Consider the following 52,586-nt stretch of genomic DNA (forward strand, 5'->3'; position numbering starts at 1 on the left):
TGCTCATCGCCCAGGTCGATGAACCGAAGAGTGCCTTCGCGAGGTCGCTTCTCTTCATTAGACATCCTGTGCCCCTGTTCGGCTGCGTGGTGTGGGCCGCAAAATCCCTCTGAACGCGTCAGCGATTCGTCACCGCATTGTCGGCCAGCTTTTTAGGTGGCTTAACGCGTGCTCCGGCAAAAAGCCGGCGGGCTATAACGGCCCGCCGGGTAGCCCGGGATGGCGAATCTTGACGCTATGACTCGGCCCTTGACCGAACGGGCGCTCACGCGTCTTTCGAACCCAAGGGGACTACAGCGCGCTCTCCCCGGTTTCCTGCGTTATCGACGCGACGGACCGGAGCTGGACGCGGCTGCGACGGTGAGGTGCGGCCAAGCGTAATGTTCTTCGACGCGCGTACCTCGCGATTCGCAAAGGTCCAGATCTCGCCCGTCTCGGTGATGAAGACCGTCCAGTACAGGTCCGACTCGGGACCGTAGTCGATCAGGAAGTGGGCAAAGCCCTCACCCTTGGGGGTATTGAGCGGCAGTGGTGGATTAAGTTGCAGCATAGGGGTCATCCACCTTTCTGCGTGTGGTTGTCCTCCCCGGTGCCATCGACCGGATCGCCCGATGCGTCTGTATCCCGGCGCCGTGTTGGATTGCGCGGGTTTTCGGGGACGTCGTTTTGTCCAGGGTGCTTTTCCGGGGCATTCTTTTCATTAGCCATATTGCTTGTCTCCACAATTGGTGGCGCGGCCCATTGGTGCCGCGATTGGCGGACGAGGACGCGTGACGCCCGATCTAAAGGAATCAGCCATGGATATCCGGGTCGCTATCGCCGGGGTCGGAATCCGGCGGCTGCGGATCATCGATCGGGCGGTCGCGCTTGTTCGGGTCTCTCTGGGGAGCGTCACCAGGAGGTGCATCCGGCGACGGTGGTTGTTTACTGGGCGACGTGGGATCGCCGATGGGCTTCTGATTCTCGCGGGGATCGGTTGTCATAGTCGTTCTCAGGTGGTGAGGCGCAAGCCTTCCCAATCAGCCGTGACGAAAAGCACCCGATAGCGTTGACCATATGTGACGTCTTCACAGACGTGACGACCGTTCCCCATCTCCATTCGTGAGAGCGATCGGTCAAGATGACCACACGAAGCGATCGAAGAGCCGGCGCCCGCGGCAGGCACTCCTCAGGGGCTGGGACGACGTCCGGCAGCAAGCGTAGCAATCAGGTTGCTGGCGGTAACGCAGCAGTGGCGCGTCTACCTCTAGCCAATTTCGGCAAGATTAGGCCCCCGCTACAGATGTCACCCTTTTATCGTTGACCGGCCGGCAGCTGATTGGGCACCCTGCGGAAGCTTCTTGGGATCAGGGGATCATCTGAGGGAACTAGCTATGTTTAAGAAGTTACTTACGTGCGTTGCGCTCTTGGTGGGATGCACGTCGATGGGTGCGTACGCCACCGATACTTTCAAGGTCGATCTCTCTGTGGCGCGCAATGGGATCGTGGTGGGCAAGCCAAGTATTCAGATTGCCGCTGATCGCAATGCCGATCTCACCGTGACACCGCCGGGCTCGTCCGCAGAAAATGCCATTCGCGTTGTGGTCTCGGTGGCTGCAGCGGACCCTGGCACTGTTGGTGTCCATCTGATGGTCTTTGATCGTGCCAACGGCGAGTGGACGCTGCGTGCCGAGCCCACGATGAAGGCGAAGCTCGGTAGCGACGTGCAGTTGAACGTCGGCACCAAAGGCCTGGCCCGCGTTGCATCCCCTATTGATGTGACCGTGAAGGTGGCAGCCGCGCCGCCGGTGGCCGTTGTCAGTTCTGAATGGGGCGGATCGCCGGCACTGGATTTGACGGCATCCCCGCTCTCCTGCAACTGCTGTACCGCAGGTAATGTGCAGTGCTGCAACGTGGTCAGCTGTTGCGAGCAGGTTTCAGGTAACTGCTGCACCCCGCCCTGCCACAGAGCTGAAGCCGATCGCAACCTGTCCAGGGTTGAAGCCGACCGCCCGCGGCGCGTTGCACGCCCGATGAGCTATAGCGAGATGCAGGTCACGTTGCTCGACGACACTCTGGCCGCCAGTTCGCAGCGGGTGGGCAATGGAGCCGCATTCCTCGGGTTGTCTGCCCAGGTGTTTGACTCTACGGTCTGAAAATCGACGGTTCAGCGGGGAACCACGACCTCGCTGGACCTGTGGCCCGGCGGCGTTGCCCCTGACTGGCAACCCGCCGAGCCACCCGCTAAGACTGAAGACGTAATCCTGTCGCGATCGTTGAGAACATGTGGTTAGAGAATGACCACATGAACTCGTTCCGATCCTCCCAGCGCGCATGGCGCAATGGCACCGCCGGCAATACCAGCTCGGGCGGCACTGGTTATCTGTTCTGTGAGCGCCACCGCGAGCGCTACCGCAACGACCGCCGGTGTCCCGTCTGCGACCCCACGGTCCGCCCTGTCCGGCCCATGAGGCGCCGCTGATGGGTTTCTACGGCCGTAGTGCATGGCAGCGCCAGCGCGATAGGCGGCGCGAGGTAGCGAACGCCTGGAAAGAGTGCCCCGTCCGAGGCGTGGCAGCTACAACCGATGCAAACGGCACTCTGGCCTGTATGTTCCCGGCCTCTGCCTGAAATGCGCCGCCACGCAATATGAGGCGGCGAAGCGCGACAAGCCCGTTTCAGGCTGATCGATGCATGATTCCCTAGGCTGGTCGCGGGCCGCGGCTGCGGTGGAACCTACATGCAAAAACGGCGTATCGTCGGAGAATGACCTCGCCTGAACACGCCGATGACCGAGTAGCGGACCTTATGTCCGATGCCGCGGATTTGGGCGACGCTATGCTATGTGGCGACATCGACGAGGCGCGCTTCTTGACCCATCGGATGTCCGTGAAGGCCATGCGCGCAGGCCTGATTGAGGTTGCCATTACTGCGGAACGGCTGGCGACCGCTCTGGGCCCCGTAGGCACTACGCCCGCGACAGGATATGGGACCCAACTCCTGGCTCTCGCCGATGCGATGCGAAGGACGGGCGGCGTGCCGCCACCTCGCGGGCGGTAATTGGCACCGCTCCATCCCGTTTCAAACCGGACCCTAAACTGGCCGGCAAGCCACGCAGCGACGACAGGCCCGTTCGCAAAACCGACACCGCTTCGCCGTCGTCGTGGAGGGGCGGGTCTTTTGCTCCCTGCATCCGAATTCCTCCCTCGCACGTATCCTCCTGCATGCCGACACAAGCCGCCCGTCTAGCCAAGCTGCGCGCCGTCATCACCGTGCTGGAGCGTGAAGGTATGTCTTCGCGAAAAGCCCAGGCCCGTTACCTAGGTAACGTGGTGACGCCGAGGCGGCTTCAGGCCATGTTGGACGGGGGGCGCATCGATGCTCTGTTCGCCGCGCACGTCGAGCACGTGTTGCTTAAGCCGCGCGGCTGGATGAGTGGGGGTACGGAGGCTCGGTCCCGTGAACACGACATTGAGGATCTCTCAACAGCGACTTGATCGCCTGCAAGTACTTTGCCACCGGATGAGCGTGTGGGAGGTAAAATGGGGGGAGAGGCGCGGTCTCTCGTCGTGCTGGCGACAGACCTAAAACATGAGGCCATTGAGATGAACCGCGCAGCGACCGCTGACGATTTCAACGGCGCGCGATTCTGGGCCTCAAGCATCGCAGCGAAGGCCAGGCACGCCCGGCTCGCGGAGATACGCACGGCGGCACTCCGGGTCCTCTTGTATCTCGGGCCTATAGATACGCCACCTACGCACGGATTCGGGAAGGCGATGCTACATCTCGCGGACCTATTGGTCGGCATCGCCTACAGCGCGCAAGCCGATGAGTAGCCAGCACGATGGCAAGGGGCAAGGGACCGCATACAGATCGCGGCCGCGCACCTGCCAGTCAACCTCCTTGACGGAATCCTGCACGGTTAACCCCGGCATCAAGAGATGCTTTGAGGTGCTCGTCGAACAGTCGCCAAACACCGTCCTCGCCTTCCACATTCACGAGCACCTTTAAGCCGGACCGCGCCAACTGAAGGGCACGCGCATTCGCGAACGAGAGAGCCAAGAACCGCGTCTCGAATTCCGTAACAGAGCCTTGCTCAATCACGTACCAAGGACCGCCCTCCCCGGCATGAGCGAATGGAAGATCCAGGATGACCATAGGAAAGTGATCGGTGGACTGACGGCCACCAATTTTGCCGTAAATGCATGAAAAGCACGACAATTCTTCGTCACGGAGACATCAGTGGAACAGATTTGCACCTGACTACCCTTCCTTGCACTTGAGTGACGCCCGCGTATTCAGTCAGGTCTGTCAGGCCGTGTCGCAAGCGCTTCAGCCCACGAGGCTCCACCGGCGCTAACCTTCCCCCATGGACCTTATCGACGAAGATGCCGTCCTCCGCTTCGCCCAGCTCTGTGCTGACGCGACAGCGGTGAACGACGCCGCCCTAGCCAGCGACTTCGACGAGGCCCGTTCCGCGCTCGTTGGATATTCGACCTCGCGCTGGAAATGGGGTGGAACGCTGTCGCACAGACGGCTAGCGAAATCGAACAACTCCTTGGGCCGCCTGGAACGGAACCGCTCCCTTGATACGGGACCGAAATGCTGCTCCTGGCTAAGCTCCTAGCCCACGTCTACCTGGCTGGTCAGCCGTCCCGCATCAATCGCTCTAGGATGCGAAGCCTCGGTTCTGCATTGGCGTAGGCTCTGACCGCGTGAAGAAGAGACCGCTCGAAGACCATACGTTGCTCTCTCGAGAGCGAATCCTCGCCGCCGTCGAGGATCTGCCTGGCGACCTGCTCCGCTGGCGAGCCATCAACCAGGTATCCGTCGCTGATTAGCCCACGGATGAGGGCTTTCAGGTCCCATGCCCCTCCCCTAGCCACGCGCGCTCCCCGACGGCCTGCTGAACGCGAATGGCACAGGTCGAGCACGGAAGCTCCGGGAGATCCAGGCTTCAATCACTTCCAAAGCCGCAGAGCCAGTGACCTCTCGCGTCTCTAGCTCCATGGATCGTGACGTCCTGAACGAGTAGTAGCAGTTGCCCGCTTCGTCGACCAGCTCCACGGCATTGATACCTAGGGCCGGGTTCCTACGCAGCCGGAGAAACGTTGCAAATCCAAAGACCGTGGTCGGGTATTGTTCAACAGATCGGCGCTTATCCATGGACTGACATGTCAGCGTTCGAGGTCGAGGCGTGGCTTACCTATACACCGAAGAAATGCAAAGCCCCTGCCAGCGGACAGGGGCTAGGGTGACGCAGCCGGGGGTACGGGGATAACCGCGCCACTGGCGTTAAGTTAGCTATGAAAGTGTTGTTTTTTTGTGAGCGAATCGATGATTTCGTCATGGGCGCTCGCCTTCAGCCCAATCATCCAAAGCGGAAGCGCGGCCACCATCCATCCATCCAGCGGGCCTGTGCATGGCCCACTCCATTTCACGTGCAACTTCGTCAGTGATCGGTTCACCTGTAACCAGTGCCTTGAGATCGTTTCCGCTTATTCCACCCAAGACCTTACCCAGTGCTCTCCAGGAGCGCACGCCCTCCGCATCCAGTTCATTGATGAGAACTTGCAGGCACGCCCGGCGGCATGCCTGTACGGTCGGATCATAGACATGAGGGCGAGCTTGGCTTTCCAAGGCGCAAAACCGAAATACCGCAAACTCGCCGATTTTACATATCCTCTTTGCGGAGAGTTAGTGGCGTGCGAAGGACGGGCACCGATACAGGTTGGGGTGGACCATTCGATCATGGCCCATGGTAGCGGTCACGAGGTCGACAGGGGGAACGATGGTGGGAGCCGGGACCGCGCTACGGCGACGCCATGCCTCGTCTGGCGAAGCTCATGACACCGCCGATCGAGCCCAGGCCTCCTGCGTAGCAGGAGCTTGCGCTGCCCCGTAGCCGACCTGAGGCGGTGATGGCCAGCTGGGGTTGGCGGTGAGCACAACGCCGTTTACCGCGACGCGGAAGGTCTTCCATGCCTTCAACATGGATGCATCGGCGTCGATTGCCTCGCCGATATCGACGGCATCCTGCAGCGGCGGGATGGCTCGAGTGGCTGCGTACCGCATGGCATTTCGGGGGGCGGTGTTCTCCGCCAGGATCTGATCAGCGGACGTTGGCGGCGTTACCGGCGGTGGGGGTGCGGTAAAGACCCCTGCGGCAAAGGACCAGCCAATGCCCGCATTGACGTCAGCCGGAATTTCCACGACTTCCGTACCGTCAGGCGCCTCCCAGGCCGTCACGCCATCCCAGGCAACCACGTTGACGATCACGCCATCTTGCACCACCGCATACGTCTTCACGTCACTCATGGGAACGTCCTCACGCAAATTCAAAGATGACTAGGATGCCGGCCGTACCGTTGCCGCCCGATTGGCCGACGTTGCTGCTGGTCTGGGCCGCACCACCGCCACCGGAGCCGAAGCCAGAGCCCGTCAAACCAGCCGATGGGGCTGCGGCGGCCATGGCTCCGCGACCGAATGGAGTGTCCCCACCGGCGCCACCACGCAAGGACTAGCCCCAAGACGATGTCCGGGATGCCCGAGACGCTCAGCTGCGACTTTAAGAGCGTTCCACCCGTGACGGTGGGGTCGGTCACGCCAACGGTATTCGGGAAGACACCCGCCGTGGACGCGCTTGCCGTGCCGTTCGATCCGCCGAGGCCGCCGGGGATAGGAAGAATCGATCCCAGCGTCGTCGCGCAACCCGGATGCGGACTTGTGACGCTATAGCCGCCGCTCCAGCCAACGCGCGGTCACCCGAGCGGTTACAGCTAAAATCACGATGACTAGCCAGCCAGCCATCACTCGGTCGACCGCTTATAGATATGCGGGTGGGCTTCGATCTCCTTCTGGACCATGCAAGCTTCTGGTCCGACAGCTTCGACCGCGGTCAGAATTGCCTCGACCAATACACCCAGCACGATCGACCAGAGCGCCAGGCCCTGTTCGTCGCTCAAGTCGATGTGCTTCAACGTGCTGCCTTCCGGCCACTCTTCATCGCTCACAATCGTCTCCCCATGGGCGCGCGTCACGTTGAACCAAAGGCCTGGCATTTATCACAACCCGGTCGGCTAAGACCCGGCAGTCCGTGGTCCCGCGTACTCTGAGTCAAAAAGCCCGGCGAAACACGAAGGTTCTGCCGGGACGCCGGGAGCGACGAAATTGTGCATAGCAAATTAGCGGCTCGGCCTATCGATCGAATTTTCGTCGTTAGTAGTGTTTCGGGGGCATCAAGCCCTGAATCATCAACCTCCCGGTCCGGCGTTCCGTGCCCTTCCCTGTTCGGGCCGGGGGATGGTGGATCTCCCGACGGGTCGTCTACCGACCTCGCATTACTCGTAGGTGCATTTCTCGGTGGCTCCCTTTCGAAAAGGTAAGTTACTCGGCTCATCGTGGCACTTCACGCTAGGAGCCTCAATCGTGTGCCGTCATAAGTGACGGTGGAGGATGACTGCTGCATGTGAAGCGTGACGCCTTCACAGCGTATCCAGCACTTGGGATCAATGTGCGCGCGGATCTGGCGCATGTTTCGTGGAACACGACTCCACTTAGCTCGGAATGTCCGCCCTTAACTCCGACCTGCGTGGCGCGTATTCAGCGGACGTCTCAGCCGATTGAACAGTGGCGACTAACCCCTCGCTACAACGCAGGCCATCACACTGGGTGTCCGGGACGTGATGGCCGGACATCGAGCGCAGCACGGGACCTTTCTAAGTGAGGGGGGAACATGGCGTACAGCAGCCAGTTGAGCTGCTCACCCCTGTTGCTGATCGCGGGCGACGTCTCTCGAGGAAGTACCCAATGTTCACGCACAACAAAAGACTTCAGTACACCGTTCGTGTGTCTGAGTCGAACCCCGGGCTTGCCAATCTCATGCTGGAGCAGTTTGGTGGTCCCCAAGGCGAGCTGGCTGCTGCCATGCGGTATTTTACCCAAGCGATTGGCGAGGAAGATGCTGGACGGAAGGATATGCTGCTCGACATCGCGACGGAGGAGCTGAGCCATCTAGAAATCGTAGGCTCGATCATCGGGATGCTCAATCGAGGCGGAAAGGGCCTACTGGCCGAAGGGGTCGAAGAGCAGGAAGAGATGTTCCGAGCGCTTCAGGGCGCGGGCAACGACAGCCATGTGACGCAGATTCTCTTTGGGGGAGGCCCTGCCTTGGTCAACAGTGCCGGCGTTCCGTTTAGCGGGGCTTACGTTGATTCAATCGGCGAACCCACCGCCGACCTTCGATCGAATATAGCTGCGGAGGCGCGAGCGAAGATCGTATATGAGCGTTTGATCAACGTGACAGACGATGTGGGGGTTCGGGACGCATTGACCTTCCTCATGACACGTGAGATCGCGCATCAGAAATCATTCGAGAAGGCGCTCTACTCAATGGATTCGAGCTTTCCGCCCGGAAAGCTACCCGGCGATCCGAGATTCACCAACGTTTATGTCAACGCATCACGTGGGGAAGGCGACGCAGGCGGCCCATGGAACCGTGGTGAGCAATGGCAGGTGGTCGTCCCCAGTGATGAGACGCTGCCTTTCGACGACGGCGACGGCACAGCCTCGGTTGAGCTAGGTTCTTCCGAAGAAATCGCAATCATTGCATTCGCCACGCGTGGAGCATCAGAGCCTGGGCGCGACCCCATTACGGGAACGGATCTGGGAACCGTGACGCAGGAACAGAAGGAAAAATGAGCCCGGCGGCTCATTTGTACTACCGGAGGCGGCATCCTTTGAGGTGCCGACCTCTTATCTTGGCTGCGCTCTTTCTGACGATGCTTCTGATTTGCGCTGCTCGGCACGTTATATAGCTGGCCATTTATTGGCAATGACCGACTGTTGCTCACGGCACCGCGCGATGGCGCTGACTCAGGCCAGCGAATAGCCAAGCCTCTATCAGGGCTACGACATCAGCATCAGGCCGCTCTCGGCTAGACGACTCAATCGAAGCTGGTAGGTAAAAAGAACGGAAGCAAATTCCGGCTTCGTTCACCACTTCGATAAGGTGCACACCACGCCGCCCGTTCCGGCGGAAACGTAGAAACGTCGGCACTGAAAATGCCGTCGTAGGGTGCAGCTTCAGCGATCGAGGCTCTGTCATCTGCAATGCGGACCGAATAGGAGTGTGGCCTGAAGGAATCCCTGTCGAGTCATCGCCACCGTCGGGACCGCTAAACCCAAGCCGATCGTAGCATTCGCACGACAACACGTCGCGCCTCAAGACAGCTGCACTGTCAATCCGAGTCTCTCATGGGAACATCGGCCATGGCGCCTCCCTCGTTTGCGTAGACGTCATGGGCCGCTTGGTCCTCGGCCTCCTGATTAGGCCTGACGACCGAAGCTTCCTGGCTAAGCGGCAGTACGGTGGTCCCAGCAGCCTTAAGGCCGCGCGACCCGTATAGAAGTGTCATGTGGCCGCCGCCAAGCATCGAAGTGTCCTTTATTCGATTCTAGATTGTCCCGTCTACAGTTACCGTGCCGCGAATCCTCGGTTAGTTTGACGAACGAGCATCCCCTCACCGGCTGGGAACGACAAACTACTGCCACCGTCACGCCTACAGGACCAGGATCAATGCTCACCCGAAGGAGATCGACATGAGCAACGACAACCGCAATCAGAAACCGAACCAGCCAAACCAGCCAAACCGCGACACTGGCAAGAAAACTGGCGAAATACCAGGCCAGAACGACCGTAAGGAAGGCAAGGACGAAAGTCACTCGCAGAAGTCCCAGAAGTAATTAGGCCTCCGAGAACGGTGGTCGAGCACCGTACTCTGGTTCCCGCCATGGCCCTGAACTTTACGTGTCAGCCGAGCAATCCCACGGATATCCTGCCTTGCCTAGTCTTGAAACCGCACTGATGAACCATGCGGGTCTCGTCATGGACGCGTTCGCCCTGGACGCTGCGACGCTGAATGGCGATTTCGATGAGGCGCGATTCCTCGCAATGGCTGTTGCCAGCAATGCCGACGTTATAGGCCTTAGAGGCGTCGCTCAGGCTGCGGCGCATTTGGCCGTTGCCTTGGGCCCGCCAGGTCTTCCTCCCGGCGCAGGCGTCGGTCCGTATATGGTGATGTTGGCAGACGCCCTGGACGAGGCCGACCCGCGACACGGCAACCATTTCTAGAATGGTCCCGAACACGTAGCGGCCTCGAGAGGCCGCTACCGAAACTACCGCCATTTAAACGTTAGGCCGCCTTCTCCACCCTTTTCTGCCTTCCCACTTGCTCCGCGAGCATCGTCAGTTTCTTGTCGGCGGCCTTTTCTTCGGCAAGCGTTTCAAGAAGAAGAGGTACAGCCTTGGTATATCCAAGCTGCTTAGCCATGGCCGCTAAGGTGCCATACGATGCTATCTCGTAATGTTCCACCTTGTTGCCACCGCCGATCAATGCGACGTCGCGCAGGGGGCCTTTTTCTATCTCCTCGATGACTTCTTTTCCTTCCTCAACAAGACCTTCCATTGCCGCGCACTTCATGCGTTTTAACTTAATGCCGAGTAATTCAACGATCTGATCAATCCGGTCAACCTGGCCCATCGTTTCGTCAAGGTGCAAATCGAATGCCTCCGCGAGCTCGGGCGAGGATGAGGCCCGCGCCAGCTTTGGTAGTGCTTTTGTCAACTGCTTTTCCGCGCTGTAGATGTCGGAAAGTTCGTGGACGAATAGTTCTTCGATCGTTTTTACAGTCATGTGCGTCTCCAAGTGAAGACTCAGCATGCGCTTCGAGATTGGGCAAGACGCTAACGTGAGGTGACGCCTTCAATCATCCATGTGACGATCCGGCCTAACCGAACTCCCCAACGAACTCAACGCTGCGCTGGCGATTCGCCTGAGGGACGCTCAACTTCTGGACTCTCCACCGGCGTGGGGTCATCCGTTTCTGGCTTAACCGGCTTGCCTGGAAGATTGTCGGGCCTTGTCGGATCACCGATAGGACCGGGATTGGTAGTGCGGGCGTTTGTGCGATCGCTAATCATGAGGCCTCCTAGGGAGACCTGAAGACTTCCCTTATTCAGGTGACGGTGTAGGGACTTCGCTGCATGCATGTCCTCACGCGGATGGCGAGAGTTTGTCGTGCCTATTCGTCACCCTCACCAGGTTGAAGGCCTAGACCGAAAGTAGTACGCACAAACTTGCGAGACGTCACGTACGATCAGGCCCATGAACCGTTTGCGCACAGCGGTGATACTCAACTTCGCGAAGATGAGCCGCGAAGCAATCGCCATGAATGAAGCCCTTCTCGGCCGTGATTTCGATGAAGCCCGTTTCCGGGCTCATCTGATTCGAGTCATGGCTGCGGAAAGCGAGTGCACCGAGGTTTGGCGAGCTGCCAGGGACGTCTCAGAGCTGCTCGGCGGCGTCGGCTCCCTACCTGAGCCCGGCTACGGGCAAGCGATCCTCAGACTGGCAGACAGGCTACGTATGCCGTCGTGACTTTAGGGGGGTATCGGATAGCCGACCACCGAATCGCCTGCTCGCGCGATATAGCGCGTATGCTCTTGACTATGACGCGCATCGACAGCTCAGCGACAGCGAGATTCGCGGCAATGAACTCCGATGCCGCTGCCATTACCGGTGCAACCATCGCTCACGACTTCGATGAAGCCAGGTTTCGCGCCCATCTGGTCACAAAAGCCGCAAAAGCACTTGGGTTATGGGCAATCGCCGGAGCGGCTTTTGAGATCGAGATCACTCTCGGGCCGTTGGGATCTGCACCGTCGTCGGATATCGGGCACGCGATGCTACGGCTAGCTGACCTGATCAACCCTGGTCGGAAACAGAGTTAGGGTCGACCGAGATTTGAGCCCCTTCGTCCCTGACATCGTGCAAGGAATAACCCGCTAGCCTCCAGCCGGGCTGCCCGCTGACGGTGCTGTTCCGGAGGACTTTCGCCTCGTGGTGCCTGATCCACCTGTCCAAGAAGCGTTTGCCCTGCGCGACGGATGCCACGCGGTGGTTTCGCCCCTCTCCGGTCGCCCCGCTGGGATATAGGCATAACTGCAGGCCCATAGCCGTACGGCCAAGGCTGGCGAAACGCTTATTGCTCCCGACAAGGGTGGCATGGATCGCGTGGGCCGGGTTGGTGGCGGTTGTCCAGGTGACGGTAGGCATGGGCCGGCGACGATACGCGGGCCCATCTTATGCGGCGGGACACGGCCAGCGCTATGCTATGTCATGATCCGTATCGACGAAGAAGCGATCCTCCAGTTGGCACAACTAACCGCTGACGCGATCGCAATGAATGATGCCGCCCTCGCGGATGATCTGGATGAGGCTCGCTTCCGGGCCCGGCTGATCCTCTCAGCAGCGCAAGGAATTGGCCTTCTCGACGTGGCAGAGGCCGCAGAAGCCATAGTGGTCCTTCTGCGACCACCCGGCAATGAGCCCATCCCAGGCTATGGGCACGCCATGCTGAGGCTGGCCAAGGCCCTGAGTCCACCATCCAGGCGGACTTGCACTACCGCTTAGACGGTCGCCCGTAAATGCTCGGGTGCGCTTCGATCTCCGCTTGCACCGCCCTGGCCTCGGTGCCTACCGCCTCGACGGCTGTAAGGATTGCGGGAACGGATATTCCAAGGACAATCGACCACAGTTGAAGGCCCTGTTCGTCGGCCAGATCAATGTGTCGCGAGGTCCCTACTGGATCGGCGCGTTTATCGTCGGTCATGTGGGTGCTCGCCAGGTCGTCGCGGCCACAAATTGCCGTTAGACATGTGGTGATTCCGTCGCGACCTCGTGGTCCTGGGCTTTAACCAAATGAAAGTCCAGAGCTAGTGTTCGATGCTGCCCGATGCCCATATGATTGGGACAGGCCTCAAGCATGAGACATCCATGATTCCGTCATTCCCCCGATGGGTATGGGCGTGGGCAGCACTTCTCCCTGCCGTCGCCGGAAGTACTAATGCCGTTGCCCTCCTGACCCTGCGGCACAGCGGCGTTACCCACCTTACCGGCATCTCGACCGAGGCAGGCATCGGGATCGGTGCGGGAGACACGGGGCTCCTCCTTCATGCGACGGCAATCATCGGGCTTTTCACGTTCGGATGCGCTCTAAGCTCAGCCTTGGCACGAGGGCCACGATGGATCCCATCAGCGAGTATCGCCGCCCTGATTTTGACCGTGGCCATCCTTCTCGCTATCGCAAGCAGGGTCATCGAACTTGCGCCTGCATCGGGGCTGATGGTCTGTGCACTTGCTCTCGGTGTACAAAATGGCACCACCTCCCTTACAACAGGCGCCGTCCTTCGAACCTCTCACCTAACGGGCATGTTTACCGACATTGGAATAGCGCTAGGTCAGCGGACCTGGGCTGGCCCGGTAGATTCGCGACGGGTCGCGGTGTGCGCACTGGTCATCTCCAGTTTTGTTCTGGGGGCCGTGGCAGGAGCCGTTATGTATGAACGATGGGAAGGCAATGCCCTGCTTGGCAGTGCGGCATTGGCTGCGGTGGTTGCAGTGTTATCTGCCAGCCTGTGCCTGCGAAAACGACTGTCGGAGTCTTAAATGACAACAAACAAGCGCCACTCTTCGCCAGGTTATATTCCTGACTCGCTACAGATTAACCGGCGGGCCAACCTTCGCTCGATCATGGAGGAACTGGAAAGCGATGGTGTCGAGTCGGCGTTGCTCATCGATCAGGTTCTTGGCATGGCGACCGGCACCGTGGCCAATGTACGGAAGGGAGCCGAGATCACAGACGCCATGGCGCGAGAGATCGAGTGGGCCATGAACAGGCCTGCGGGATGGCTCGATAGAGGCCCGAAAGAGACCGATATCTGAGGTGTTAGCGGATCGCACCGCCTTCTGCGGGATGCTCCGATGCAAGCTGGAGTGGACCATCCGAGCAAGTCCCCATGGTTGCGGTCACGAGGTCGGCAGGGGGAACGATCGAGGGAGCCGGGGCCACGCTACGGCGTGGCCATGCTTCGCCTGGCAAAGCTCATGACCCCGCCGCCGGCGGCTTAGGCAGTCTGCTCGACGGGCGCCTGGCTGTCGATGATCTGGCCAGGCGTGTGCACCACCCAGCTGAAAGCTCCAGGTTGCGGCGCGATCGCCTTCACTTCGTCCAGGGTAGGGATGGTAGCCGGCAACTCGCCGTTGAAACCCATCTGCCAGGCTGACGCCCACTTCCACAGGGCGTCCCGCCACGCGATCATCGCGGCGGCATCGCCGGCGAACTGCGCCACCCCAGAATCCTTGTAGGACACACACGACAGCACCGAATCGTAGGCGTTCTGCTTCGCCGTGTCCTCCATCCACTGCTGCAAGCCGGCGGTGAACATGGCGACATAGTCAGCGAATGAAGGGCCAGGCACGGGCTCTGGTACGTTGCCAGCCGCCAGCCACTGCTGATATGCCTCCCATTCGATGGAGCTGTTGATGCTCACCGTGGAGCCGGCCTCGGCGTTGAACACGACATTGGGATCGCTGGTAAGGACGTACATCGTCAGAACTCCGCGCGCAGGATAAAGGCATTGGCCGTATTCAGCTGCGCGAGCGCGCCGGCCGAAGGGGTTCCACCACTGATCGTTCCATTGAGGTCGATGGCAACACACGTCTCGTTTCCGCCGGACAGGCCTACCGCTGGCGTGTTCATGCTGTAGATCGCCACTTGAGTTGCCTCGACATTGAGGTTCGCCGTGATAAACGAGATGTCCGGCGTGCGACGCATCGGTGGGTTGAGGGGCTGGAAAAATCGTACGCTGGACGAACTGCCAAATCGCCCAGTGATGAGTTGTGACGTGGGGCGGCTGTAGCGCTGCACCAAAAGCTGTTCTACCTGGAGCGCCCGGTACTCAAAGTCGGTCGCCGGCGTCGTGTTGGTCGCCACCGCCTCGGCCTGCACACCGCATATGTCGAGATAGGCCGCCGTCGTCCACGTGCCAACGGGAGTTACGCCGCCAGTCGTGTCCTGGTTGTAAAGGTAGAACGACAGGTTCACGTTGCTGTTGGTGCCAACCGTCTTTCCGGCCACGCTGGGCATCGTCAAGTAGACGGTATAGCGGGCCCATACGGTCGTTATGGCCGCAGTCCCGTTAACCACGACGGCCGCGGAACCACCGGTGCCGAACGCCTGGGCTGCAGCTACCACGATGGTGCGGTTCGAGTCCGCCTTGGCCCAGAACGAAACAGCCATAACCTGGCCGCCGAAGGTCCTCACATCCTCGATGTACTGCAACATGCGGATGATCGAGCCGGTGCCGCCCTGCGAGCCAAGGGTGGACGCTTTCAATCTGCAGAAGTATGGCGTCTCAACGGGCACGTCGGTCTGCCCAAGCGCGAATGCCTGCGCCGTTCCGGTGATCGTGCTGTTGCCGGATCCGCCACTGCCGGGATAGGCCTGGAACAGCCAGCGATCACCCCATCCCACCGCATTGACGGAGGTCTGCGATCCCGTCAGGCCAGCCTGCCAGAAGCGGAAATCGCCATTAATGACGCGGTTACGGAAGGCCTTCATCCGCGAACTGAATGCGGTGGCATCGGCAATGCCGGCTTCGACATCGTCAACGCGGGCGTCTAGCTCCACACAGTTCTGGCTCAGCTTCATGAGGGCAGACGTGCCGTTGTCGCCACCTTGGGCGACGGGCCGGAAATCGACAGGCTGGACGGACATGGTGTTCCTCAGTAGTTGGAGACATCGATGACCAGGATCACCGCTGTCCCTTCGTTAATGGTTGATACGCCCTGTGGACCATCCACAATCATCCCCTGCCCCGTTACCACCCCCGCGTTCGCGCGTGTCGCATAGAGCATCGTGTTACCCGCCTGCGCCGATATGCTGAAACCCACCTGCATGTGGATACAGGCATAGGTTCTCGCCGCGTCGTAGTTCCTCGTGGTGGTTGGCCGGGCCGAAGCCGAATACATGTCGTTAATGCGCATGTATTTCTGCATGATGTCGAACGTCTTCTGACCCGCGGCGTTGAACACCTGTAGTCCCAGGTGAGGGTCCGTATCGAACGGCACGTCGAAGATGAAATACGGCACCTGCGTGCCCACGCCACCACCGGACACCAGCATGATTCCCCACCGATTTCCCGCGGTGTCGAACCAGATCTGCCCCACGGCGAAACCCGTGCCCGCGACCGCGATCAGTGGCATCGTCAGACCGGTGCGGTAGAACACCACGAAGGACGTTCCGCCGGCGTTCGACAGGTTCGTCGTCGCCGCGGATCCTTTCTCGCGCACGGTCAGGTTGCGATATTTGTCATCGGCTTGGACAGTCACGCCGTCGGCGAGAAAGAGCTGGAATCCGACCGTCATCAGTAGCGCCCGTACAGCATGGTGGCGTCGACGGCGCCACCGGGAAAGCCGCCGCGTGGGGACCACGAGATGGTGTCGCCCGAGATTGTCATCACCGGCGAGTACCTGTTCCCATTGGCCGTGTACAGCGCGTACCAGATGGCGCCCGTGCCCGAGTCTGGGACGTTGACCGAGCCCGTACTGCCCGCGCCGACTACCAGCGATCCGAAGAGGCGAGAAAGGCGCGTGGTGACGTCGATTATCAGGTTTCCGCTCTCGTCGAAGACCTGGGCACCGACACCCATTACCAGGCGCCCCAGCGAAAGCGGAGCGTTCCGTTCCCGTCGTAGAGGCGCGCGCCCGCACCATCACGCTCCGTGCGAAAGCCAGACCCGGAACCGCGCTGTATCAGCGCCCCGTTCGGATCGATTTCCCAGAGCGGGTTGCCGTTGGAGTCCGTGGCCGCCGACCGCAGGTAGGCGATCTTCGCCGTGGTGATCGAGGCGTTAGCAATGAAGGCGCTGTCGACGAATACCTGGCCACCTGTAATGACGAACGGAAACCTTGCCGCTGCGCCCCCGTTCGATGCGTCGAATACGGCAAAGGTCGCTGCGTTCACCAGCACCTGCGAGGTTACCGTGCCGCCGCTGTAGTCTACGCCAACGGCGATGCCGGCAAGGTAACGTTGACCGTTCGCTGCGATCTCGGTCTTAATCGTGTAGCTGGCCGAGACCTTGCCGTCGAGCGATGCCTGGGCATTCGAGATCAGCTGGATCGAGGCCTGATACGACGAAACCGTGCCCGTGACCGACGACACTTGGGCCGACAAGGTATCCGTACGACTCGCCTGTGCGCGATCGCCATACACCTGAGCCAGGGTGTAGGAGTAATAACCTGCGGTCGGCAGCGTCTCCCAGTCAGCCGCGTCATCGCCATCGCCTGTGTATTCGCCTGCACCCTTCGGATTCACCTGGGCGTAGATCGCATCGGTACGTGACGCCGTTGCCTGAACGGCATCGCCTAGGTCCTGAACCTGCAGGTTCGTGTCGTAGATCGATCCCACGAGGCCATAGGCGGTTTGCACGCGCGCGCCGATGTCGCGCCACATGGTTGCATCTGTGCCTGGCTCAGGGCCGTTCAGCGGGATTGCCTGCACCGCCCTGTAGAGGCGCTCGCCATGAGCCACGATGGTCGCGATCGCATAGGCCTTCGCGGCCTCCCATTCGGGCGCCTGGATGAACGCCTGTAGGTCGTCGATGGCATCGAACTTCGAAAGGAGATCCTGCGCCAGCTGGGTGCTACTGATCTTGCCCGTCAGGTAATCGAGGATCTGGGCCGCGTCGCTGCTGCTCTCGCCGTGGATGGGGCCGATCTCTGGCCCGTAGTTCCCCGTATCCGTGCCGCGCACGCGGGCCCAGAAGTAAAACTCGTCGCCAGCCCGCAGATTCAGGAGCGAGTAGCTGTTCGCCGGCAATGCCACCGTGGCGAGCGGCGCGGCCTGCGCCCGGGTCGGCGTCGTGCCGAAGAAGATCTCCACGGCGTCGGCGCCGATGAGGTTCAGGCGGTCGGGCATCTGCCAGGTGAGCAGGATGGCCATGACCATGGGCGTGGCCACAAAGTTGGTCAGCTCGCCCAGAACCGGCGGCGCGCCGGATACGTCCACCGGGTTCTGGTTCCACGGGCCCGGAAGGCCGAGGCGGCCCACGGCGCGCGCGCGAACGATCCACGTGCCCGCGGGAATCCGCGCCTGAATCGAGTTGGTAGTAGCGATGGCCTCGGACTTCGGAAGGCCGGAGGCGCGCAGGGCGCTCTCGATACGGCGGACAGCCGATGCGTTGGCCTTCGCACTGCCCTTTTCGACTTGGTCGGACGCGAGAAGGGATTCGGCGAAGCCCTGTTCGACGGCGTCGCTCCCGCCGATCCATGTCTCGGCATCCATGAGCTTTGCCATGTCGTCCCTGCTCTCGCCCGTGTGCGCGGCGTAGATGTCCGCCATGGCGCGATCGAACGGTTCGAGGGTGTCGGCGTACTCGCGCAGGTCGTTGCGGTTACCACTGGCAACGACCCAGGCGTTGTGAATCATGAAGAAGCCAGCCCGGGCGATCTGCACGGTGTCGCCGGCCATGGCGATGATCGAAGCGGCCGACGCCGCGAGGCCGAGCACGCTGACGTTGACCTCACCATCGAATGCGCGGCGGCAATCTGCCTCGGTGGCCAAGCCCATCTGCACCAGGCACATCACACAGAACGGATGGGTGCGCAGGTGAGCCGCCTCACGATCCAGCAGCGCAACGCCCTGCACTACGCCACCACGAAGGTTCACGGCGACCGCGAGGTGCGCGCGCAGCGCATCCGCCGGGCGAAGCACTCGCGCTCATCCACGCCGGTGCTCCAGTGCTGGCTGGAAGACCGCGGCGGCTGGTTCCTATGCCTTCTGCTCGGCCTCGCTGTGCTTGCCCGGGCCGCAGGGGTGACCTCGTGAGCCGCCTGGAACAGCGCCTTCAAGGCGCACTCGCCTGGTGGATGGCCGCGCCCATGGACGAGAAAGCTGCCGTTGCGCTGCTCGTCCTGCCGTGGGTTATAGCCCTGGTCATCGTCTCCGCCGCACCTGCGCATCCCCTCCCCTCCCCCGTGCGCTGAGCGGCATCACCCGAGCCCGGCGGTTTGACCGGGCACCTATTCAACAGCGCCGGCATCGCCGGCAAGGAATTTGCAATGCCACGTGGCGTTACCTACGGCTCATTCACCGCTCGCTACGGCGAGAAAGTCTCCGTCGACGGCTCCAGCTCAATCGTTCCGACCTGCTGGCTGCGGATCAACTCGGCCAAGGACAAGAACGACGGACTTGGCGGCGAGCGCATCGAGACAGAAGCGCTCCTCACACCGGAGCAGGCACGCGTGCTGATCGCTTCTCTCGAAACCTTCGTGGCATCGGTCGTCGACGACGACGAATAACCCATGCCGCGCACGCCCGACCTCTTCTCCGGCTGGTTCGACAACCAGGCCAACCTCGCGAAGAACATTCAGGACATCGCATGACCAGCACGACCGTCTCTCCCGAAGACTTCGAGAAAGCCCTGAAGCGTGCCTGCCTGCGTTCCATCGCCTTGCACGTAGGTTCCGACCCGTTGCGTGCCGGCGACCGAACGGCGGTCCAGTACGGCGCCCTGCTGAAGGACATAGCCGACGAGGCCGACCTGTCCGGATCGCAGACCAGGCGCCAGCTACGGAAGATGGCCGAGGCTGGCAAGGTCATCCGCGACGACCGCCGCGGCGGCTCCACTGCGTGGTGGCTGGTCGGGCTTGCTGCCGAGCTTAAGGGTTCAGATCCGGTGTGCGCTCCGCGTCAGGGTGTGACGGCTGTTTCCACCTCCGCGCCGGCCGTGCACGCCACGCCATTGCCCGCGACTACCCGTCAGGCCCAGACACCGCAGCGCGACAACTGGTGGGAAGTCCTGGGCGTCAACAAGGACGACTCGTTCCGCGAGTGCACCGCCGCGTACGAAGAGATCCACGCACGGCTGCTCGGCGATGAGGGTCCCGAAGCGCCAGCCCTTATTGCCCGCCTCAAAGTCGCCTACGACGGTGCGGCCAAGGCCCACGAAGTGCAGGTTTCCGAATGAGCATCCCCGCTTATCCCCTCGCATGGCCCGAAGGCTGGAAGCGCACGCCTGATCACGGCCGCGACCGTGCGCGCTTCGGCCGCAAGACGCAATCGGGCACGAACACCTGGAAGACCCACACGCAGCTGACTATCAGCCAGGCGGGGGAGCGCGTGCGCGCCGAGCTCGGGCGAATGGGCGTCTCCGACGATGACATGGTGATCAGCACGAACCTCGTGCTGCGCATGGACGGCCTGCCGCGCTCCGGTCAGGCCGAGCCGCGCGACCCGGGCGTGGCTGTGTACTGGAAGCGCCGTAACGAGCGCAATGCCCCGCCGAAGTGCATGGCCATCGACCAGTACGACCGCGTCGCCGACAACCTCGCCGCGATCGCGGCAACCCTGGAAGCCATGCGCGCGATCGAGCGCCACGGCGGGGCCGCCATACTCGACCGGGCATTCAAGGGATTCGTAGCGATTGAGTCGCCCGATGCGGACTGGGCCCGTGTCTTCAACATCAAGCCCGAGTCGTCCGAGACGGAGGTCCGCGACCGGTACCGCTACCTGCGTTCGCTGCACCACCCGGACAACGGCGGCGACGCCGAGAAATTCGACCAGGTCCAGAAAGCCTGGGTCGGTTACTGCCGCGCGAATGGCGCCCAGGAGACCGAATGAATTTGCCCATTATGTGCAACCCATTCGGCCATCCGCAGTTCGCCAGAGTCTTGCAGACCGTGGATAAGCGCGATCTGTTCCCGCTCATGCCTGCCCAGCTGGTAGCAAATAGGCTCGAGCCGGTACTGCATGACGACCTTGCCAGCCATGACAACCGTGTAGCCATGCGAGTCGTAGCAAAGGGTTCGAGTCTCGCCCGTCTCAGCGTCAGGGCAAATTGGAATCTCAAGCATGTTGCCTCCCGGTGCAGGCCATCACGAACGCCCCCATTCGGCAGGTCTCGACCATACACATTACGCGTTATGGGGGCGTGACCATGGACCCGCAGATCCAGCCCAAGCCTAGCAACGCGCACAAGCCCCGCATCCGCATCGTCGAGTGCCGCGAGACGGTCTACGAGATCCGCCAGCCGGACTACGACGTGGTGCGCAACAAAGCTGGCGAGATCACCGCGGTGCCCTCGGGCCGCTTCCTCCGAAGCATGACCTGCAAGGAACTGTCGACTGCAATGGAATGCGCACCGCGCGGCGCCGCGGGTCGCCCGCAGCACGCTATCGAGACGGCTGGTCGTCCCTATTACGGCAAGCCCATTCTGGACGCGCCATGACGCCCGACACCGAACGTCCCGACGCCTGCGCGATCGCGGGCAAGGTCCACCTCTTTATCGGCGGCGCGCACAAGGTCATGTCGCCAGGCGCCGCCGAAACCTTCATTCCCAAGATCACCGACGCCATCGAACTGGCGAAGAAGCAGGAGGCCGACAAGCCATGAACGACCAGACGTACCGCGATTTCAAGGAATACCTGAGGACCAGGAAGCTTCGCAAGAGCATCGCGCTTTCGAAGCGTCGCAAAGCGCGCGGCGTACAGCATGTGGATGGCCGCGCAGGCCGCGCAAGGTCGGGAGATAAGGGATGAGCAATCTGGCCCTCAACGACATTGCCTACCGCGTCGCCAAGCACGGCCGGATTTCCCGTGACGAGCCGTGCCAGGAGGAACTGGACGCCATCAAGGCGCGTATCGCCCAACTCACCTCGCGAGAGGCGAACGGGGATGAGAAGCCGGTGGCTTTCAGAATCATTGACCGCTATGGCCGTCCTTATCCGTGGGTCGATGCTTCGTTGGGTGACCCAGAGACCGTCGTTGGTGAGAGCGAGCGCGTCGAATACGCTTATGCCCACCCCGCCGCGCATGAAGCCGCCAAGCCGAACGGCGAAATGGTCGAAGTCACGAAGGAAGACGGCAACAACTATTGCCTGATTCTGAGCGCTCTAGGCATGGAGGAAGAAGGCGACCCGGTTGCGGAGGTTCGTCGTCTTGTAGACCTTGAAGCTGCCAAGCCAGTGGAGGGCATGGCCCTTGTCCCGGTCGAGCCGACGCCAGAGATCGTGGCTGCCGCTGCCATCGCAGCCTGGCCAGTGGCTTCGAAAGCCGACGTGGAGATGGCCAAGAAGGCCGCCATTATCGTGCTTCGCTCCATGACGGCCGCCCAGCCCGGTATCACGCTTGATCAGGTTGCTGCGACGATCGCCACTATGGCACCTGCGTACCGAGCGATGATCGCTGTCGCTCGCAAAGGGCTGTCCGCATGAAGCCTGACACCCTAGTCGGCAACGTGTCAGTCCGAGGCATACGGTCTGAGCACGTTCATAGCTGCGCCAATCCGCCCAGAATGGGCGACGAGTTCTTTCTGAATGAAGCCGGCGAAGTCTACGTACGCGCGATCGGTCATACCCGGCTTCGTAATCTCGGCGTTGATCAGCTCACCAACACGCATGATTTCCGTGTATGCACGAACCACAACGCTCGAGATGTCCTGACCGAGGTCCGGCAGCATGAGGTAGAAGCGCTCGAACGTCGGGAGCGTTGGCGCCCTAAGGCGATGCACCCAACCTTTGTAATCAGCCTCGGATTTCAGCTCCGCGTTCTTGAAGGTTTGGCTTTGCTGGTTAACGACTGTTTGCCAGGTCGCAAGGTCCGTGCACAACGCAGTCGCCAGCGCAGTGCGCACGTCCGCTTGCCGCTTGCGGTCCTTGCCCCATTGGTAGAGACCCAGCCCAAGGGCAACGACTGCCGCTGCGGCGGTAGCCAGAGCCGACAGGATGCTCCATCCAGACTCGACTTGCACCGTTTGGGCGCAGCTCGCCTGCACCAACGCCAGGTAACCCACCATGCGTGAACTCCCCATCCTTTTCAGTGCGCCGATGGTGCCCGCAACGATTTATCGCCGCAATCGGCGGTGGCCCTCACGCACGTCTGCCGCCCTTCGCCAGCGCTCCAGCCTGAAGGATAGCTGCTTGGACCGCGCTGGGAATGCTCGCCTCATCGGAAGCCGTGCCTGCAAGCTCGCCGGTGGAATGGGTTGTACCGACGAATTGCGCCAGCCACTGAAGCTCATGCCCGGTCGGTTCGAAGCTGACGGTGACGAGGATTCGACGGCCTCGCTCATCAACCAGGGTCAGGTCGCTCTGCATTTGCGCTATCCCCATCTACTGCCAGAACTGGCGTTGGCCCAGAATCGCCGCCTCCAGGGCTTTCCGCACCTCGAGATCGGCCGCGTCGTCATCCCCAGCTGTCAGTTGTCCGCTGGGTCCACCTACGAGGCGATCTGCTCGATATACCGTCCCTTCCCAGATCACAATCCCAAGGGCTCCCCGCCCCCAGGTTGCACGGTAACGGAACTCTCCGAGTGTGCCTGTAATGAATTTGAGCACTACGACGACCCAGTTTCGCGAATGACGACCATAGTGACCGCACAAACTTGGCCCATCAACCCGGCCCTATCCGGCTCAGTCGCGATACGTGCCGCTGAGCACTGCAGCTGTGCGCTCAGCGTCGTGCCGAGCCCTGGCCAAGGCATCGTCCGGATTGGTGAACACTGCGGTCGCACCGGACACCAGCGCCCCCTGAGCCTCAGGCATCTCCGCTTCGAGCGCTTTTTCCCGGGTGGCATAGACGGCCCACGAAGCCTTCCACCCAGCGGGATCGCGCTTAACGGAGAAAACGGCCCAGTGCGAGCCAACAACCAAGGGTTCTGCCATGCGTGAGCTTCCGATTCTATTCTCGGCTCCGATGGTGCGCGCCCTTCTCGAAGGCCGCAAGGAGGTCTAACGGCGTGAGCACCAATCACCACATCATCGATGCGGCGGAGCTTCGCCGGCAGTCCGGGCTGACGCAGCCGGCCGCGGTGAAGCGGTGGGCCAGTGCCCAAGGCATCCGGGTGTTCGACGGTGCCGATGGCCCTTGGACAACCATCGAGGCAGTCAATAAGGCCTTGGGGGTATCCTCGGCTTCCAACGACCACGCCTACTCACCGGACATCGTGTAAATGCCCCGAGGACGCCCAAGGAGGCCGGACGCCTCCATCCCTAATCACATCGAACAGGCGAAGCTGCCGAAAGGCTGCTACTGGGATAAGCGCGATCGCGTCTGGTACACCATCCTGCCGGGCGTCAAGGCCTCTCGGCGGAAGATTGCCGACGCCTCGGCGCTGATGTCGGACCTGCACCGCGTGATGGAACAACTCGCGGGCGTCGACCGTAACTCGCTCGACTTCGTCATGGCCCAGTTTGAGGTAAGCGAGAAATTTAAGAGCCTCGCGCCGGCAACACAGGCGGGCTACAAAAAGTATCGCAAGGTGGCCAGCAGCTTCCCGACCGCTGCCGGACCGCTCGGCTCGCTGGCAGTGCGCGGCCTCACTGCGCCGCTGATGCAGAAGGTGATCGACAAGATCGCGGCCCAGGGCACACCGACGAAGGCGAACGCCCTGCTCCGCTACCTCCGCCGCATGTTCCGCTGGGCAAAGAACCGCGGCTTCTGCGAAACCAATCCGTGTGCCGGGCTCGAGCAGGCGAAAGAGCGCCAGCAGCGCCGTCTACCCGATGACTGTGCGATGGTGGGCATCGTCTCGTTCGCGAAGGTGCGCGGTGAATACACTGCGCACCGCGAGGGCGCGCTTGCACCATACCTCTGGCAGATGGTCGAGATCATGTACTTATGCCGGCTGCGCGGCATCGAGGCGCTGACGCTCGCGGACGATGCTGAACTGGCCGAGGGACTGATGACAAACCGAGTGAAAGGTTCGCGCGACAACATCGTCGCCTGGACGCCTCGCCTCCGCGCCGCGTGGGATGTAGCGAAGGCCAGGCGCGACGAGATCTACGCGCGTCACCGCCTACCGGTGCCGTTGCACGCGAAGGACCGGCGCGTGTTTGTTAACCAGACCGGCGGTCCACTTGCGAAAAGCACGTTCGACAGCGCCTTCCAACGCCTGATGAAGCTGGCGATCACCGAGGGCGTAATCACTGAGGCGCAGCGATTTGGGCCGCACGACCTGAAGCGCAAGGGCATCACGGACACGAAGGGAACTCGCGGCGAGAAGCAACGGGCAAGCGGTCATAGATCCGAACGCATGCTCGACGTTTATGACTTCGAATTGCCGGTGGTTGCCCCGTCAGAAAAGGACTGATGGCGGCGCTACAGTGGTTTTACTGAGTTGAAGGGCACGACTTCTTCGGATGCCCTCACCTATTCGGAAGCCGATTGTGTGGGCACTCATAGGAGCCCGCCATGTCCACTGCCAATAAGCCGAACATCCTTGTCATCATGGGTGACGACATCGGCTGGATGAACCCCAGCTGTTACCACCGCGGCATGATGGGCTACTGGACGCCCAATATTGACAGAATTGCCGCCGAGGGAGCCCTGTTCACGGACTGGTATGGGCAGCAGAGCTGCACTGCGGGACGCGCGGCGTTCATAACGGGGCAATGCCCCATTCGCCCGGGGCTTACAAAAGTGGGCCTGCCTGGCGCTGATATTGGCATCCAGCCGGAAGACCCGACGATCGCCGAGGTCCTGGCGCCTCTGGGTTATGTATCAGGCCAGTTCGGCAAGAATCACTTGGGCGATAAGAACAAGTACCTACCCACCGTACATGGGTTTTCAGAGTTTTACGGCAACCTCTATCACCTCAATGCCGAGGAAGAGCCCGAAGATCCGCAGTATCCGAAGGATCCTCGCTTCAAGAATTTGTTCGGGCCGAGGGGCGTTTTGAAGGCCAGGGCCACAGATAAAGACGACACGACCGATGAGCCACGCTGGGGAGTTGTCGGAAAGCAGAGCATCGAAGATACAGGGCCTCTGACCAAGAAAAGAATGGAAACAGTCGACGAGGAGTTTGCCGGCGCCGCGCTCGATTTTATCGATCGCCAGGCGAAAGCCGGCACCCCGTTTTTCTGCTACATGAATACGACGCGCATGCACGTCTGGACCCATCTGAAACCAGAATCCCAAGGCGTTACAGGGCTGGGACTCTACCCGGATGGCATGGTTGAACTTGACGGCTTCGTCGGCCAATTTCTCGACAAGCTCGACGAGCTCGGCATCTCGGACAACACCATTGTCGTCTTCACGACCGACAACGGTGCCGAAGTACTCAGCTATCCCGACGGCGGTCAGACCCCTTTCCGGGGCGAGAAAGCCACGAACTGGGAAGGCGCGTTCCGCGTGCCCATGGTCATTCGCTGGCCAGGCGTCATCGAGCCTGGCTCCATTATCAACGACATCTGTGCCCATGAAGATCTGCTCCCCACTTTCGCTGCAGCTGCGGGGGACACGACGATTAAGGAGCGGCTGCTCAAGGGCACCTCGCTCGCGGGCAAGCAGTTCAAAGTTCACCTCGACGGGTACAACCTAACCGACGCTCTCCGCTCGCACGAGAAGAGCGGCACAAAACCGCTCAGCTTCGCCGAGACATGGCCCCGGCAAGAGTTCATCTACTGGAACGATGACGGCCAGCTATGTGGAATTCGGCTAAAGAGCATCAAGCTGAACTTCCTTCAGCAACTCCACAAGGGATTGGACGTTTGGACACGTGAGTTCACCAACTATCGCATCCCACGTGCCTACAACCTCCGATCCGATCCCTTCGAGCGCGCGGATGAATCGGGCATGCCGTTTCAGACATCGAACCAGCTATTTTTTATCGTCCCCGCACAAGCTGTCGTTGCAAGATGGCTTCAATCGTTCAAGGAATTTCCGCCGCGCCAGAAATCGGCCAGCTTCAATGTCGACGATGTTGTCGAGAAGATCATGGATGCCGCTGCGAAAGGTCCTGGCCGGTAGTGCAATGCGCTGCTGCAAGTGGCCAGCACGCGACCAAAGAGCGCTTATTTTTACGGCGATTTTTACGGGTAAGTGTGCGGCTGCGGTAAATTCTCGCGTAAGCCACTGATGTTTCTGGTGCCCGGAGTGGGACTCGAACCCACATACCCTTTCGGATGAGGGATTTTAAGTCCCTTGCGTCTACCGATTTCGCCATCCGGGCTGAAAAGAAAAAAGGCGCAACCGCTTACACGGTGCGCCTTGGAATGCGATGGAGGCCGAGGTCGGAATCGAACCGGCGTACGCGGATTTGCAGTCCGCTGCATGACCACTCTGCCACCCGGCCATCGCTTGCGCAGGCGGAGAGTATCCGCATAGCGCTTAAAAAACAAAACCTCGGTCACCCGAGGCTTTGTGGAATCTGGAGCGGGAAACGAGACTCGAACTCGCGACCCCGACCTTGGCAAGGTCGTGCTCTACCAACTGAGCTATTCCCGCGTCGTAGTCCGGTTATTTTAGGGAACTGGACGATTGTGTCAACTGTTTTTGTCACCACGCAGCGCAGGCCATGCGGCGCGCAGGTAATCCAGCCCCGACCAGATGGTGAGGATGCCCGCGATCACCAGCAGCGCCTCGCCAATGTGGTACAGGCGCAGGGTTTCGGCATCATGCTGGAGCAGCAGTACCACCAGGGCCACCATCTGCATCATGGTCTTGAGCTTGCCCAGGAAGGCCACCTTGACCTTGGAGCGGGCACCGATTTCGGCCATCCACTCGCGCAGGGCCGAGACGCTGATCTCACGGCCCACGATCACGGCGGCGGTAATGGCCAGCAGGATGCCGGGCCAACCGGTAGGTGCCGACTGCACCAGCAGGAACAGGGTGATGGCGACCATGAGCTTGTCGGCCACCGGATCGAGGAAGGCGCCGAAGGCCGAGGTCATATCCAGGCGACGGGCCAGGTAGCCATCGAGCCAGTCGGTAAACGCCGCCAGCACAAAGACCACGGCCGCGGCCAGGTTAGCCCCGCGGAACGGGAGGTAGAAGACGACCACCATGACCGGCAGGAGCAGCACACGGAAAAGGGTAAGCCAGGTAGGCAAGTTGATACGCATGGATTCAGCCGGTTGCGGGAGGCGTCGCGCTGGCAGGCGCTTCCGTTCGATCAGGGGTGCAGCATGGCATAGATGCGTTCTGCGAGGCCGCGATCAATACCCTTTACGCTCATCAATTCTTCAACACCGGCCGCCTCGACGCCGGATAGACCGCCAAACGCCTTCAACAGTGCCGCGCGGCGGCGCGCGCCCACGCCAGCCACGTCCTCCAGCGTACTGCGTTCGCGGGCCGCCTCGCGCTTGCGGCGGTGGCCGCTGATCGCAAAACGGTGCGCTTCGTCACGTACCGCGGCCACGAGGTGCAGCGCGGGGGAAGACGTACCCGGGTGCAGCATCTTGCCGCTCTCGGCCAGCACGAGGGTCTCCTCGCCTGCCCGGCGCCCCGGGCCCTTCGCTACGCCGACCACGCGGATGCCTTCCACGCCAAGTTCGCGCAGCACATCCACCGCCTGGGCCACCTGCCCCAGGCCACCATCGATCAGCAGGATGTCCGGCTTCGCCCCACCCTCCACCACTTTCTTGAAGCGGCGGGTGAGCGCCTGGTGCATGGCGGCGTAGTCATCGCCCGGGGTGATGCCGGTGATGTTGAAGCGGCGGTAGTGCGATTTCTCCGGCCCTTCAGGGCCAAAGACCACGCACGAGGCCACCGTGGCTTCGCCGCGGGTGTGGCTGATATCGAAGCACTCGATGCGGCGCGGCGGCTCGCTGAGTTCCAGCACCTTCTGCAGGTCGTCGAAGCGCGCCAGCAGCGTGTGCCGGCTGGCGAGCCGCGACGTCAGCGCGGCGCTGGCGTTGCGTTGTGCCATCTCGAGGAAACGCGCCCGGTCGCCGCGCACATTCGGCTTCAGCTGCACGGCGTAACCCGCGTGCTGCGAGAGCACGTCGGCCAGGATCTCCATGTCCTCGACCGGATCGCTAAGCACCAGCTCACGCGGCACCTGGCGCTCCAGGTAGTACTGCGCGATGAACTGCGCCAGCACATCGCCCACCGAGGCATCGGTGGGCAGGCGCGGGAAGAAATCGCGCGAGCCCAGGCTGACGCCATTGCGGAAGAACAGCACGCTCACACACGCCATGCCGCCATCCATGCAGCAGGCGATCACATCCATATCGGCGCTGGCGCCCTGCACGAAGTGCTGGGCCTGCAGCTTGCGCAGCGCGGCGACCTGGTCGCGCAGCGAGGCGGCGCGCTCGAAATTCAGCGCGGCGCTGGCCTGCTCCATCGACTTGGCCAGCTCATCGATCACGGCGCTACTGCGGCCTTCGAGGAACATCTCCGCGTGGCGCACATCGCTCCGGTAATCGTCGACGCTGATCAGCTGCACGCACGGCGCACTACAGCGGCCGATCTGGTGCTGCAGGCAGGGCCGCGAGCGGTTCTTGAAGTAACTGTCCTCGCACTGGCGCACCTTGAACAGCTTCTGCATCAGGCCCAGGCTTTCGCGCACGGCGAAGGTGCTGGGGTACGGGCCGAAGTAACGCCCTGCCCCGGTCTTGGCGCCACGGTGGAATGCCAGTCGTGGGTAGTCCTCCCCGCCCGACAGGTAGATGTACGGGTAGCTCTTATCGTCACGAAGGACAATGTTGTAGCGCGGCTTCAGCGACTTGATCAGCTGCGATTCGAGCAGCAGGGCTTCGCCGGCGGTGCGTGTTAGCGTCACTTCCGCACGATCGATCTGCGACACCATGGAGGCAATGCGCGGATCCATCGGCGGCTTGAGGAAGTAGTTACTGACCCGCTTCTTCAGGTTGGCGGCTTTGCCCACGTACAGCAGCTCGCCCTCGGCATCGAAATACCGATAGACGCCGGGCGAGGTGGTGAGGTGGCGAACGAAGGCCTTGCCATCGAACGGATGCGACTCGGTGTGCTCCATCGGGGCATTTTAGCTGGTGATGGGCAACCGGGAATGAAAAACGCCGGCATGGAGGGGGACCATGCCGGCGCGACCTTCCTTGGGGGAGTGTCGCCTTCGTCCATGAAGTGTTTCCGGCGACAGGGATAGGTTACGGCGGCGCCCGCGTCGGCGCGCCCGGCGAAGTCCGGCGAAGCCTGTAAGCCCCGCCCTCGCCCCCTTGTGGGGGAATCCCTACAGGTGTCCCGATTCCTTCAGCCAACGCTCCGCCCGGGCCAGGTCTTCGGGGGTATCGATGCCCGGCGGGAAAGGCTCGGGCGTGAGGTTCACCGAGATGGCATAGCCATGCTCGAGCGCCCGCAGCTGCTCCAGCGATTCGGCCTGCTCCAGCGGGGTGCGCGGCAGGGCCGCCATGCGGCGCAGGAAGCCCGCACGGTAGGCGTAGATCCCGATGTGGCGCAGGAACGGTACCCCGGCCGGCAGGGCGTGGCGGTCGGCCGCGAACGCGTCACGCGCCCACGGCGCGGGGGCGCGGGTGAAGTAGAGGGCGCGGCCATTACCACCCCGCACCACCTTGACGATGTTCGGATCGAACAGCTCCTCCGCATCGGTGATCGGGGTGGCCAGCGTCGCCATGGGCGCCTCGTCCCCGGCGAGCGTATCCACCACCGCACGAATGCCGGCGGCCGGCGCGAACGGCTCATCGCCCTGCAGGTTCACGACTACGGTGTCCTCGGGCCAGCCAAAGTGATTGACCACCTCAGCAATCCGGTCCGTGCCCGAGGCGTGGTCCTCGCGGGTCATGCAGACCAGGATATCGCCCTCGCAGCCCCGCATTTCTGAGGCGACCCGGGTATCGTCCGTGGCCACCACCACCTGGGCGGCGCCAGCGCTGGCGGCACGCGCGGCCACCCGCCGCACCATGGACAGACCGCCGATCGGAAGGAGCGGCTTACCAGGCAGGCGCGTGGAGGCGTACCGCGCCGGGACGACGACGACGAAGGGAGGGGTCTTGGCAGCCATGCGTGGCGATCCGGGCGGGGGTCAAGCCCGCATTATGGATCGCCACGCGAGAACGTGTCGCGCGAAAGCGCACTCGCGCGCTGCACGCCCCTTTAGGAGCGCGCTTGCGCGCGATCTCACCCCGCCGAGCCGAGGCTGAACCCCACCCCGTTCGCCAGCTCAACAAACCCTGGAAACGACGTCGCCACGTTCGCACAATCACCAATGGTGATCGGCGCCGCGGCCACCAGGCCCGCAATGGCAAAACTCATGGCAATGCGATGGTCACCGTGGCTATCCACCGAACCGCCGCCGATCGGGCCGCCACGGATGATCGCGCCATCGGGCAGCTCATCGATCAGCACGCCGCAGGCTTTCAGGCCGTTAGCCATCGTGGCGATGCGGTCGGATTCCTTCACGCGCAGCTCGGCCGCGCCACGGATCGTGGTCATGCCTTCGGCACACGCCGCGGCCACGAACAGCGCCGGGAACTCATCGATCATGTCCGGCACGATATCCAGCGGCAGCGCCACGCCATGCAACGGGCGGTAGCGCACCACGAGGTCGGCGATGACTTCGCCGCCGCTATGGCGCTCGTTCTCAACGCCGATGTCGGCGCCCATCAGCTCCAGCGCGGCAAGCAAGCCGGTGCGGCGCGGGTTGAGGCCCACGCCTTTCAGGCGTACCAGCGAACCGGGCACCACGCACGCCGCGACGATAAAGAACGCTGCTGACGAAAAGTCCGCAGGCACGTCCACGTCGACAGCGCGCAGCACATGGCCGCCTTCGACCTTCGCCTTGCCGGGCGAATACTCGATGGGCCAACCGAATGCCTTGAGCATGCTTTCGGTGTAATCGCGCGTGGGGTGCGGTTCGATCACCTCGGTGGTGCCTTCGGCATACAGGCCCGCCAGCAGCAGCGCCGACTTGATCTGCGCGCTCGCCACCGGCGATTTGTAGGTGATGCCCTTGAGCTTGCGGCCGCCGTGGATGCGCAGCGGCGGCTTCCCGTCGTTCGTATCGATCTGCGCACCCATCTCGCCTAGCGGATCGGTGACGCGGCGCATGGGGCGGCCGGAGAGCGAGGCGTCGCCCACCAGGGTGGCATCGAAGCCCTGCCCCGCCAGCAAGCCGGCGAGCAGGCGCATGCCGGTGCCCGCATTGCCGCAATCGAGCGGCTCATCGGTGCCGCGCAGGCCATGCAGGCCCACGCCATGCACCACGCGCTCGCCGGGCGCGGGGGTATCAAAGCGCACGCCCAGCTTGCCGAGGATGGCGGCGGTGGCGCGGGTATCTTCGCCCTCAAGGAAACCACGGATATGCGTGGTGCCCTCGGCCAGCGCGCCAAACATCAGCGCACGGTGCGAAACGGATTTGTCGCCGGGTACGACAAGGTCGCCGTGCAACGCACCTGCGGCGCGGCGGCTTACCCAATCCAGGCGGGTCATGGCAGGTTCTCCAGAAGACGTTGCAGCTCGGCACGGCTACCGATGCTGACGCGCACGGTGTGCGGCAGGCCGTAGCCACCCATGGGACGGACGATGACACCGTGTTCGAAAAGGTGCTTCTCGAAGGCGGCGGCATCCTGGCCCAGGTCGACGAGCAGGAAGTTGGTTTGCGATGGCAGCACGCGGAAGCCGCGCGCGGTGAGTTCTTCGGCCAGCCAGGCGCGGTCGCGGTGGTTGGTTTCGCGCACGCGTGCGCGGTGCTCGTGATCGCCGAGCGAGGCCTCGGCAGCGGCCAGCGCCACGCCGTTCACGTTGAACGATTCGCGCAGGCGCTCCGCCACGGCGGCGACCGACGGATGGCTAAGCATGTAGCCAATCCGCAGGCCCGCCAGCGCGTACGCCTTGGAGAACGTGCGCGTCACGATCAGGTTCGGGTAACGCCCCAGAAGATGAAGCGCGGTGCTCAGGCCCGGGGCATCCACGTATTCGTGGTACGCCTCGTCCACCACCACCAGCGTTTCGGCCGGTACATTCGCCAGGAATTGCTCCAGCTCGGCATCGGTGAACCAGGTGCCGGTAGGGTTGTTCGGGTTGGCGAGGTAGACAATACGCGTGGCCGGCGTGACCGCCTTCGCGATCGCTTCGAGGTCGTGGCCGTAGGGCGCGGTCGGGTGATCGGCAGGCAATGCAGGCACGGCAATAGAACGCGCACCCGCCGCGGCCGCGGCGATCGGAAACACCGCGAAACCGTACTGCGAATGCACCACCGGGTGATCCGCATCGGCGAAGCACTGCGCCAGCAACATGAGCAGCTCGTGCGAACCGTTGCCCAGCGTAATGCTGCGCACCGGCACGCCCAGCTCGCCCGAAAGGCGCTGCTTGAGTGCGGCACCCAGGGGATCGGGGTAACGCCAGATATCGTCCAGCACGCGGGTGGCCGCGCGCATGGCCAGGGGGCTGGGGCCTAAGGGGTTCTCGTTGGAACCCAGCTCGGAAAGCACGCCGCCAAAACGCAGGCGGAGCGCGGGAAGATCGTGGCCCGGATCGTAGGCACGCAGGGCCGACGTCGCGCGGTTGGCGAGCGAGGCGGCATCAAACTGTTCGGTCATGGCAGTGCGACAGGGTAGGCGCCGAGAACGCGCACATCAGCGGCGGCAGGTTTCATTTCTTCAAGGGCGGCTTGCAGGGCAGCATCTTCGACATGGCCGGAGACATCGATAAAGAACGCGTACTGCCACTTGCCGGTGTGTGCCGGGCGCGACTCGATACGGTTCATGCTGATGCCATGCTCGGCGAGCGGCTTCAACACATCGAACAGCGCGCCAGGCTTGTCACGCACCGACACCAGCAGCGAGGTGCGATCGTTGCCCGAGGGCGGGAAGATGGTGCGGCCGATCACGAGGAAGCGCGTGGTGTTGTCGCTGCGATCTTCGATAGGGCCCGCGATGATCTTCAGGCCGTATACGCGCGCGGCGGTTTCACCCGCGATGGCCGCGGATTCCGGCGAAAGGCGTGCCATGCGAGCCGCTTCGGCATTGCTGGATACGGCGATGCGCTCCACGTTCGGCAGGTTCACGCGCAGCCACGCCTGGCACTGCTGCAGCGACTGCGGGTGCGAGTAAATGCGCTTGATGTCCTTCATATCGCCGGTGAGCGACAGCAGGTTCTGGTGAACGCGCAGCTCCACTTCGCCGCAGATGGTGGCCTTGGAGGTGAGGAACATATCCAGGGTCATCTGGATCATGCCCTGCCCCGAGTTCTCCACCGGCACCACACCAAAATCGGCGTTACCGGCGGCCACTTCCTGGAACACCTCTTCGATGCTGCCCAGCGGCAGCCCGTAGGCGGCGTGGCCGAACTGCTTGCGCACGGCCTGCTCGCTGAAGGTGCCCTCGGGGCCGAGGTAGCCGATCTTCAGCGGCTGCTGCTGGGAAAGGCACGACGACATGATTTCGCGGAACAGGCGTACCAGTTCCGCGTGCGGCAGCGGGCCATCGTTGCGATCGATGACGCCGCGTAACACCTGGGCTTCCCGTTCGGGTCGGTAATACTCCACCGCCGCCTTCAACGGGCCCTTGGCCCGGCCGACCTGCTGTGCCCAACGGGCGCGCTCACTGATGAGCGACTGCAGTTGCTGGTCGATGCTGTCGATGCGCTGGCGCGCCTCGGTCAGCGTGGCTTGCTTATCGGTGGAACTACTTTTGCTCATGGACTTCCAGGCGGCTAAGTGGTTGCAAATGAAACAGTTACCACCGCAAATGCATTGCTGCATTGCGGTGATCCCCGACTTTAACCGTGCCGCGTTGCAAAGTCCCGCATGAAATTCACAAGCACCTGCACCGCGTCCAGCGGAACGGCGTTATAGAGCGATGCGCGCATGCCACCGACGGCCTTGTGGCCCTTGAGCGCCAGCAGGCCCGCGGCCTCGGATTCCTTGAGAAATGCGGCATCCAGCGCGCTGTCGTGCAAGGTGAACGGCACATTCATGCGCGAGCGCGAACTGACTTCCACCGGGCTGCGATAGTAACCATTGGAACTATCGATCGCGTCGTAGAGCAGCGCCGCCTTCGCGGCATTGCGTGCACCCATGGCCTTCAGGCCACCCTGCTCGTCCAGCCATTCAAACGTCAGGCCAGCGAGGTACCAGCCCCACGTGTTCGGCGTGTTGAGCATGGAATCGTTCGCGGCATGCTCGGCGTAGCGGAAGATCTTGGCCATCGGCCGTCCTGCGCGTGCCAGCAGGTCATCGCGAATGATCATGATGACGAGCCCGGAGGGCCCGATGTTCTTCTGCGCGCCCGCATAGATCAGGCCGAAGCGCGATACGTCCACGGGCTCGCTGAGGATGTTCGACGACATGTCGGCCACCAGCGGCGTGTCGCCCACCTCAGGGATGTCGTGGAACTCCACGCCGTGGATCGTTTCATTCGGCGTGTAGTGCACGTAGGCCGCGCCGTCGCTGAGCTGCCACGTATCACGCGCGGGAAGCTTCAGGTAGTGATCAGCCTCGGATGTGGCGGCCACGCGGGCATCGAGGTAAGGCGCGGCTTCGCGCACGGCCTTTTCGCCCCAGTGGCCGGTCACGATGTAATCCGCGTGATCGCCGGGGGCTGCGAGGTTCATGGGGATCTGCGCGAAATGCTGCGTGGCGCCACCTTGCAGAAACAGCACCTTGTAGTTGGCCGGCACGCCCATGAGGCTGCGCAGGCGCTGCTCGGCGGCGGCGGCCAGGGCCATGAACGGCTTGCCGCGGTGGGACAGCTCCATGACGGAGGCCCCGGAACCGTTCCAGTCGAGGAGCTCAGCCTGCGCGCGTTTCAATACCGCTTCCGGCAGCGCCGCGGGTCCGGCGCTGAAATTCCAGGCTCTGCTCACGTCTCGTCCTCTCGCATGGGTGAACCGGCATTATGCCGCCGCATGCGGGCGAAACGGGGGCTTAGAACGGCGCGAACAGCACCACGGCGATGCCAGCCGCGAGCAGCGCGGCCGTAAGAATCAACCACCACACATCACCGCGCGGGCCGGCAGCCTCTTCCTGCTCGGGTTCGGGCTCGGGTTCCGGCTGCACCACCACGGGCTCGGCGGACCAGCCTGGCGCCTCGAGGATGAAGCGATGCGTGGCCAGGCCGATCTGGTCACCCGGCTGGAGCGCCGCGCGCACCGTGCGAACGCCATTCACCCGCACCGCATGGCGAGCGGGTACGCGGGAGGCATCCAGGATCAGTTCGCCATCATCCCAGGCCAGGGTGAGCAACGCGGCATCGTTGCCGGGCAACTCCAGGGGCAGTGCGCCATGCGTGGCGCCCAGTTCGAGGCGATCGCCGATCGCGACGAGGCGGCCGGAGAGCGGTCCGGCAACCGGGCGCAGTGCGGCCGTGCAACGGGCATCGGTCGGCTCCCGCAGCTCGCGGGCCTCCAGGTCTTCGTCGTCACGAATGAGCATGCGGCACTCGCCGAGCGACAGGCTATCGCCGGGGCGGAGCAAGGCTTTCTCGCGCACCGGGCGCGCATTCACGTACACGCGGCCCACACCCGCCGCCACATCCAGCACCATGCCGCGGCGATCGCGGTAGATGGTGACGTGTTGCGGCGCGACCTGAGCTTCGGAGACGACAAGGTCGTTTTCCTCCGCCCGGCCGATCGTGAGCACGGGTCGGGACCAGTGGAAATCACCACGAGCCGAGCTGACGAATTCGATACGCATGAAGGGACCGGACAGATGACGACGCGACTTTAGCAGAGTGCGGTATCTGTTTGAACGCAAAGAGATCGGGTCGGTTCAGCCGAGCCGCCTGCTAGACTCCCCCTCCCTTTTCCCCTGGAGACCCCCATGGCCAAGATCGATATTCGCCGTGAGCACGGCAAAAGCATCGCCGAAGCACGCGCGGTGGTGGACAAGGTGGCCGAGCGGATGGCCGAAAAGTTCGGCACCAAGGGCGCCTGGCAGGGCGATGCCTACGCGTTCTCGGGCTCTGGGGTGAAGGGCGCCATTACCGTCTCGGACCACGATGTGCACGTGGGCGCGGAGCTCGGCATGCTGCTCTCGGCGTTCAAGGGCAAGATCGAGGACGAGATCCGCGGGAAGCTGGATCAGTACTTCGCCTGAGCCCGGGTGGCCTTGCCCGGGTGGGCATGCCATAATAGGGGACTTATGCGGCCACTCCGGCCACCTACACTGACCCGGAACACATGGCAAAAGACGACGTCATCGAAATGGAAGGCACGGTCCAGGAGACCCTGCCCAACACCATGTTCCGCGTGCAGCTCGAGAACGGGCACGTCATTACTGCCCACATCTCCGGCCGTATGCGCAAGCATTACATCCGTATCCTCACCGGCGACAAGGTGAAGGTCGAGATGACCCCGTACGACCTGACCAAGGGCCGTATCACGTACCGTATGAAGTAAGCGCGCGCCTGGCGCCGCCCTTCTGCGAATAGAAAAAGCCGCGGCACGCCGCGGCTTTTTTGTTGCCGGCGCCTACAACGGCACAAAAAAAGGCCGCCCGTATGGGCGGCCTTTCTCTTACACCTCGACCGGGCGTTTTACGCTTCCGCCGTTGCCGGCTCGGCCGATTCGGTTTCCACGTGCAGCTCGTCGCCAGCCACCGAGAGGGTGACCTTGCCGCCATCGGCCAGCTTGCCGAACAGCAGCTCGTCGGCGAGCGCGCGCTTGACCTTGTCCTGGATGACGCGTGCCATCGGGCGCGCACCCATCTGCGGATCGAAGCCATGCTCGGCCAACCAGCGACGGGCCTCCGGGGTCACATCCACGCTGACCTTCTTTTCGGCCAGCTGCGATTCCAGCTCGATCAGGAACTTGTCGACCACGCGCAGGATGTGGTCGAAGTCCAGTGCGTTGAACTGGATGACCGCATCCAGGCGGTTGCGGAACTCCGGCGTGAACATGCGGCGGATCGTCTCCATCGCATCCGGCGAGTGGTTCTGCTTCACGAAGCCGATGCCGCGACGCGAGGCCAGCTGGGCGCCGGCGTTCGTCGTCATGACCACGATGACGTTCTTGAAGTTCGCCTCGCGACCGTTGGTATCGGTCAGCACGCCGCGGTCCATCACCTGCAGCAGGATGTTGTACACATCCGGGTGCGCCTTTTCGATTTCATCCAGCAGCAGCACGCAATGCGGGTGCTTGGTGATCTGCTCGGTGAGCAGGCCACCCTGGTCGAAGCCGACGTAGCCCGGGGGCGCACCGACCAGGCGCGACACCGAGTGGGCTTCCATGTACTCGGACATATCGAAGCGAACCATCTCGATACCGAGCTGCATGGCAAGCTGACGGGTTACTTCCGTCTTGCCCACGCCCGTGGGGCCAGCGAGCAGGAAGCTGCCGATCGGCTTGGACGGATCACCCAGGCCCGAGCGTGCCATCTTGATCGACGACGCCAGCGCTTCGATCGCCCCATCCTGGCCGAACACCACCATCTTCAGGTTGCGCTCGAGGTTACGCAGCACATCGCGATCGGAGGCGGACACCTGCTTGGCAGGAATACGCGCCATCTTGGCCACGATGTACTCGATCTCGGCCACATCCACCTTGCCGGTACGCTCTTCTTCCGGCAGCAGGCGCTGGCGGGCACCGGCCTCATCGATCACATCGATGGCCTTGTCGGGCAGCAGGCGGTCGGGAATGTGCTTCACCGAAAGATCCACTGCCGCGCGCAGGGCCTCACCGGTGTATTCCACCGAGTGGTGCTCTTCGAAGCGGGTCTTCAGACCCTTCAGGATCTCGATCGAATCGGCCACGGTGGGCTCGACCACGTCGATCTTCTGGAAGCGGCGAGCCAGGGCGCGGTCCTTCTCGAAGATGCCGCGGAATTCCTGGAACGTGGTGGAACCGATGCAGCGCAGCTCACCCGAGGCCAGCATGGGCTTGATCAGGTTCGAGGCATCCATGGTGCCGCCCGACGCCGAACCGGCACCGATGATGGTGTGGATCTCGTCGATGAACAGGATGGCGTTCGGCTGCTTCTTGAGCTGGCCGATCACCGCCTTCAGGCGCTTTTCGAAATCGCCGCGGTACTTGGTGCCGGCGACCAGGGCGCCCAGGTCCAGCGACCAGATGGTGCAATCTTCCAGCACCTCGGGTACCTGGCCCTCGACGATACGCTTGGCCAGGCCCTCGGCCAGCGCGGTCTTGCCCACGCCGGCTTCACCGACGTAGAGCGGGTTGTTCTTGCGGCGGCGGCAGAGCACCTGGATGGTGCGCTCCACCTCGTCCTGGCGACCGATCAGCGGATCGATCTTGCCCTGGACGGCAAGCTCGTTGAGGTTGGAGGCGTACTCGCTGAGCGGGTTGCCCTTGCCCTCACCGCCTTCCTCGCCATCGCGCTCGGCGCTGGACGGGGCCGCGGAGGATTCATCGCTGATCTTGGCGATGCCGTGGGAGATGTAATTGACCACATCCAGGCGGGTGATCTCCTGCTGGTGCAGGAAATAGACCGCGTGGCTGTCCTTTTCGCCGAAGATCGCGACCAGGACGTTGGCGCCGGTCACTTCCTTACGGCCAGAGGACTGCACGTGGTACACGGCGCGCTGGAGCACGCGCTGGAAGCCCAGCGTGGGCTGGGTATCGCGCTCGTCGCCGGCGGGGAGTACCGGCACGGTTTCGGCGATGATCCGCTGCAGATCCGCCGCCAGGCGGGGCAGATCGACGCCGCAGGCACGCAGGGCGGCCAGGGCTGAGGTGTTTTCCGTGAGGGCGAGCAGGAGGTGCTCCACGGTCATGAACTCGTGGCGCTGCTCCCGGGCCTGCTTATAGCAGTGCCCAATGGTGACTTCGAGATCCTTGCTGAACATACGGACCGTCTCCGATAGCTGTGGGCGGCGGGGTCATTGCCCTTGTTAGTGCCGCATGAACTCCAGATGGGGCACTGGCTACATCTTTTCCATAGTGCACAACAGTGGGTGCTGATGAGACCGTGAGTACTCGTTGACCTGTGTCACCTTGGTTTCTGCCACCTCGCGGGTGAACACGCCGCACACGCCCTTTCCGCGGGTGTGAACGTGGAGCATCACCTGGACCGCCCGCTCCTGGTCCATGCCAAAAAAGCTACGCAACACCTCAACCACAAAATCCATCGGTGTGAAGTCGTCGTTCAGCAGGACGACCTGGAACAGGGGTGGGCGGGCCGTCTCGGGGCGGGCTGTCTCAATGGCCAGGCCGTGTCCGCGCTCGCTTTCCTGATCGTGTTCGTGTTCCTGGGACATTAATTAAGAACCTTCGGTACGCGATTCGATTATATACACCGGATTTCGAGCCCCCACGGGGTCGATTTCCACAGGTGATGGCACAATATGTCTTTTTCCAGAGCCACCCCTCCCATTAGTCAGATGACCCAGACCGACGCTGCGGCCGAAAACGTGTGGTGCCCCCGTGTGACCGTGGCCTGCGTCATCGCGGACGGCGATCGCTATCTCATCGTCGAAGAGGAGATCTTCGGCGAGCTGGCCTACAACCAGCCCGCAGGCCACCTGGACCCAGGTGAAAGCCTGCAGACGGCCGCCGTGCGCGAGGCGCTGGAGGAAACCGGGCACACCGTGGAGCTCGACGCCTTCCTCGGCGTGTGGCAGTGGATGAGCCACGAGCACGGTGAGCAGGTGCTCCGTTTTGGCTTCAGCGGCCGCTCGGTGGCCCACGATGCCACGCGCCAGCTCGATACGGGCATCCGCCGCACCCTTTGGCTGCGCCGCGACGAGATCGAGGCCCTGGGCCCGCGCCTGCGCAGCCCGCTTATCCTCGACACGATCGATGCCTGGCTGGATGGCCGCCGCTACCCGCTGGGTACCGTGGCCAGCCTGCTGCCGGGGTCCCGGCCGTGAAAGTGATCCTGGGCGTCTCCGGCGGCGTGGATTCTTCCGTCGCCGCCATCCTCCTGCAGCAGGCCGGCCACGAGGTGGAAGGCATGTTCATGCAGAACTGGGAGGAAGACGACCGCTCAGGCCCCTGCACCACCGACGATGACCGCCGCGACGCCGTGGCCGTCTGCGGCCGCCTGGGCATTCCCTTCCACGCCCGCAACTTCGCCGGCGAGTACTGGGATGGGGTGTTCGAGCACTTCCTCGCCGAATACGCGGCGGGCCGCACGCCCAATCCGGACGTGCTGTGCAACCGAGAAATTAAGTTCAAGACGTTCCTGGAGCAGGCCCAGGCCCTTGGCGCGGAGAAGATCGCGACGGGCCACTACGCGCGCGTAGATTTTTACGAAGGGCGCTACCGCCTGCTCCGCGCCGTGGATGCGGCCAAGGACCAGACCTATTTCCTGCACGCCCTGGGCCAGCGCCAGCTTTCGGCCACGCTGTTCCCGGTGGGCGAGATAGAGAAGCCCGTCGTGCGTGAAATGGCCCGCGAGGCCAGCCTGCCCACGGCGGCCAAGAAGGATTCGACCGGCATCTGCTTCATCGGCGAGCGCGATTTCCGCGCCTTCCTGGCACAGTACCTGCCGGCGAAGCCGGGTTTGATGGTGGACCCGGACGGCCGTACGGTGGGCGAGCACCAGGGCGTCATGTATTACACGCTGGGCCAGCGCAACGGCCTGGGCATCGGCGGCCGCGCGGATGCGCCCAATGAACCGTGGTACGTGGTGGGCAAGGATGTCGCCGCCAATACGCTGATCGTGGCGCAGGGTGGCGAGAACCGTTGGCTGCAATCCACCCGGCTGGTGGCCACCGATGCCACGTGGGTGGCCGGCCAGGCCCCTGCCCTGTCGTTCCGCTGCACCGCCAAGACCCGCTACCGCCAGGCCGACCAGGCCTGCACTGTGGATGTGAACGGCGATGCGATCCACGTGACCTTCGATGAACCGCAGCGCGCCGTCACCCCCGGCCAGTCCGTGGTGCTGTATGACGGCGACGAATGCCTCGGCGGTGCCGTGATCTCCGCCACCGATGCCGCCTACGGTGGCCTTGAATGACCGGACGGCGGCGCATGATCTCTGATTACTGTAGGAGCGCGCTTGCGCGCGATCCACGATTCCCGCACGCCCGGTCGCGCGCAAGCGCGCTCCTACAAGAGCTTTATCCATGAACGAAGAGCGCGTCCTGGCCCTGGCCGGCGTTTTCCAGGGTGCCGCCCTGGCCCAGCAGTTGGCCAACGAAGGCCGTTGCGACGAGGCCGCGTACGAGGCCAGCCTTGCCAGCGTGTTCCGCATCGATGCGGACTCGGTGGCGGGCGTGTATGGCAACGTGGCAGGCGTGCGCCGTGGCCTGCGCACGCTGGTAAACCAGTTCGAGGAGCAGACGCGCGATGTGGCAGTGATGCGCATGGGCGTAACCGTGTTGCGCCTTGAGCGCTCACTGGCGCGGCAGAAAGCGCTGCTGAATCGCCTGCACGATGGCATCGTCGCCGCGCAACGGCAGGTCGAGCATTTCGGCCTGACCCACCCGAACGTGGCCGCGCGCCTCGCTGAGCTATACGCCACCACCCTTTCCACGTTGAAGCCGCGCGTGATGGTGACTGGCAACCCCACCCACCTGCAGCAGAAGGCGAACGTGGATCGGGTGCGTGCATGCCTGCTGGCGTCCGTGCGCTCGGCGGTGCTTTGGCACCAGCTCGGCGGCCGTCAGTGGCACATGCTGTTCCAGGGCAAGCAAACCGCGATGCTGGCCCGCGGCCTGCTCACCGGCTCCACCCTCGATAACGGCTTCTGATCCCCGCCAACCGGGACGACGGCACGACGCTCCGGTTGACGTCGCCAGCGTGCGTTGGCTCAGCTGGCGGCGTCGAGGCCGGGAATCGTGCCGGCCAGCGTGCGTAGCAGCTCGGCAAAACCGAGCAGGTCATCCCGCCAGGGCGAGGCGCTGCGCCAGTACAGGGCGATATGGCGGCCCGGGCGCGCGCCCTCCACCGCCGCCAGCACCACGTTCGGAATGGACTGCAACCGTTCGTGGGCCAGGATCGGTACCAGCGTATAGCCGCCGCGCAGCGCTACCAGCGTGGCGAGGCTTTCGATCGAAAGATCCTGGATGCGCTCCGGCCGCGCCGCCCCGGGCATCCCCAGATCGGATACCCCGTTGCCATGGCTTTCGGCCATCAACGTGGCATCCGAGGCATCCAGGTCGGTGAGCGCGACCGCCGGCCGCCCGGCCAGCGGATGCGCCTTGTGCAGCATCAACTCATACGGCTCGAAGAACAGGGCGGTCGATTCCAGCCCGGTCACCGTGGCACTGGGCGGCGCCAGCACGGCATCCAGTTCGCCCTCGCCCAGCCGACGCAGCAGGCCACGGGGCTTGCCTTCGGAAATGGTCAGGCGCGCCCCCGGGAACCGCTGCGGAAACGGCTCGATCACGTGCGGCAGCAGGTACGGCCCCAGCGTGGACGGCACGCCCAGGCGGAATTCACCGCCAAAGGCCACATCGCCGGCACGGGCGGCATGCTCCAGGTGCTCGGCCGCCGCCAGCACCCCTTCGATATAACCCAACAGACGCTGACCGGCAGAGGTCGGCACGACCCGGCGGCCACCCCGCTCGAACAGCGGCATGCCCAGTGCCTGCTCCACTTTCTGCACCTGGTGGGAAAGCCCAGAAGCACTGATGTACATGGCCCGGGCGGCGCTGTTGAAGCTGCCCTCGCGGGCCACGGCCTGGACCAGGGCGAGGTCGCGCAGGGACACCGATGACAGGGCCATCGAAATCATCGAACGCTGCGTGCCATCAAATACGTTTGTGCCCATCCGCCGCCGCCCTCATCCTTTTGCCGCCTGATTTCGCGCAGCGTGCGCCACGAACGGTCCATTCTAGCGGACCCAAGGTCTCACGGCGGTCGCATACCGGCCGCAGACTGCGCGATAATCGACGCTTTGGCGCGCCCCTGACGGGGCCGCCCAGCCTCCCCAGCTAAGCAAGCCACGCCAGGAGTACAGCATGAAAGACTCGTTCTCAGTCGCCGACAAAATCGAAGTCAACGGCAAGAGCCACAAGATCGCCAGCCTGGCCAAGCTGGGTCAGCAGTTCGACCTGAAGCGCCTGCCCTACTCGATGAAGATCCTGCTGGAGAACCTGCTCCGCCAGGAAGACGGCGTGAACGTGACGGCCAAGGAAATCGAAGCCGTGGCGAAGTGGGATGCCAAGGCCGAGCCGGATACCGAAATCTCCTTCATGCCCGCCCGCGTGGTCCTGCAGGATTTCACCGGCGTGCCGTGCGTGGTCGACCTGGCCGCCATGCGCGATGCCGTGAAGAAGCTCGGCGGCAATCCCGACAAGATCAACCCGCTGGCGCCCGCCGAACTGGTCATCGACCACTCGGTGCAGGTCGACGCGTTTGGTTCGGAAAGCGCGCTTGAGCAGAACGTCGAGATCGAGTTCGAGCGTAACCAGGAGCGTTACTCGTTCCTGCGCTGGGGCCAGAAGGCCTTCAACAACTTCAAGGTCGTGCCGCCGCGCACCGGCATCGTCCACCAGGTGAACCTGGAGAACCTCGCCCGCGTCGTGTTCACCAATGAAGTGGACGGCGAATCGTTCGCCTACCCCGATACCGTGTTCGGTACCGATTCGCACACCACCATGATCAACGGCATTGGCGTGCTGGGCTGGGGCGTGGGCGGTATCGAAGCCGAAGCCGCCATGCTCGGCCAGCCGTCGTCCATGCTCATCCCGCAGGTCGTCGGCTTCCGCCTGAAGGGCAAGCTGGCCGAAGGCGTCACCGCTACCGACCTCGTGCTCACCGTCACCCAGATGCTGCGCAAGCTCGGCGTCGTCGGCAAGTTCGTCGAGTTCTTCGGCCCGGGCCTGCAGAACCTGCCGCTCGCCGATCGCGCCACCATCGCCAACATGGCCCCGGAATACGGCGCCACCTGCGGCATCTTCCCGATCGACCAGGAAGCGCTGAACTACATGCGCCTCTCGGGCCGCGACGAAGGCCAGATCGCGCTGGTGGAAACCTACGCGAAGGCGCAGAACCTGTGGCACGACGCGAACACCCCGGAAGCCGAGTTCACCACCGTGCTCGAGCTGGACATGGCCGATGTGAAGCCGTCGCTCGCCGGCCCGAAGCGCCCGCAGGACCGCGTGCTGCTGGAAGGCGTGCAGCAGAGCTTCCTCGACGTGGTCGGCCCGCTTACCGCCAACCGCAAGACCAAGACCAACGACACCTCGCGCTTCAGCAATGAGGGTGGCGGCACCGCCATCGGCAACGAAGCCAACGGCATCAATGAGGAAGGCGTGCTCGTCCACAAGGATGGCCAGAACTTCCGCATCAACGATGGCTCGGTCGTGATCGCCGCGATCACCTCGTGCACCAACACCTCCAACCCGGCCGTCATGCTCGCCGCCGGCCTGGTGGCGAAGAAGGCTGCTGCGCGCGGCCTCACCTCCAAGCCGTGGGTGAAGCCCTCGCTCGGCCCGGGCTCGCTCGTGGTTACCGATTACCTGAAGAAGACCGGCCTGCTCGAAGAACTCGAGAAGGTGAACTTCTACGTGGTCGGCTACGGCTGCACCACCTGCATCGGCAACTCCGGCCCGCTGCCGGCTGAAATCAGCAAGGGCATCGCCGAGGGCGACCTGGCCGTGGCATCGGTGCTCTCGGGCAACCGTAACTTCGAAGGCCGCGTGCACCCGGAAGTGAAGATGAACTACCTGGCCTCGCCGCCGCTGGTGGTCGCCTACGCCCTGGCCGGTACGCTCAACATCGACCTGACCAAGGATGCGATCGGCACGGGCAGCGATGGCCAGCCGGTGTACCTGAAGGACATCTGGCCGAGCAACCAGGAAATCTCCGACCTCATCGCCGGCGCCATCAGCCCGGAGATGTTCAAGGCCAGCTACGCCGATGTGTTCAAGGGCGACAGCCGCTGGAACCAGATCGCCTCGCCGGATGGCCAGACCTACGCGTGGGACGATTCCACCTACATCAAGAACCCGCCCTACTTCGACGGCATGTCCGCTGAAGCCGGCACCATCGAAGACATCCACGGCGCGCGCGCCATGGGCATCTTCGGTGACTCGATCACCACCGACCACATCTCGCCGGCCGGTTCGATCAAGAAGGACAGCCCGGCGGGCCGCTTCCTGATCTCGCGTGGCGTGGAGCCGAAGGACTTCAACTCCTACGGTTCGCGTCGCGGCAACGACGACGTGATGGTGCGCGGCACGTTCGCCAACATCCGCATCAAGAACCTGATGCTCGATGGCGTCGAGGGTGGCTACACCAAGTACATCCCGACCGGCGAGCAGATGGCGATCTACGATGCCGCCATGAAGTACAAGGCCGATGGCACCCCGCTGGTCGTGCTGGGTGGCAAGGAATACGGCACCGGTTCGTCGCGTGACTGGGCGGCCAAGGGCACCCTGCTGCTGGGCGTCAAGGCGGTGATCACCGAGAGCTTCGAGCGCATCCACCGCTCCAACCTGGTCGGCATGGGCGTGCTGCCCTGCCAGTTCCAGGATGGCGAGAACGCGCAGACGCTCGGCCTGAAGGGCGATGAAGTGTTCGATATCACCGGCCTGAACGGCGGCGAGTCGAAGACGGCGAACGTCAAGGCCACGCGTCCGGATGGCTCGGTCAAGGAGTTCACCGTGAAGGTGCTGCTGCTGACCCCGAAGGAGCGCGAGTTCTTCCGCCACGGCGGCATCCTGCAGTACGTGCTTCGCCAGCTGGCGAAGGCGGCGTAAGAAAAAAGGCCCGGGAAACCGGGCCTTTTTTTGCTACAGCGCCCGCTTCCAGGTTGCCGTGAAACACACCCACTTGCCGTCGTCCTTTCGCCAGCCGGTTTCCACCTGGTAGGCGCCGGCGTTATCCGGCAACACCCCCGCGCCAGCGGTCAGCGTGGCCGTAAAGGTCGCGACCATGCGCTCGCCGCGCGGCTCCACCGATATCGGCCCCAGCAACACGTGCACCTTCTGCCCGCGCAGCGCGAACACCCGCACCAGGTTCGCCAGGCCCGGCTTGTTGAGGTCGCCGCTGTTACCGTCGAAATCATCGGACAGGCTCGCCACAGTGGCGCTGCCACTGCCCGCCTCCGCCCCCGCGGCCACTGCGGTGATCGCCTTGCGTACCTGTGCGTCATCCGGCGCGCGGTGGCAGCCGCCGAGCACGGCGAGGGCGATCAGGAGTAAGGTGAACAGGGCCGTGCGGAGCTGCATGTTTTTCCCCTTCTGTGTCTCGCTGCGATGCGGCTTGCTGCTATACGCGCGCGTATGCTCCAATCCTTCCGATCGTACGACGGGTTTGCCGTGCGAGCGTCACATTTCCAGGAGTCCGTCCCGTACATGAGCAACGAGCGCCCGTGGCTTGACCACTACCCGGCCGGTATTCCCGCCGACATCGATGTCAACGCGTACCGCTCCGTTGCGGCGGTCTTCGAGGAATCGTTTCAGAAATTTCGTGATCGTCCCGCGTTCAAGAACTTCGGGAAGGTACTGACCTACGGCGAGATCGACCAGCTCTCCGCCGCCTTCGCCGGCTTCCTGTCGGGCGAACTCGGCCTGAAGAAGGGCGACCGCGTCGCCATCATGCTGCCGAACCTGCTGCAGTACCCGGCGGTGCTGTTTGGCGCCCTGCGCCTCGGCCTTACGGTGGTCAACACCAACCCGCTGTACACCGCGCGCGAGCTGCACCACCAGCTCGAGGATTCCGGTGCGCGGGCGCTGGTCGTGCTGGATAACTTCGCACACACCGTGCAGGAAGCCCTGCCCGGCACCAAGGTGGAGCACGTGGTTACCACGGCCGTGGGCGACCTGATCGGCTTCCCCAAGGGCAGCATCATCAACTTCGTAGTCAAGCACATCCGCAAGGAAGTGCCGGCCTACAAGCTGCCGAAGGAAACCCGCTTCAACGATGCCATCGCACGTGGCAAGGCACACCCGCTGCCCAAGGTGGATGTGGGCCACGACGACATCGCGTTCCTCCAGTACACCGGCGGCACCACGGGCGTGGCCAAGGGCGCCATGCTCACCCACCGCAACATGATCGCGAACATGCTGCAGGCCGATGCCTGGATCAGCGGTTCCGCGGTGGCGGGTGAAGAGATCATCGTCACGGCGCTGCCGCTGTACCACATCTTCTCGCTCACGGCGAACGGCCTGGTGTTCACCCGCATGGGCGCCATGAACCTGCTGATCACGAACCCGCGCGACATGAAGGGCTTCGTGAAGGAACTCTCCAAGGAGAAGTTCACGGCCATCACCGGCGTCAACACGCTGTTCAATGGCCTGCTGAATACCCCGGGCTTCGCCGAGCTGGATTTCTCACGCCTGCACCTGTCCCTGGGCGGCGGCATGGCCGTGCAGCGCGCGGTGGCCGAGCGCTGGAAGAAGACCACCGGCGTGACCCTGGCCGAAGCCTACGGCCTTACCGAAACCTCGCCGGCGGCATGCATCAACCCGCTCGACCTGAAGGAGTACAACGGCTCGATCGGCCTGCCCATTCCATCGACCTACGTGCAGATCTGGTCCGACGATGGCACCGCGCTGCCCGTGGGCGAAGTGGGCGAGCTGTGCATCAAGGGCCCGCAGGTGATGAAGGGCTACTGGAACCGCCCGGACGAGACCGCCAAGGTGCTCGATGCCAACGGCTGGCTGCGCACCGGCGACATCGCGAAGATGGACGCCAACGGCTACCTGTACATCGTGGACCGCAAGAAGGACATGATCCTCGTCTCGGGCTTCAACGTGTACCCGAACGAGATCGAAGACATTGTCATGAGCCACCCGGGCGTGGCCGAAGTGGCTGCGGTGGGCGTCGATGACGAGCACTCGGGCGAAGTGGTGAAGATCTTCGTCGTGCGCAAGGATCCGGCGCTTACCGAGGAAGCGCTGCGCGAGTTCTGCCGCGAGAAGCTCACCGGTTACAAGCGGCCCAAGCAGATCGAGTTCCGCGATTCGCTGCCGAAGACGAACGTCGGCAAGATCCTCCGCCGCGAGCTGCGCGACGAAGACCGCGCCAAGCGCAAGGCCGCCCAGGCCTGATCAACAAAAACGCCGCCATCGAGGCGGCGTTTTTTTATTCGTCAGTCCAGGCTTCCAGGGTATCCGCGTAGCCGCCCAGCAGCTCCCACAGCGGGGCCTGCTTGTCTTCGGGAATCAGCGAATACTCCATGCCGATCTGGCGCGCGCCCGCGCGCACCACGCGCGCCTCCACATTAATGTGCAGGTCGTGGCCAAACACCATATCGAGGATCCAGGTCTGGCCGGCTTCACCGCGCCAGCCAGCGGGCCGGCGCAGCAAGGCACCGGTCGCGGAAATGTCTACCAGATCGGTAGGGTGAGCCTCACCGCCGCGGCTCATCAGCACCGCGGTCTGCACCTTCATCCTTGCGTGGCGATAGCGCACGTTGTGGCCTTCCTTGTCAGCCATGAGCTGTTCTACCCATCCTGCCTGCCGGCGGTTAACGATCACGGTCGGCATGACCGCACCCCACGAAACTTACCTTCCGTGTCACAAACGGACACATTAGCGCAGTCTGGTCATTCCCGCCCGCGCGTCTTTAGCACGCCCGCCCTCACCAGCGCCCCGGCTCCGAAGCGCTCATTAATGCGGTCTTGCACGCCATCGGAGCGCTTTTCCCCGGTTGGCGCGGCGAACATGTCCTGTTGTTCATCGCCATGCCGGGCATCGAACCCTGAAAGCGTGACCCCAAGCAGGCGCAAACGAGGCCGCGGATGCTGGTGCCACCAAACGTTTAGCAAGCGTCGTGCCACGGCATAGATATCCGGCGTGGCGTTGCCGGGAACGGGCAACTGGGCCTGGCGGCTGTGCGTCACGAACGGTGGCTCGCGCAGCTTTACGGACACCGTTCGCGCCTTGACCTCGCGCCCTCGCGCCCGCGCACCCACCCGCTCGCACTGCCGGAGCAGCCAGGCCTCGGCGATAGCCAGGTCATCCACATCCACATCGAACGTCCATTCCGAGCCGATCGAGACTTCCGGCGCATCGGTGACCACGGGCCGGTTGTCCTCCCCCCGACACAGGGCCCGGAGCACGGCGGCGTGCCGCTCGCCCACCGCCTTGTTCAGGCGCCAGGCATCGGCCCGTAGCAGGTCGCCGATGGTGCGGATACCGACCTTCTGGAGCGCCTCCTCGGCCACCTTGCCCACCGTCCACATCCGGCCGATCGGCAGCGGATCCAGGTAACCCTCCACCTCCTCCGGCCGGATGTGAAGAAAGCCGTTGGGCTTGGACAGTTCGCTGCCCAGCTTGGCCAGCAGCTTGTTGTGGGCCATGCCCACGGAGGCGTTCAGGCCGGTGCGCTCGCGGATCGTCTCTTTCACCTTGCGACCGATGGCCTCGATGGATGAGAAAAGCCGCAGGCTGGCGGTGACGTCCAGGAAGGCCTCGTCCAGCGACAGGCCCTCGATCATGGGGGTCACTTCGGCAAATACGGCGAAAACGATGGCGGAGATCTCGGCATAGCGATCGTGCCGGGGGTGGATGAAGATGCCCTGGGGGCAGCGCCGGTGGGCCTCGGCCGAGGGCATGGCCGAGCGCACGCCGTACTTGCGGGCCTCGTAGTTGGCCGTGGAAACCACGCCACGGCGCCCCAGGCCGCCCACGATCACGGGTTTGCCCACCAGCGTCGGATCGTCCAGTTCCTCCACGGACGCATAGAAAGCGTCCATGTCGACATGGATAATGGCGCGCGACTCGAGGGGCATGGGCGTATTCTGCCGGAACCGCGGGGCGGACACAGGGCCGCCCGCTGGACTTGCGAAGGCACACGCTATACCCTGTATGTCAATCGGGTGAACTTATTCGGGCGTACCGCCCTCCCGGCCTGCAGTCAGGGCCGTCGGTGGTGTGCTTCCGGCGATTTCTCACAGACGGTGACCCTCCTGGGGTGTCCTGCGGCCATGCCTTCCGCTCGTCGGCGACGATGCGCGGCATGCCCGGCGAGGTGGCGGTACCAGCCGCCGGACGGCATCGATTTGTTGCTTGCGTTCCTGGTCGCTTGAAGGCGGCCCTTCTGACGTGTGCCGATGACTAACGAGACAACCGAAGCTCAGGTGGTCGAAACAACGCGGAATGCCTTTGCCGGTGTTCCCCAGCAGCAGGAAATGCCCCTCGCGCTCGTGCGCGGGCAGCCTGTGCTGCAAATGCCCCAGGATCTGTACATTCCGCCGGACGCGCTTGAGGTCATCCTCGAATCGTTTGAAGGCCCGCTCGACCTGCTGCTGTACCTGATCCGCAGGCAAAACCTGGACATCCTCGATATCCCTGTCGCCGAGATCACCCGGCAGTACATGGATTACATCGAGATGATGCGCGAGGTGATGCGGCTGGAACTTGCCGCGGAGTACCTGTTGATGGCCGCCATTTTGGCGGAGATCAAATCCAGGCTCCTGCTGCCCCGCCCGCCGGCCGAGGAAGGCCTCGAGGAAGATCCACGTGCGGAGCTGGTACGCCGGCTGCAGGAATACGAACGCTTCAAGAGGGCCGCGCAGGATATTGAAGACCTGCCGCGCCTGGAACGCGATACCACCGTGGTGCACGCCTTCGTCGGCGAACACAACGTGGTGCGCGTGCCGCCCCCGCTCGACCTGAAGGAGTTGCTGCTCGCGCTCAAGGATGTGCTCAAGCGTGCCGATCTGTTTACGCACCATGCGATCCAGCGCGAACCGCTCAGTGTCCGCCAGCGCATGGGCGATCTGCTCAACACGTTGGGCACGGGTGGGTTCCAACGCTTTGAAACGCTGTTCGACGTCAGCGAAGGCCGGCTCGGTGTCGTGGTCACGTTCCTGGCCATGCTCGAGCTCGCGAAGGAAATGCTCGTCGAGATCGTCCAGGAAGAAACCCTGGGCCCGATCTACCTGAAGACGAAGGTACAGACGGAGGCCGCGCGCGAAGAAGCGCTCGCCTGACGGCCCAGCCGGGCCACGAACAGGGGGCGCCGCATGAGCGGCCGCTCCCCGCGCACGAACCGATCCGCGCCCATGGGCACGGCACACCCCAAGGCCTATGCAACCCGAACAACTCAAACCCATCGTGGAAGCGGCGCTGATGGCGTCCACCCAGCCGATGACGATCGTGCAGCTCAAGGCGATCTTCGGCGAGGAAGAGGAAATCGGCACGGACGAACTCAAGGCCGCGCTGGATGCCCTGGCTGCTGATTGCGAGGGCCGTGGCGTGGAACTGGTGGAGGTCGCCTCCGGCTGGCGCTACCAGGTCCGGCGTGAGGTCCACCCCTGGGTCTCGCGGATGTGGGCGGAAAAGCCCAGCCGTTATTCCCGCGCATTGCTCGAAACGCTGGCGCTCATCGCGTACCGCCAGCCCATCACCCGCCCCGAGATTGAACAGATCCGCGGCGTGGTGGTCTCCTCCAACATCATCAAGACGATGGAGGAGCGCGAATGGATCCGCGTTGTGGGTTATCGCGACGTACCGGGCCGCCCGGCCCTGTTCGGCACCACCCGCACGTTCCTGGATTACTTCAACCTCAAGTCGCTGGATAACCTGCCTCCGCTGTCGGAGATCCGCGACCTTGAAGAGCTCAACCCGCAGCTGCGCCTTGAAGGCGATGCGGATGGCGTACCAGCCCGAGCCGCCCTGCCCGATCCGGGCATCGAGGGTGACGACGGCGAAAAGGCCGCCAACGAACCGCCCGCCGGCGATGACGACATCGCCGCGGCTTCCCACACTGCCGATGAGGCAGAGAACCCCGACGGTGCCGCCGAAGAAGACGAAGGCGCCGGGCAGAACCCCGAGGAGTCACGCGCATGAATGCGCCACAACGTTCCGTACTTAGCCTTAAGCGCAACGACGCCCCCACCGGCGAAGCCGCGCAGCTGGAAGAGCGCCTGCACAAGGTGCTGGCCAACGCCGGGCTCGGCTCGCGCCGCATGCTCGAACAGCGCATCCAGGCGGGCGAGGTCGAAGTCAACGGCACCGCCGCCACCATTGGCGCCAGTGTCCACGCGGGTGACCGCGTCGTGCTCGACGGCAAGCAGTTCGTCGTCGCCACCGATAACCGCAGCGATGCCGAAGTGCTGGTTTACCACAAGCCCGAAGGCGTGGTGACCACCCGCGAAGATACCGAAGGCCGCCCCACCGTGTTCGAACAGCTGCCGCGCCTGAAGGGTGCGCGCTGGGTCGCCGTGGGCCGTCTCGATATCAACACCA

General features: G+C 63.2%; 63 protein-coding genes and 3 tRNA genes (2 of these 66 only partly in view). 31 read left to right on the top strand and 35 right to left on the bottom strand.

All coding sequences use genetic code 11. The annotated features are described in order from the left end of the window. The 3 genes from ABIE56_RS04605 to ABIE56_RS04615 form a co-directional block, all read right to left on the bottom strand. Nucleotides 1-65 carry the 5' end (the start) of a hypothetical protein gene (locus ABIE56_RS04605; protein WP_429242662.1) on the bottom strand. The gene continues 139 nt to the left of window position 1, outside the view, so 65 of the gene's 204 nt are visible here — the first part of the coding sequence; the start codon lies at nucleotides 63-65; its stop codon lies beyond the left edge, outside the window. 200 nt (nucleotides 66-265) lie between these two features. Beyond that, nucleotides 266-550 carry a hypothetical protein gene (locus ABIE56_RS04610; RefSeq protein ID WP_429242663.1) on the bottom strand — a complete coding sequence of 95 codons (285 nt, stop codon included), beginning with the start codon at nucleotides 548-550 and terminating at the stop codon, nucleotides 266-268. A 241-nt stretch (nucleotides 551-791) separates the two neighbouring features. Then, nucleotides 792-983: a hypothetical protein gene (locus ABIE56_RS04615; RefSeq protein ID WP_429242664.1), complete on the bottom strand. Its 192-nt coding sequence runs from the start codon at nucleotides 981-983 to the stop codon at nucleotides 792-794. Nucleotides 984-1,373: 390 nt separating this feature from the next. Between ABIE56_RS04615 and ABIE56_RS04620 the strand changes: the two genes are divergently transcribed. Continuing rightward, nucleotides 1,374-2,135, top strand: a complete 762-nt coding sequence (locus ABIE56_RS04620) for a hypothetical protein (RefSeq protein ID WP_429242665.1) — start codon at nucleotides 1,374-1,376, stop codon at nucleotides 2,133-2,135. Nucleotides 2,136-2,284: 149 nt separating this feature from the next. Further along, on the top strand, nucleotides 2,285-2,461 hold the full coding sequence (locus ABIE56_RS04625; RefSeq protein ID WP_429242666.1) for a hypothetical protein: 177 nt from the start codon (nucleotides 2,285-2,287) through the stop codon (nucleotides 2,459-2,461). 1,412 nt (nucleotides 2,462-3,873) lie between these two features. Here ABIE56_RS04625 and ABIE56_RS04630 read toward each other — a convergent pair. Then, nucleotides 3,874-4,137, bottom strand: a complete 264-nt coding sequence (locus ABIE56_RS04630; protein WP_429242667.1) for a hypothetical protein — start codon at nucleotides 4,135-4,137, stop codon at nucleotides 3,874-3,876. Between the two features lie 557 nt (nucleotides 4,138-4,694). On the opposite strand from ABIE56_RS04630, the gene ABIE56_RS04635 reads away from it, so the two are divergent. Continuing rightward, the gene (locus tag ABIE56_RS04635) at nucleotides 4,695-4,820 is read left to right on the top strand and encodes a hypothetical protein (protein ID WP_429242668.1); all 126 of its coding nucleotides are present in this window, start codon (nucleotides 4,695-4,697) and stop codon (nucleotides 4,818-4,820) included. A 1,003-nt stretch (nucleotides 4,821-5,823) separates the two neighbouring features. Here ABIE56_RS04635 and ABIE56_RS04640 read toward each other — a convergent pair. Together ABIE56_RS04640 and ABIE56_RS04645 are read right to left on the bottom strand one after the other, a co-directional pair. Then, entirely contained in the window at nucleotides 5,824-6,297 is a 474-nt protein-coding gene (locus ABIE56_RS04640) for a tail fiber assembly protein (RefSeq protein WP_429242669.1), read from the bottom strand. Between the two features lie 491 nt (nucleotides 6,298-6,788). Then, nucleotides 6,789-7,040 (bottom strand): DUF3606 domain-containing protein, encoded by a 252-nt coding sequence (locus ABIE56_RS04645; RefSeq protein ID WP_429242670.1) that lies wholly within the window; start codon nucleotides 7,038-7,040, stop codon nucleotides 6,789-6,791. 748 nt (nucleotides 7,041-7,788) lie between these two features. Here ABIE56_RS04645 and ABIE56_RS04650 point away from each other — a divergent pair. Continuing rightward, nucleotides 7,789-8,679 carry a manganese catalase family protein gene (locus ABIE56_RS04650; RefSeq protein WP_429242671.1) on the top strand — a complete coding sequence of 297 codons (891 nt, stop codon included), beginning with the start codon at nucleotides 7,789-7,791 and terminating at the stop codon, nucleotides 8,677-8,679. Nucleotides 8,680-9,579: 900 nt separating this feature from the next. After that, nucleotides 9,580-9,723 (top strand): hypothetical protein, encoded by a 144-nt coding sequence (locus tag ABIE56_RS04655; protein ID WP_429242672.1) that lies wholly within the window; start codon nucleotides 9,580-9,582, stop codon nucleotides 9,721-9,723. 67 nt (nucleotides 9,724-9,790) lie between these two features. Here ABIE56_RS04655 and ABIE56_RS04660 read toward each other — a convergent pair whose 3' ends face one another. Further along, nucleotides 9,791-9,994 (bottom strand): hypothetical protein, encoded by a 204-nt coding sequence (locus ABIE56_RS04660; RefSeq protein ID WP_429242673.1) that lies wholly within the window; start codon nucleotides 9,992-9,994, stop codon nucleotides 9,791-9,793. A 178-nt stretch (nucleotides 9,995-10,172) separates the two neighbouring features. Next, nucleotides 10,173-10,673 (bottom strand): ferritin-like domain-containing protein, encoded by a 501-nt coding sequence (locus ABIE56_RS04665; protein WP_429242674.1) that lies wholly within the window; start codon nucleotides 10,671-10,673, stop codon nucleotides 10,173-10,175. 471 nt (nucleotides 10,674-11,144) lie between these two features. On the opposite strand from ABIE56_RS04665, the gene ABIE56_RS04670 reads away from it, so the two are divergent. The 3 genes from ABIE56_RS04670 (at nucleotide 11,145) to ABIE56_RS04680 (ending at nucleotide 12,452) form a co-directional block, all read left to right on the top strand. Further along, on the top strand, nucleotides 11,145-11,417 hold the full coding sequence (locus tag ABIE56_RS04670; RefSeq protein ID WP_429242675.1) for a hypothetical protein: 273 nt from the start codon (nucleotides 11,145-11,147) through the stop codon (nucleotides 11,415-11,417). Nucleotides 11,418-11,530: 113 nt separating this feature from the next. After that, the gene (locus ABIE56_RS04675; RefSeq protein ID WP_429242676.1) at nucleotides 11,531-11,770 is read left to right on the top strand and encodes a hypothetical protein; all 240 of its coding nucleotides are present in this window, start codon (nucleotides 11,531-11,533) and stop codon (nucleotides 11,768-11,770) included. 388 nt (nucleotides 11,771-12,158) lie between these two features. Further along, the gene (locus ABIE56_RS04680) at nucleotides 12,159-12,452 is read left to right on the top strand and encodes a hypothetical protein (protein WP_429242951.1); all 294 of its coding nucleotides are present in this window, start codon (nucleotides 12,159-12,161) and stop codon (nucleotides 12,450-12,452) included. Here the strand turns inward: ABIE56_RS04680 and ABIE56_RS04685 are convergent. Further along, nucleotides 12,442-12,651: a DUF3606 domain-containing protein gene (locus ABIE56_RS04685; protein WP_429242677.1), complete on the bottom strand. Its 210-nt coding sequence runs from the start codon at nucleotides 12,649-12,651 to the stop codon at nucleotides 12,442-12,444. The two genes, ABIE56_RS04680 and ABIE56_RS04685, sit on opposite strands and share 11 nt — an antisense overlap. Before the next feature lie 164 nt (nucleotides 12,652-12,815). On the opposite strand from ABIE56_RS04685, the gene ABIE56_RS04690 reads away from it, so the two are divergent. Continuing rightward, entirely contained in the window at nucleotides 12,816-13,487 is a 672-nt protein-coding gene (locus ABIE56_RS04690; protein WP_429242678.1) for a YoaK family protein, read from the top strand. Continuing rightward, on the top strand, nucleotides 13,488-13,763 hold the full coding sequence (locus tag ABIE56_RS04695; RefSeq protein WP_429242679.1) for a hypothetical protein: 276 nt from the start codon (nucleotides 13,488-13,490) through the stop codon (nucleotides 13,761-13,763). It begins immediately after the preceding gene. Between the two features lie 182 nt (nucleotides 13,764-13,945). Here the strand turns inward: ABIE56_RS04695 and ABIE56_RS04700 are convergent, their stop codons facing one another. From ABIE56_RS04700 to ABIE56_RS04720, 5 genes are read right to left on the bottom strand one after another with little or no spacing between them, the layout of a single operon-like run. Further along, entirely contained in the window at nucleotides 13,946-14,428 is a 483-nt protein-coding gene (locus ABIE56_RS04700) for a hypothetical protein (RefSeq protein WP_429242680.1), read from the bottom strand. A 2-nt stretch (nucleotides 14,429-14,430) separates the two neighbouring features. Beyond that, nucleotides 14,431-15,597, bottom strand: a complete 1,167-nt coding sequence (locus ABIE56_RS04705; protein WP_429242681.1) for a hypothetical protein — start codon at nucleotides 15,595-15,597, stop codon at nucleotides 14,431-14,433. Between the two features lie 8 nt (nucleotides 15,598-15,605). Continuing rightward, nucleotides 15,606-16,247 carry a hypothetical protein gene (locus ABIE56_RS04710; protein ID WP_429242682.1) on the bottom strand — a complete coding sequence of 214 codons (642 nt, stop codon included), beginning with the start codon at nucleotides 16,245-16,247 and terminating at the stop codon, nucleotides 15,606-15,608. Further along, the gene (locus ABIE56_RS04715) at nucleotides 16,247-16,531 is read right to left on the bottom strand and encodes a hypothetical protein (protein ID WP_429242683.1); all 285 of its coding nucleotides are present in this window, start codon (nucleotides 16,529-16,531) and stop codon (nucleotides 16,247-16,249) included. The genes ABIE56_RS04710 and ABIE56_RS04715 overlap by 1 nt, the downstream gene beginning before the upstream one ends. After that, complete coding sequence (locus ABIE56_RS04720) at nucleotides 16,531-18,444, bottom strand: head maturation protease, ClpP-related (protein WP_429242684.1); 1,914 nt, start codon at nucleotides 18,442-18,444, stop codon at nucleotides 16,531-16,533. Before ABIE56_RS04720 ends, ABIE56_RS04715 begins: the two co-directional genes overlap by 1 nt. Nucleotides 18,445-18,489: 45 nt before the next feature. On the opposite strand from ABIE56_RS04720, the gene ABIE56_RS04725 reads away from it, so the two are divergent. From ABIE56_RS04725 to ABIE56_RS04745, 5 genes are all read left to right on the top strand, one after another. Next, nucleotides 18,490-18,708, top strand: a complete 219-nt coding sequence (locus ABIE56_RS04725) for a hypothetical protein (protein ID WP_429242685.1) — start codon at nucleotides 18,490-18,492, stop codon at nucleotides 18,706-18,708. Next, entirely contained in the window at nucleotides 18,705-18,866 is a 162-nt protein-coding gene (locus ABIE56_RS04730) for a hypothetical protein (RefSeq protein ID WP_429242686.1), read from the top strand. The genes ABIE56_RS04725 and ABIE56_RS04730 overlap by 4 nt, the downstream gene beginning before the upstream one ends. 75 nt (nucleotides 18,867-18,941) lie before the next feature. Further along, nucleotides 18,942-19,181, top strand: a complete 240-nt coding sequence (locus ABIE56_RS04735; RefSeq protein WP_429242687.1) for a hypothetical protein — start codon at nucleotides 18,942-18,944, stop codon at nucleotides 19,179-19,181. Between the two features lie 80 nt (nucleotides 19,182-19,261). Next, nucleotides 19,262-19,849, top strand: coding sequence for a hypothetical protein (locus ABIE56_RS04740; RefSeq protein ID WP_429242688.1), 588 nt, complete (start codon nucleotides 19,262-19,264; stop codon nucleotides 19,847-19,849). Further along, on the top strand, nucleotides 19,846-20,502 hold the full coding sequence (locus tag ABIE56_RS04745) for a J domain-containing protein (protein ID WP_429242689.1): 657 nt from the start codon (nucleotides 19,846-19,848) through the stop codon (nucleotides 20,500-20,502). The genes ABIE56_RS04740 and ABIE56_RS04745 overlap by 4 nt, the downstream gene beginning before the upstream one ends. On the opposite strand, the gene ABIE56_RS04750 is transcribed toward ABIE56_RS04745, so the two are convergent. Next, nucleotides 20,466-20,735 carry a hypothetical protein gene (locus tag ABIE56_RS04750; protein WP_429242690.1) on the bottom strand — a complete coding sequence of 90 codons (270 nt, stop codon included), beginning with the start codon at nucleotides 20,733-20,735 and terminating at the stop codon, nucleotides 20,466-20,468. The two genes, ABIE56_RS04745 and ABIE56_RS04750, sit on opposite strands and share 37 nt — an antisense overlap. Before the next feature lie 83 nt (nucleotides 20,736-20,818). Between ABIE56_RS04750 and ABIE56_RS04755 the strand changes: the two genes are divergently transcribed. From ABIE56_RS04755 to ABIE56_RS04765, 3 genes are all read left to right on the top strand, one after another. Beyond that, nucleotides 20,819-21,109 carry a hypothetical protein gene (locus tag ABIE56_RS04755; protein WP_429242691.1) on the top strand — a complete coding sequence of 97 codons (291 nt, stop codon included), beginning with the start codon at nucleotides 20,819-20,821 and terminating at the stop codon, nucleotides 21,107-21,109. Then, entirely contained in the window at nucleotides 21,106-21,273 is a 168-nt protein-coding gene (locus ABIE56_RS04760) for a hypothetical protein (RefSeq protein ID WP_429242692.1), read from the top strand. The genes ABIE56_RS04755 and ABIE56_RS04760 overlap by 4 nt, the downstream gene beginning before the upstream one ends. 142 nt (nucleotides 21,274-21,415) lie before the next feature. Then, nucleotides 21,416-22,093 (top strand): hypothetical protein, encoded by a 678-nt coding sequence (locus ABIE56_RS04765; RefSeq protein ID WP_429242693.1) that lies wholly within the window; start codon nucleotides 21,416-21,418, stop codon nucleotides 22,091-22,093. Nucleotides 22,094-22,119: 26 nt separating this feature from the next. Here ABIE56_RS04765 and ABIE56_RS04770 read toward each other — a convergent pair whose 3' ends face one another. The 3 genes from ABIE56_RS04770 to ABIE56_RS04780 form a co-directional block, all read right to left on the bottom strand. Then, nucleotides 22,120-22,674, bottom strand: a complete 555-nt coding sequence (locus ABIE56_RS04770) for a hypothetical protein (RefSeq protein ID WP_429242694.1) — start codon at nucleotides 22,672-22,674, stop codon at nucleotides 22,120-22,122. Nucleotides 22,675-22,747: 73 nt separating this feature from the next. Beyond that, a complete protein-coding gene (locus tag ABIE56_RS04775; RefSeq protein WP_429242695.1) occupies nucleotides 22,748-22,975 on the bottom strand; it encodes a hypothetical protein in 228 nt (75 codons plus the stop codon). Nucleotides 22,976-23,290: 315 nt separating this feature from the next. Beyond that, entirely contained in the window at nucleotides 23,291-23,542 is a 252-nt protein-coding gene (locus ABIE56_RS04780) for a hypothetical protein (protein WP_429242696.1), read from the bottom strand. Between the two features lie 74 nt (nucleotides 23,543-23,616). On the opposite strand from ABIE56_RS04780, the gene ABIE56_RS04785 reads away from it, so the two are divergent. The 3 genes from ABIE56_RS04785 to ABIE56_RS04795 all read left to right on the top strand — a co-directional run bounded on the left by ABIE56_RS04785 (nucleotide 23,617) and on the right by ABIE56_RS04795 (nucleotide 26,627). Beyond that, nucleotides 23,617-23,829 (top strand): hypothetical protein, encoded by a 213-nt coding sequence (locus ABIE56_RS04785; protein WP_429242697.1) that lies wholly within the window; start codon nucleotides 23,617-23,619, stop codon nucleotides 23,827-23,829. Beyond that, on the top strand, nucleotides 23,830-24,969 hold the full coding sequence (locus ABIE56_RS04790; RefSeq protein WP_429242698.1) for a site-specific integrase: 1,140 nt from the start codon (nucleotides 23,830-23,832) through the stop codon (nucleotides 24,967-24,969). It abuts the gene before it with no gap. A 101-nt stretch (nucleotides 24,970-25,070) separates the two neighbouring features. Next, on the top strand, nucleotides 25,071-26,627 hold the full coding sequence (locus ABIE56_RS04795; protein ID WP_429242699.1) for an arylsulfatase: 1,557 nt from the start codon (nucleotides 25,071-25,073) through the stop codon (nucleotides 26,625-26,627). Between the two features lie 115 nt (nucleotides 26,628-26,742). Here ABIE56_RS04795 and ABIE56_RS04800 read toward each other — a convergent pair. The 11 genes from ABIE56_RS04800 to ABIE56_RS04850 form a co-directional block, all read right to left on the bottom strand. Continuing rightward, a tRNA-Leu gene (locus ABIE56_RS04800) sits at nucleotides 26,743-26,829 on the bottom strand. Nucleotides 26,830-26,878: 49 nt separating this feature from the next. Next, nucleotides 26,879-26,952: transfer RNA gene (locus ABIE56_RS04805), tRNA-Cys, on the bottom strand. A gap of 76 nt (nucleotides 26,953-27,028) precedes the next feature. Then, nucleotides 27,029-27,104: transfer RNA gene (locus ABIE56_RS04810), tRNA-Gly, on the bottom strand. 38 nt (nucleotides 27,105-27,142) lie between these two features. Then, nucleotides 27,143-27,721 (bottom strand): CDP-diacylglycerol--glycerol-3-phosphate 3-phosphatidyltransferase, encoded by a 579-nt coding sequence (gene pgsA / locus ABIE56_RS04815; protein WP_429242700.1) that lies wholly within the window; start codon nucleotides 27,719-27,721, stop codon nucleotides 27,143-27,145. 50 nt (nucleotides 27,722-27,771) lie between these two features. Then, the gene (uvrC, locus tag ABIE56_RS04820; protein ID WP_429242701.1) at nucleotides 27,772-29,595 is read right to left on the bottom strand and encodes an excinuclease ABC subunit UvrC; all 1,824 of its coding nucleotides are present in this window, start codon (nucleotides 29,593-29,595) and stop codon (nucleotides 27,772-27,774) included. Nucleotides 29,596-29,808: 213 nt separating this feature from the next. After that, nucleotides 29,809-30,597 (bottom strand): 3-deoxy-manno-octulosonate cytidylyltransferase, encoded by a 789-nt coding sequence (gene kdsB, locus ABIE56_RS04825; RefSeq protein ID WP_429242702.1) that lies wholly within the window; start codon nucleotides 30,595-30,597, stop codon nucleotides 29,809-29,811. 116 nt (nucleotides 30,598-30,713) lie between these two features. Beyond that, nucleotides 30,714-32,024, bottom strand: a complete 1,311-nt coding sequence (aroA, locus tag ABIE56_RS04830; protein ID WP_429242703.1) for a 3-phosphoshikimate 1-carboxyvinyltransferase — start codon at nucleotides 32,022-32,024, stop codon at nucleotides 30,714-30,716. Further along, complete coding sequence (hisC, locus tag ABIE56_RS04835; RefSeq protein ID WP_429242704.1) at nucleotides 32,021-33,133, bottom strand: histidinol-phosphate transaminase; 1,113 nt, start codon at nucleotides 33,131-33,133, stop codon at nucleotides 32,021-32,023. The genes aroA and hisC overlap by 4 nt, the downstream gene beginning before the upstream one ends. Beyond that, a complete protein-coding gene (gene pheA / locus ABIE56_RS04840) occupies nucleotides 33,130-34,233 on the bottom strand; it encodes a prephenate dehydratase (protein ID WP_429242705.1) in 1,104 nt (367 codons plus the stop codon). Before pheA ends, hisC begins: the two co-directional genes overlap by 4 nt. A gap of 80 nt (nucleotides 34,234-34,313) precedes the next feature. After that, the gene (serC, locus tag ABIE56_RS04845) at nucleotides 34,314-35,399 is read right to left on the bottom strand and encodes a 3-phosphoserine/phosphohydroxythreonine transaminase (RefSeq protein WP_429242706.1); all 1,086 of its coding nucleotides are present in this window, start codon (nucleotides 35,397-35,399) and stop codon (nucleotides 34,314-34,316) included. Nucleotides 35,400-35,460: 61 nt separating this feature from the next. Next, a complete protein-coding gene (locus ABIE56_RS04850) occupies nucleotides 35,461-36,228 on the bottom strand; it encodes an FHA domain-containing protein (protein ID WP_429242707.1) in 768 nt (255 codons plus the stop codon). Nucleotides 36,229-36,354: 126 nt separating this feature from the next. Here ABIE56_RS04850 and ABIE56_RS04855 point away from each other — a divergent pair, with 126 nt between their 5' ends. Both ABIE56_RS04855 and infA read left to right on the top strand, forming a co-directional pair. After that, entirely contained in the window at nucleotides 36,355-36,630 is a 276-nt protein-coding gene (locus ABIE56_RS04855) for a polyhydroxyalkanoic acid system family protein (protein WP_429242708.1), read from the top strand. A gap of 83 nt (nucleotides 36,631-36,713) precedes the next feature. Then, complete coding sequence (gene infA / locus ABIE56_RS04860) at nucleotides 36,714-36,932, top strand: translation initiation factor IF-1 (RefSeq protein WP_019466733.1); 219 nt, start codon at nucleotides 36,714-36,716, stop codon at nucleotides 36,930-36,932. A gap of 137 nt (nucleotides 36,933-37,069) precedes the next feature. Here the strand turns inward: infA and clpA are convergent, their stop codons facing one another. Together clpA and clpS are read right to left on the bottom strand one after the other, a co-directional pair. Then, on the bottom strand, nucleotides 37,070-39,337 hold the full coding sequence (gene clpA / locus ABIE56_RS04865) for an ATP-dependent Clp protease ATP-binding subunit ClpA (RefSeq protein ID WP_429242709.1): 2,268 nt from the start codon (nucleotides 39,335-39,337) through the stop codon (nucleotides 37,070-37,072). A gap of 78 nt (nucleotides 39,338-39,415) precedes the next feature. Continuing rightward, entirely contained in the window at nucleotides 39,416-39,748 is a 333-nt protein-coding gene (clpS, locus tag ABIE56_RS04870; protein WP_247434800.1) for an ATP-dependent Clp protease adapter ClpS, read from the bottom strand. A 123-nt stretch (nucleotides 39,749-39,871) separates the two neighbouring features. Here clpS and ABIE56_RS04875 point away from each other — a divergent pair, with 123 nt between their 5' ends. From ABIE56_RS04875 to hflD, 3 genes are all read left to right on the top strand, one after another. After that, nucleotides 39,872-40,360: an NUDIX hydrolase gene (locus ABIE56_RS04875; protein ID WP_429242710.1), complete on the top strand. Its 489-nt coding sequence runs from the start codon at nucleotides 39,872-39,874 to the stop codon at nucleotides 40,358-40,360. Then, on the top strand, nucleotides 40,357-41,451 hold the full coding sequence (gene mnmA / locus ABIE56_RS04880; protein ID WP_429242711.1) for a tRNA 2-thiouridine(34) synthase MnmA: 1,095 nt from the start codon (nucleotides 40,357-40,359) through the stop codon (nucleotides 41,449-41,451). The genes ABIE56_RS04875 and mnmA overlap by 4 nt, the downstream gene beginning before the upstream one ends. A gap of 109 nt (nucleotides 41,452-41,560) precedes the next feature. Then, the gene (gene hflD / locus ABIE56_RS04885) at nucleotides 41,561-42,187 is read left to right on the top strand and encodes a high frequency lysogenization protein HflD (RefSeq protein WP_429242712.1); all 627 of its coding nucleotides are present in this window, start codon (nucleotides 41,561-41,563) and stop codon (nucleotides 42,185-42,187) included. Nucleotides 42,188-42,246: 59 nt separating this feature from the next. Here hflD and ABIE56_RS04890 read toward each other — a convergent pair whose 3' ends face one another. Continuing rightward, nucleotides 42,247-43,209 carry a LysR family transcriptional regulator gene (locus tag ABIE56_RS04890; RefSeq protein ID WP_429242713.1) on the bottom strand — a complete coding sequence of 321 codons (963 nt, stop codon included), beginning with the start codon at nucleotides 43,207-43,209 and terminating at the stop codon, nucleotides 42,247-42,249. A gap of 190 nt (nucleotides 43,210-43,399) precedes the next feature. Between ABIE56_RS04890 and acnA the strand changes: the two genes are divergently transcribed. Then, nucleotides 43,400-46,144, top strand: a complete 2,745-nt coding sequence (gene acnA / locus ABIE56_RS04895; RefSeq protein ID WP_429242714.1) for an aconitate hydratase AcnA — start codon at nucleotides 43,400-43,402, stop codon at nucleotides 46,142-46,144. Nucleotides 46,145-46,177: 33 nt separating this feature from the next. Here acnA and ABIE56_RS04900 read toward each other — a convergent pair whose 3' ends face one another. Then, complete coding sequence (locus tag ABIE56_RS04900; RefSeq protein ID WP_429242715.1) at nucleotides 46,178-46,615, bottom strand: hypothetical protein; 438 nt, start codon at nucleotides 46,613-46,615, stop codon at nucleotides 46,178-46,180. 126 nt (nucleotides 46,616-46,741) lie between these two features. Between ABIE56_RS04900 and ABIE56_RS04905 the strand changes: the two genes are divergently transcribed. Continuing rightward, nucleotides 46,742-48,439, top strand: a complete 1,698-nt coding sequence (locus ABIE56_RS04905) for an AMP-binding protein (protein WP_429242716.1) — start codon at nucleotides 46,742-46,744, stop codon at nucleotides 48,437-48,439. A gap of 34 nt (nucleotides 48,440-48,473) precedes the next feature. Here ABIE56_RS04905 and ABIE56_RS04910 read toward each other — a convergent pair whose 3' ends face one another. Together ABIE56_RS04910 and dinB are read right to left on the bottom strand one after the other, a co-directional pair. After that, complete coding sequence (locus tag ABIE56_RS04910; RefSeq protein WP_429242717.1) at nucleotides 48,474-48,878, bottom strand: PilZ domain-containing protein; 405 nt, start codon at nucleotides 48,876-48,878, stop codon at nucleotides 48,474-48,476. Nucleotides 48,879-48,937: 59 nt separating this feature from the next. Continuing rightward, complete coding sequence (gene dinB / locus ABIE56_RS04915) at nucleotides 48,938-50,125, bottom strand: DNA polymerase IV (protein ID WP_429242718.1); 1,188 nt, start codon at nucleotides 50,123-50,125, stop codon at nucleotides 48,938-48,940. 399 nt (nucleotides 50,126-50,524) lie between these two features. Here dinB and ABIE56_RS04920 point away from each other — a divergent pair, with 399 nt between their 5' ends. The 3 genes from ABIE56_RS04920 to ABIE56_RS04930 form a co-directional block, all read left to right on the top strand. Then, nucleotides 50,525-51,328, top strand: a complete 804-nt coding sequence (locus ABIE56_RS04920) for a segregation and condensation protein A (protein ID WP_429242941.1) — start codon at nucleotides 50,525-50,527, stop codon at nucleotides 51,326-51,328. A 97-nt stretch (nucleotides 51,329-51,425) separates the two neighbouring features. After that, entirely contained in the window at nucleotides 51,426-52,187 is a 762-nt protein-coding gene (scpB, locus tag ABIE56_RS04925; protein ID WP_429242719.1) for an SMC-Scp complex subunit ScpB, read from the top strand. Further along, nucleotides 52,184-52,586, top strand: the beginning of a protein-coding gene (locus tag ABIE56_RS04930; protein WP_429242720.1) for a pseudouridine synthase. The gene runs 1,172 nt beyond the window's last position; the window shows 403 of its 1,575 coding nt (coding positions 1-403); it begins with the start codon at nucleotides 52,184-52,186; its stop codon lies off the right edge, out of view. The genes scpB and ABIE56_RS04930 overlap by 4 nt, the downstream gene beginning before the upstream one ends.

This window comes from Luteibacter sp. 621 (genome assembly GCF_050435445.1).
GTDB lineage: Bacteria > Pseudomonadota > Gammaproteobacteria > Xanthomonadales > Rhodanobacteraceae > Luteibacter.

Excerpts from the sequence above, each read along its gene's own strand:
- ABIE56_RS04735 (WP_429242687.1), top strand. The coding sequence starts at position 18,942 with ATGCCACGTGGCGTTACCTACGGCTCATTCACCGCTCGCTACGGCGAG.
- ABIE56_RS04630 (WP_429242667.1), bottom strand. The coding sequence starts at position 4,137 with ATGGTCATCCTGGATCTTCCATTCGCTCATGCCGGGGAGGGCGGTCCT.
- hisC (WP_429242704.1), bottom strand. The coding sequence starts at position 33,133 with ATGACCGAACAGTTTGATGCCGCCTCGCTCGCCAACCGCGCGACGTCG.
- ABIE56_RS04665 (WP_429242674.1), bottom strand. The coding sequence starts at position 10,673 with ATGACTGTAAAAACGATCGAAGAACTATTCGTCCACGAACTTTCCGAC.
- ABIE56_RS04640 (WP_429242669.1), bottom strand. The coding sequence starts at position 6,297 with ATGAGTGACGTGAAGACGTATGCGGTGGTGCAAGATGGCGTGATCGTC.
- ABIE56_RS04615 (WP_429242664.1), bottom strand. The coding sequence starts at position 983 with ATGACAACCGATCCCCGCGAGAATCAGAAGCCCATCGGCGATCCCACG.
- ABIE56_RS04745 (WP_429242689.1), top strand. The coding sequence starts at position 19,846 with ATGAGCATCCCCGCTTATCCCCTCGCATGGCCCGAAGGCTGGAAGCGC.
- uvrC (WP_429242701.1), bottom strand. The coding sequence starts at position 29,595 with ATGGAGCACACCGAGTCGCATCCGTTCGATGGCAAGGCCTTCGTTCGC.
- ABIE56_RS04855 (WP_429242708.1), top strand. The coding sequence starts at position 36,355 with ATGGCCAAGATCGATATTCGCCGTGAGCACGGCAAAAGCATCGCCGAA.
- ABIE56_RS04625 (WP_429242666.1), top strand. The coding sequence starts at position 2,285 with ATGAACTCGTTCCGATCCTCCCAGCGCGCATGGCGCAATGGCACCGCC.
- ABIE56_RS04675 (WP_429242676.1), top strand. The coding sequence starts at position 11,531 with ATGAACTCCGATGCCGCTGCCATTACCGGTGCAACCATCGCTCACGAC.
- ABIE56_RS04900 (WP_429242715.1), bottom strand. The coding sequence starts at position 46,615 with ATGCAGCTCCGCACGGCCCTGTTCACCTTACTCCTGATCGCCCTCGCC.
- ABIE56_RS04670 (WP_429242675.1), top strand. The coding sequence starts at position 11,145 with ATGAACCGTTTGCGCACAGCGGTGATACTCAACTTCGCGAAGATGAGC.
- ABIE56_RS04655 (WP_429242672.1), top strand. The coding sequence starts at position 9,580 with ATGAGCAACGACAACCGCAATCAGAAACCGAACCAGCCAAACCAGCCA.
- ABIE56_RS04790 (WP_429242698.1), top strand. The coding sequence starts at position 23,830 with ATGCCCCGAGGACGCCCAAGGAGGCCGGACGCCTCCATCCCTAATCAC.
- ABIE56_RS04755 (WP_429242691.1), top strand. The coding sequence starts at position 20,819 with ATGGACCCGCAGATCCAGCCCAAGCCTAGCAACGCGCACAAGCCCCGC.
- dinB (WP_429242718.1), bottom strand. The coding sequence starts at position 50,125 with ATGCCCCTCGAGTCGCGCGCCATTATCCATGTCGACATGGACGCTTTC.
- ABIE56_RS04660 (WP_429242673.1), bottom strand. The coding sequence starts at position 9,994 with ATGCGCCGCAGCCTGAGCGACGCCTCTAAGGCCTATAACGTCGGCATT.
- ABIE56_RS04795 (WP_429242699.1), top strand. The coding sequence starts at position 25,071 with ATGTCCACTGCCAATAAGCCGAACATCCTTGTCATCATGGGTGACGAC.
- ABIE56_RS04700 (WP_429242680.1), bottom strand. The coding sequence starts at position 14,428 with ATGTACGTCCTTACCAGCGATCCCAATGTCGTGTTCAACGCCGAGGCC.
- ABIE56_RS04645 (WP_429242670.1), bottom strand. The coding sequence starts at position 7,040 with ATGCCAGGCCTTTGGTTCAACGTGACGCGCGCCCATGGGGAGACGATT.
- ABIE56_RS04750 (WP_429242690.1), bottom strand. The coding sequence starts at position 20,735 with ATGCTTGAGATTCCAATTTGCCCTGACGCTGAGACGGGCGAGACTCGA.
- ABIE56_RS04765 (WP_429242693.1), top strand. The coding sequence starts at position 21,416 with ATGAGCAATCTGGCCCTCAACGACATTGCCTACCGCGTCGCCAAGCAC.
- ABIE56_RS04685 (WP_429242677.1), bottom strand. The coding sequence starts at position 12,651 with ATGACCGACGATAAACGCGCCGATCCAGTAGGGACCTCGCGACACATT.
- ABIE56_RS04610 (WP_429242663.1), bottom strand. The coding sequence starts at position 550 with ATGCTGCAACTTAATCCACCACTGCCGCTCAATACCCCCAAGGGTGAG.
- ABIE56_RS04680 (WP_429242951.1), top strand. The coding sequence starts at position 12,159 with ATGATCCGTATCGACGAAGAAGCGATCCTCCAGTTGGCACAACTAACC.
- ABIE56_RS04705 (WP_429242681.1), bottom strand. The coding sequence starts at position 15,597 with ATGTCCGTCCAGCCTGTCGATTTCCGGCCCGTCGCCCAAGGTGGCGAC.
- ABIE56_RS04920 (WP_429242941.1), top strand. The coding sequence starts at position 50,525 with ATGCCCCTCGCGCTCGTGCGCGGGCAGCCTGTGCTGCAAATGCCCCAG.
- ABIE56_RS04760 (WP_429242692.1), top strand. The coding sequence starts at position 21,106 with ATGACGCCCGACACCGAACGTCCCGACGCCTGCGCGATCGCGGGCAAG.
- ABIE56_RS04875 (WP_429242710.1), top strand. The coding sequence starts at position 39,872 with ATGACCCAGACCGACGCTGCGGCCGAAAACGTGTGGTGCCCCCGTGTG.
- ABIE56_RS04905 (WP_429242716.1), top strand. The coding sequence starts at position 46,742 with ATGAGCAACGAGCGCCCGTGGCTTGACCACTACCCGGCCGGTATTCCC.
- clpA (WP_429242709.1), bottom strand. The coding sequence starts at position 39,337 with ATGTTCAGCAAGGATCTCGAAGTCACCATTGGGCACTGCTATAAGCAG.
- ABIE56_RS04780 (WP_429242696.1), bottom strand. The coding sequence starts at position 23,542 with ATGGCAGAACCCTTGGTTGTTGGCTCGCACTGGGCCGTTTTCTCCGTT.
- ABIE56_RS04890 (WP_429242713.1), bottom strand. The coding sequence starts at position 43,209 with ATGGGCACAAACGTATTTGATGGCACGCAGCGTTCGATGATTTCGATG.
- aroA (WP_429242703.1), bottom strand. The coding sequence starts at position 32,024 with ATGACCCGCCTGGATTGGGTAAGCCGCCGCGCCGCAGGTGCGTTGCAC.
- ABIE56_RS04695 (WP_429242679.1), top strand. The coding sequence starts at position 13,488 with ATGACAACAAACAAGCGCCACTCTTCGCCAGGTTATATTCCTGACTCG.
- ABIE56_RS04715 (WP_429242683.1), bottom strand. The coding sequence starts at position 16,531 with ATGGGTGTCGGTGCCCAGGTCTTCGACGAGAGCGGAAACCTGATAATC.
- kdsB (WP_429242702.1), bottom strand. The coding sequence starts at position 30,597 with ATGGCTGCCAAGACCCCTCCCTTCGTCGTCGTCGTCCCGGCGCGGTAC.
- ABIE56_RS04690 (WP_429242678.1), top strand. The coding sequence starts at position 12,816 with ATGATTCCGTCATTCCCCCGATGGGTATGGGCGTGGGCAGCACTTCTC.
- pgsA (WP_429242700.1), bottom strand. The coding sequence starts at position 27,721 with ATGCGTATCAACTTGCCTACCTGGCTTACCCTTTTCCGTGTGCTGCTC.
- acnA (WP_429242714.1), top strand. The coding sequence starts at position 43,400 with ATGAAAGACTCGTTCTCAGTCGCCGACAAAATCGAAGTCAACGGCAAG.
- ABIE56_RS04770 (WP_429242694.1), bottom strand. The coding sequence starts at position 22,674 with ATGGTGGGTTACCTGGCGTTGGTGCAGGCGAGCTGCGCCCAAACGGTG.
- pheA (WP_429242705.1), bottom strand. The coding sequence starts at position 34,233 with ATGAGCAAAAGTAGTTCCACCGATAAGCAAGCCACGCTGACCGAGGCG.
- clpS (WP_247434800.1), bottom strand. The coding sequence starts at position 39,748 with ATGTCCCAGGAACACGAACACGATCAGGAAAGCGAGCGCGGACACGGC.
- ABIE56_RS04650 (WP_429242671.1), top strand. The coding sequence starts at position 7,789 with ATGTTCACGCACAACAAAAGACTTCAGTACACCGTTCGTGTGTCTGAG.
- scpB (WP_429242719.1), top strand. The coding sequence starts at position 51,426 with ATGCAACCCGAACAACTCAAACCCATCGTGGAAGCGGCGCTGATGGCG.
- ABIE56_RS04910 (WP_429242717.1), bottom strand. The coding sequence starts at position 48,878 with ATGCCGACCGTGATCGTTAACCGCCGGCAGGCAGGATGGGTAGAACAG.
- ABIE56_RS04620 (WP_429242665.1), top strand. The coding sequence starts at position 1,374 with ATGTTTAAGAAGTTACTTACGTGCGTTGCGCTCTTGGTGGGATGCACG.
- infA (WP_019466733.1), top strand. The coding sequence starts at position 36,714 with ATGGCAAAAGACGACGTCATCGAAATGGAAGGCACGGTCCAGGAGACC.
- ABIE56_RS04740 (WP_429242688.1), top strand. The coding sequence starts at position 19,262 with ATGACCAGCACGACCGTCTCTCCCGAAGACTTCGAGAAAGCCCTGAAG.
- ABIE56_RS04850 (WP_429242707.1), bottom strand. The coding sequence starts at position 36,228 with ATGCGTATCGAATTCGTCAGCTCGGCTCGTGGTGATTTCCACTGGTCC.
- ABIE56_RS04775 (WP_429242695.1), bottom strand. The coding sequence starts at position 22,975 with ATGCAGAGCGACCTGACCCTGGTTGATGAGCGAGGCCGTCGAATCCTC.
- ABIE56_RS04710 (WP_429242682.1), bottom strand. The coding sequence starts at position 16,247 with ATGACGGTCGGATTCCAGCTCTTTCTCGCCGACGGCGTGACTGTCCAA.
- hflD (WP_429242712.1), top strand. The coding sequence starts at position 41,561 with ATGAACGAAGAGCGCGTCCTGGCCCTGGCCGGCGTTTTCCAGGGTGCC.